Origin of the sequence: Microbispora amethystogenes (assembly GCF_016863015.1) — a bacterium.
GTDB classification, from domain to species: Bacteria; Actinomycetota; Actinomycetes; order Streptosporangiales; family Streptosporangiaceae; genus Microbispora; species Microbispora amethystogenes.
In genome coordinates, this window is sequence record NZ_BOOB01000039.1 from 56,872 (window position 1) to 114,014 (window position 57,143).

A 57,143-nucleotide genomic window follows, 5' to 3' on the forward strand; every position below is an offset into this window, starting at 1 on the left:
CCCGACCTGCTCGGCCTGGCCGGCCGGCTCGGCCGCGAGCTCACCCCCGCCGAACGGCAGGCCCTCGCCGCGGTCGTCTGCGAGGCGCACTCCATCAACGCGCTGTCGCTGCGGGTGACCCTCAGGCAGCTCGCCGGCGAGGAGCCGGGCGCCGACGCCTCGGTGCGCAAGCTGCTGTCCACCGCGCACGCCCAGCACGTGTCGGAGGCCGCGGTCTCCCTGATCGGCCCGGCCGCCGTCACCGCCGCCGACTGGAAGCTCGGCGACGCCGGTTACTGGAACCGGGCCGTGCTCGCCACCCGCGCGATGACGATCTACGGTGGCACGACCGAGGTGCAGCTGAACATCATCGCCGAGCGCCTGCTCGGCCTGCCCCGCGACCCCGAGCCGGGCAGGTAGCCGGGACTGCCGCTAGAACTGGGAGACATGTCTTTCTGGGACGCGGCCGGTCGCCGCTGGCCGATCTGGGGCGGGTTGCTGATCGGCGCGCTCGCCCTCGGCCCGGCGCTCGGGCCCGGGTTCACGCTGGCCTACGACCTCGTGTTCGTGCCGGAGCCGGTGTTCGGCGCGACGGCTTTCGGGCTGTCCGGCACGCTGCCCCGCGCCGTCCCCAGCGACGCGCTGGTCGCGGCGCTCGGCCTCGTCCTGCCCGGGGCGCTGGTCCAGAAGGCCGTCCTGCTGGGGATCTTCGTGCTGGCCTGCTGCGGGATGGCGGCCCTGACCGAACGCTGGCCGCCCACGGCGAGGGTGGCCGCCGCAGTCTTCTACACCTGGAACCCCTTCGTCGCCGAACGGTTGCTGCTCGGGCACTGGGCGCTGCTGCTGGGGTACGCGGGGCTGCCCTGGGCCGTACGCGCGGTGTCCGGCGGAGAGCGGCGGGCAGGACGGGAGGCAGGGCGGGAGGCAGGACGAGGCGCGGAGCGGTGGTCAGGGCGGGGGGCAGAGCGGCGGGCGATCGTGCTGGCGCTGCTGCCGGCGGCGGCCGGCGGCTTCATGGCGATGATCATCACGCTCGTGACCGCCGCGCCCGTCGCCGCGTACGCGCGCACCAAGGCATGTAACAGGTCGCGTGACAGAACACTGCGCGTGTTCGCGGTGTCGTGGGTGGCGCTGAGCCTGCCCTGGCTGGTGCCGAGCCTGCTGCGGCCGGGAGGGGTGCCCGGCGACCCGGCGGGCGTCGACGCGTTCGCGGCCCGCGCGGACACGCCGTTCGGGGCGCTCGGCAGCCTCCTCGTGCTGTCGGGGATCTGGAACGCCGAGGCCGTGCCACCGGGATACGACGCGATGCTTCCGCAGGTCCTGCGCCTGGCGGCGGCCGTCGTGATGCTGGCGGGCTTCGCCCTGGGGAGAGGGGCCCCGGCGCGGCCGGGTCTGGCGGTGGCGGTGGTGACGGGCTTCGCGGTGGCCGCGCTGGGCGTCACCGAGCCGGGCCGGGCGGCCCTGCGGGTGCTGGTGACGCACTGGGCGGGGTTCGCGGTGCTCCGGGACGCCCAGCAGTACGTGGCTCCGCTCGCGCTGGCGCAGGCGCTCGGCCTCGGGGCGGTCGCGGCCCGGTTACGCGGTGCGCCGGCGCGCGCGGTGGCAGGGCGTGCGGTGGCGGGGGGTGCGGTGGCAGGGGGTGCGGTAACGGCGAGTGCGGCAACAGCGAGTGCGGTGGTGGCGAGTGTGGTGGCGGCGGGGGCGCCGCTGCTGCTGCTCCCCACGCTGGCCCTGGGCGGCATGGGCAGGCTCGCGGCGGTGCCGTATCCGCAGGACTTCGACGAGGTACGCGCCCGGGTCGCGGCCGATCCCGTCCCGGGAGACGTGCTGCTGCTGCCGTGGGAGGCCTACCGCGCCTACGACTGGAACGGGCGGCGCTCCGTGCTCGATCCGCTGCCCCGATATCTGCCCCGGCGGGTCGTCTGGAACGACGCGGTACGGGTGGGGGACAGCGTGGGGGTCGGCGGGGGGGAGACGGTGGTCGGAGCCGAGGACCCGCGTGTCCTGGCGCTGACTCCGCTGGTGCGGTCGGGGGCTCCGCTGACCGAGGCGTTGCGGGGGGCCGGGTTCCGCTTCGTCGTGCTCGACGGCGACCAGTCGAACTGGAACGCGTTCCACCCGCGGCTCCGGGGCGCCCGGCCCGTCTACACCGGACGGTACGCCGCGCTGTACGCCATCGACGCCCCTGCGACGACGCCTGAGCAGGCACCTGCCGGGAGTCCGCCTGCCTACGCCGTTATCCTGAGCTGGTTTGTCTCTCTTTCGTATATCTACTTTATGGTAAGAGAATCTGGTTCTAGTGTCGTCAGGCGTCGATCGTCAGGTGTCGATCAAACGGTCGAGTGAGGAGCCCTTCCATGCGCGTGCTTCTGGCGGTGGCCGTCGGCGGTCTGCTCGCCGTGGGTGCCACGGTGGGCCTGGTCAACGTGGCCGACACGTCTCCGAGCCCGGTCAACAAGCCTCTGTACAACTACGGCAGCCGCTGATCCCCGCCATGCCCCCGCCGAAGGGCTCCCCCGTGCTGGAGATCGTGATCCCCGCCCGCAACGAGGAGGCGCGGATCGCCAAGGGACTGTCGGAGCTGTGCGCGAAACTCGCCGCGCTGCCGTATCCCGCGCGGATCGTGGTCGTGGACAACGCCAGCACGGACGCCACGCCGGACGTCGTGCGGGCCCTGCCCCCGCGTACGACGCCGATCCGGCTGATCCGCTGTGAGACGCGCGGCAAGGGCGCGGCGGTCCGGGCCGGGCTGCTCGCCACCACCGCCCCTCTCGTCGGGTTCTGCGACGTGGACATGGCCACCGACCTCGCCGCGCTCGACACGGTGGTCCGGCTGCTCGTCGCCGGGCAGCCCGCGGTCATCGGCTCCCGCGCCGCGCCGGGCTCGGTCGTCGAGGCCCGGCACAGCCGGGTGCGCAGGCTGGGCGCCCGGGTCTTCCGCGCCCTGGCCCGCCGGGTCACCGGCCCGATCGGCGACACCCAGTGCGGGTTCAAGTTCTTCCACGGCGACCTCGCCCGCCGGGCCGCCCGGCGCCTGCGCACGACCGGGTTCGCCTTCGACGTGGAACTGCTGGCCCACGTGCACCTGCTCGGGGCCGGCGTAAGGGAGATCCCGGTGACCTGGAGGGACGTCGGCGGCTCGACGTTCTCGTGCTGGCGGCACAGCTGGGGGGTCTTCCTGCAGATCGCGGTCATCTGGGTCAGGACGCGCTCCGGCCGCCGGGCGGCCCGCCCCCGCCTCGCCCTGGCCTCCACCCGCCCGTTCGCGGAACCCCTGTCACCCGATCACACAGCCTTCGATCACACGGCCTTCGATCACACGCCGCCCGTCACCGCCTGAGCCCTGCCGGAACACCTCATGCCGACGAACACGTGAACGGGACGAACGGCGTGCCGCCGCGGCTGTCCGGCCTGCGCGTCGCCCTGGTCAACTGGCGTGATCCCTGGCACGAGCGGGCCGGGGGCGCCGAGGCGTACGCCTGGGAGATCGGCAGGCGGCTCGCGGAGTGGGGGGCGGAGCTCACGTTCATCACCGCGCGCGGCCCCGGGCAGGCGGCCGCCGAGACCGTGGAGGGAGTCAGGATCGTCCGCGGAGGCGGCACCTTCACCGTGTACGCCCGTGCCGCGGCCTGGCTGTGGCGTCACCGCCGCGAGTTCGACGTGGTGATCGACTGTCAGAACGGGATCCCGTTCTTCACCCCGCTGCTCGTGCCGCGGGAGGTGCGGGTGCTGTGCGTCGTGCACCACGTCCACGACGCGCAGTTCGGCGTGCACTTCCCGGGCTGGCTCGCCCGGCTGGGCCGGTTCCTCGAAGGCCCGGCGGCCCGCCGGGTCTACCGGCGGCACCTGTGCGTGGCGGTCTCCCCGTCCACCGTCGCGGCCATGCGGCGCAGGCTCGCGTGGACGGGGCCGATCACCGTCGTGCCCAACGGCGGGCACCCGCCTCAGCGGGCCTGCCACGAGCGGGCCGAGCGGCCCTCCCTCGTCTGCGTGGGGCGGATGGTGCCCCACAAGCGGGTGGAACTCGTGGTCGGCCTCGCCGAGACGCTGCGCGCGGAATGGCCGGGTCTCACCGTCGACCTGGTCGGCCGCGGCCCCGAACTCGGGCGCCTCACCGCCCTGGTGGCCGAGCGCGGGCTCACCCACGTCGTACGGCTGCACGGGCACGTCCCGGAGGAGGAGAAGGAGCGGCTCGTCGGCCGCGCCTGGGCGCATCTGTCCGCTTCGCAGGGCGAGGGCTGGGGGCTGAGCGTGCTGGAGGCGGCGGCGCTCGGCGTGCCGACGGTCGCCTTCGACGTCGACGGCCTGCGCGACGCCGTACGCGACGGGCGTACAGGCTGGCTGGCCGGGGAGGGCGCGGCGGAGGGCCGGTCGCTCGCGAAGGTGACGTCGGAGGCGCTCACGCTGCTGTCCGACCCCGCGCGGGCGGCCGAGACCGCGCGGGAGTGCCGCGCCTGGGCAGCCGGGTTCACGTGGGACCGCAGCGCCGCGATGTTCGCCGAGCTCCTGCCGGACGCACCCCGGAAGGGCCGATGAACAGCCACACGAGCAGCCACACAAGCAGCCACACGAGCACTCCCTCGACCGACGCCCGGATGCGGAACCGGCTGCGTCTGCTGGCCGCCTCGCTCCTGCTCGTCGCACTCGTGTTCCGGACGAGGCCCGGTGAGCTGCTGGCCGACACGAAGATCGACCTGACGGTCACGCCCGCGGCGTACCTCGGCCGGGCGCTCGACCTGTGGGATCCGGCGCAGTTCGGCCAGTTGCAGAACCAGGTCTCCGGCTATCTCTTCCCGATGGGCCCGTTCTTCCTGTTCGGGAAGCTGCTCGGGCTCGACGGGTGGGTGGTCCAGCGGCTGTGGATGGCGCTGCTCGCCGTGACGGCCCTCGCCGGGATGAACCGGCTCGCGGCCCGGCTCGGGATCGGCACGCCGGAGACCCGTCTCGTCGCCGCGCTCGCCTTCGCGCTGGCCCCCCGCGCGGTGTCCGACCTCGGGGTGCTGTCGGCCGAGGTGCAGCCGATGGCGCTGCTGCCGTGGATCCTGCTGCCGCTGGTCACCGCCGCGCGGGGCGGCAACCGGATGGTCTGCGCGGCCCGCTCGGCGTTCGCGGTGGCGTTGTGCGGCGGGGTCAACGCGGTCGCGGTGGGCGCGGTCCTCGTCGTCCCGGTGCTGTTCGTCGCCACCCGCGACCCGGAGACCAGGCGGGTGCGGCTGCTGGCGTGGTGGCTGGCGGGGGTGGCCGCGGCGACCCTCTGGTGGACCGTCCCGCTGCTGCTCATGGGCAGGTTCGCGTTCTCGTTCCTGCCCTACACCGAGAGCGCGGCGACGACGACCCAGGTGACCTCGCTGCCGAACATCCTGCGCGGCACCGCGGACTGGGTGACCTCGATCACGGGCGGCGTGGGTCCGACGATGCCGGTCGGCTTCGAGCTCACCCACGCGACCTGGGCGGCCGTGGCGACGTGCCTGCTGGCCGCGATCGGGCTCGCCGGCGTGCTGCGGGCCGACGTGCCGCACCGGCTGTTCCTGACGCTGACGCTGCTGGCGGGCCTGCTCGTCATGTCGGCGGGCCACCTGGGCGCGCTGGAGTCGCCGCTCGCCCCGGCGGTCCGCGAGCTGATCGACGGTCCCCTCGCGCCGCTGCGGAACCTGCGCAAGTTCGACCCCGTGGTGCGTCTTCCGCTCGCGCTCGGCATCGCCCACGTGCTCGCCGTCGTACGGCGTCCGCGCTTCAGGGCCCGGTTCGGAGCACGGTTCCTGACGGCCGGAGTGGTGGCCGCGCTGGCGGGGGTCACGCTGCCGGCCATCCAGCTCGGGCTGGCCGGGCCGGGGACGTTCCGGGAGATCCCCGGCTACTGGCACGACGCCGCCCGATGGCTGAACGGCCGGGCCGGCGACCAGGCGGTGCTGGCCCTGCCCGGGTCCGCGTTCGGGGAGTACACCTGGGGGCGGCCGCTCGACGAACCCATGCAGCAACTCTTCACGGTGCGCTGGGCGGAACGGCAGATCGGCGCGGCCGGCTCGACCGGGCTGACCAGGGTGCTCGACGCGGTGGACCGGCAGGTGGCCGCCGGGCGCGGGTCTCCGGGTCTGCACGAGGTGCTGGCCCGCCTCGGTGTCCGGTTCCTCCTGGTGCGCAACGACCTGGACCGCCGCGCCATGGAGGGCACTCTTCCCGCGCGTGTGCACCAGGCGCTCGCCGACACCGAGGGCGTCGCCAGGGTCGCCTCGTTCGGCCCCGACGTCGGGTCGAGCTGGGACATGGACGACGCCGTCCTGGGCCAGGATCCGGCCTACCCCGCGCTGGAGGTGTACGAGGTCGGCGGCGCCGCCGACGTCGTCTCGCTGCTCCCGGCCGGTGACCTGCTGCGGGTGTACGGAGCTCCGGAAGGGCTGCTCGACCTGGCCGACCAGGGGCTGCTGAGCGGTCGATTCGGGGAGCGCCCCACGGTGCTGAACGCCGACCCCGGCGACGCCCGTGAGGCCGTCGTCACCGACTCCCTCCGCCGCAGGCAGCGGCACTTCGGCACCATCCGGAGGGGTGTCTCGCCGACGCTCGCCGACGGGGAGTCGCCGCCGGGAACCGGGGTGGTGGACGACTACCTGGAGCCGGGCTGGGCGCCGTTCTCCGCAACGGCCGCCTACACCGGTATAGCGGGCGTGTCGGCCTCCTCGTCGGCCTCCGACCCCGGCACCATCGCCATGCCGCAGTCGCCCGGCTATCTGCCGTACGCCGCCCTCGACGGGAACCCGTGGACGATGTGGCGGTCGGGCGGCACGGACGGGCCACTCGGCCAGTGGATCAGGATCGACTTCGAGCGGCCGCTGCGGCTCGCCGGGATCGGGGTGCGGTTCGTCACCGATCCCGTCCTCGGGCCGCCGCCCGTCCGGGTCGCCGTGGAGACGGCGGCCGGCCGCGTCGAGCAGGACCTCACGGATGTCGCGGAGACCGGCGGCTCCCAGAGCCTGCGGGTCCCCGACGGGCCGTCGTCCTGGCTCCGGCTGCGTGTCCTGCGGCTGGCCGAACAGCCGGAGGACGTGTTCGGCACGTCGGTGGGCATCGCGGAGATCACCGTTCCCGGCCTGACCACCGGCCGGACGTACCGGTCGCCGGACGTCTCGGGGCAGACCGCCGGGACGCCCACGACGTACGTCATGACCAGGGCGGGGGGCGACGAATCGCCCTGCGTGCTCGGGCCGGTCCGGTGGCTGTGTCAGCCGTCGTCGGAGCGGCAGGGGGAGGAGAGCTACACCTTCGACCACACCGTCACGGTCCCTGCGGCCGGTTCTGTGACGCTGACCGGCCGGGCCGTGCTGCGGGACGCCGCCGCCATCGACCGGTACGCGCAACTGACCGAGTTCCCGCAGGTCAGCGGGTCGAGTGTGGCCGTCGACCAGCCGGTGGCGGCGGCCAGGTCGGCCTTCGACGGCGATCCGCGCACCACGTGGATCAGCGGCGAGAACGACCGCCATCCCGAGCTGTCGATCCGGTGGGCGAAGGCCAGGACGGTCGGCCGGATCGTCGTCCAGCGCCCGAAGGGAGCGCGTCCGTGGACGTCGGTGCTGATCACGGCGGCCGGCGGCAGCGTGCGCGGCGGCTGGCTCGACGACGAGGGCGAGGTGCGGTTCCGCCCGGTGAAGACCGACCGGCTGCGCGTCCAGTTCTCCCCGGCGGCCCCGCCGCTGCAGGTCACCGACGTGCTGATCGACGGGGTGAAGCCGCTGCCGGACATCGCCGGGGTCCCGTTCACCCTCGACTGCGGCTTCGGGCCGGCCCTCATGATCGGCGGCGAGCGGGTCGTGACCCGCGTCGAGGGCGTCTACGGCGACGTGCTGACCGGGCGCCCGCTGCGCTTCACCTCCTGCGGCAAGGTGCGCGTCGCCCCGGGCGCCACCCGGGTGCGGGCCGTGCCGCTGGACCCGTTCCGGGTGGACTCCGTCGTGATGGACGGCGTGAAGGGTGCCGTGAAGGATGGCGTGGACCCGGCACCAGCCGCCACTCCGGAGTTCTCCGGGAAAACCTCGGCCGGGTCCTGGGGCGCCTCGCGGCGCACGGTGTCCGTCTCGGCTGAGGCCGACGCCTACCTGGTGCTGGGGGAGAACTTCAACCCGGGCTGGACCGCCACGGTCGCCGGGCACACCCTGACAGCCGTGAAGATCGACGGCTGGCGGCAGGCGTGGCGGATCCCCGCGGGCACGTCGGGGGTCGTCCGGCTCGACTACCCGCCCGACCGGGTCTACCGCGTCGTGCTCGTCGCGGGCTTCGCCGGTCTGCTCCTGGTGGCGTTCCTCGCGACGCGTCCGGTCCGCCTGCGCGCCCCGCGGGCCGTACGGACCCGGGAGGCGGTAGTGAGCCGGTGGCTGCCGGCTCCGGTCGCGGCCCTGGCGGGGTGGTGGATCGCCGGTCCCGCGGGTCTCGCGGTGGTCACCGGGTGCGTCCTCGCCGCCCTGTGGGGCGGACCGGCGCTCGGTCGTCTCCTGCGCTCGCCGCTGCCTGTGGTGTCACTGCTCGTGCCCGCCGGGGTGCTGGCGACCCTCTCGTGGGGCGACTCCTGGCAGCAGCGGGCCGCGCAGTTACTCTGCCTGCCCGTTGTCGCGGCGCTGCTGGTCGCGCTCACCGCGGCCGGGACCAGGACGTCGGCCGGGACCGAGACGCCGGCCGAGCCGCCGGGCGGGCTCCTCGACGAGGAAGTGGCTCAGGGTGGCGACCAGGACCGAGACGGGCACGACCGCGAGCAGCACCGGCCAGAACCCGCCCGTTAGGGGCTTCATGTCCGCGAGCCGGTAGAGGACGGCGATCACCAGGACATGCCACAGGAACAGGCTGTAGGAGACGCGGCCAAGGAAGCGCATGACCGGGTTGCCGAGGGCCCGGTCGGCGAAGCCTGGCCGGCCGTCCGAGAGGGCCAGGGGCGCGACGAGGAAGACCGCCGTGACGCCGTAGAGGGCGGTCTTGAAGCACGAGGCCCAGAACGTGTCGCCGCTCAGGGTCCTGGGGCCGGTCAGTTCGGTGCTCGCGACGACGAAGGTCAGCGCGGAGATCAGCCAGCAGGCGCCGGCGGAGGAGCCCAGCGTGCGGCACAGCACGCCCACCCGGCCGGCCGGCTGCTCCTTCGCCCAGGCGGCGAACAGGGAGACGGCCATGCCCAGGGCGAACCACAGCAGGTAGCGCGGCAGGTGCAGGCCCATCATCGGCTTCCACGTGGGCCAGAAGGTCGCGGCGATGTAGGCGAACGAGACCGAGCCGAGGAGGGCGAGCGCGAGCAGGGCGCGAGAACCCCTCCGGTTCACGTCACCGCTCCCGCGCGCCGCCAGGAACGCGACTCCCGCGCCGATCAGCGGAAGCGCCAGATAGAAGGTCGCCTCCACCGGGAGGGTCCACATCTGGTAGAGCCCCTCGGGGCCGGTTCCGGTCCACCACGGGTCGGGATCGTAGATCGAGAGCAGGCCGAGCCATTCGACCCACGTCCGCACCGAGCCCAGCCGCGCGGAGTGGAACAGGACGAGCCCGGCGGTCACCGCCACCCAGTAGGCCGGAAGCACGCGGAGCGCACGCCGCCACAGGTAGACGCGGGTGCCGGGGCGTCGCCCCGCACCGAAGAGGGCGGCCGCCCAGGGGCGGTAGAGAAGCAGGCCGGAGAGCACGAAGAAGATAGCGACGCCCACGTCGCCGTGGGCGACGAGCCAGGAGAACTCCGAGTCGCCGTACATCTCCCCGGTCACCGAGGCGACGTGCAGCGTCAGCACGAGCAGCGCGGCGACCGCGCGGATTCCGTCGAGGGAGTTCTGATGACCGCCGTCGCCGGGGACCGGTCCCGCCGGCGTGCCGAGGTCGACCTGTGTGGCGGTCAAAGCTGATCACTCCGGCACATAGGCGTACGATCGGCACACTGTATCTCAGCCAGGCGTCACTCGTTAGAACGTGTTCTTGGCGGCGGTCACGAGCCCGCACTACGATACGCGGGCCAACCAGACCAACTCGGCATAACAGGTTCCAGGCCGTACTGGGGAGATCCCGGAGGACTTGATGAGACGGACCGGTGGACTCGTTCTCCTCGCGCTGGGGGTGTTCTTCGTCGTGCTGGCGCCGCTCCTCCGCTTCTGGGCGGCGGACCGGCTCGTGCACGCGCCCGCGGACCAGGACAGCACGACCGAACTGAGCGCGCCGAACGCCCGCTACTTCAGCGTCGCCGACATGAAGGTCCTCACCGGGAACCTCGCCATCACCGTGACGACCCGCGGCGACACGGAGGAGTCGGCAGGCGACCACGTCGTGTGGGACCAGTTCACCAATGTCAACGACGTCACCAACGAACGTCGCGGCATCTCCTTCAGCCTGTTCCGCAGTGCCTTCAACAAGTACGACGGCACCGGCGTGAACTGCTGCCAGGTCAACGTGGACAAGACGCCGGTGCGGCTGCAGGGGCAGATCTTCCTGTTCCCCTTCGGGGTCGAGAAGAAGACCTACTCCGTCTACAACCCCGCCGCCAAGCAGGCCTTCCCGGCGGAGTTCGCCGGTGAGGAGGTGCTGGACGGGTTGCGGGTCTACCGGTTCGTGCAGGAGATCCCCCCGACGGTCACCGACACGCTCAAGGTGCCCGCCACCGTGCTCGGGATGAAGGGGAAGGGGGACAAGCAGGCCGAGCGCGTGTACGACGGCACGACCACCTTCTGGGTCGAGCCCGAAACCGGTCTGCCGGTCAAGCAGGAGCAGAAGCGTCACGAGGTGCTGAAGACGGAGGACGGCGTCGAGCGCACACCCGCCCTCGTCGGCACCGCGACCTACACCCCGGAGACGGTCGGCTCGCTCGTCCGCACGGCCAGGGACAACATGAACCAGATCACGCTGCTGAAGACCACGATCCCGCTGGTCTCGCTGATCGTCGGTCTCGCGCTCCTCCTCGTCGGCGCCTGGCTCATGCGGCCGGAGCGGCCCCAGTATCCGGATCAGGCGTCGTGAGACATCTCGGCGTTCTCGCGCACAGCACGGGAGGAGCGGCCCTCTGCTTCCTCACGTTCTGCGAGGAGGGTTTCCACCGGACCGGCCGCAACGAGCATCCCGACATCACCCTGGACTACATCGCCTTCGGGTACAGCATGCCCGCCTGGGAGGCGGGGGACCACGCGACCATCCGGGCCACCCTGGCCACGAGCGCCGATCGGCTCGCGCGGGCCGGCGCCGACTTCTTCGTCTGCCCCGACAACACTGCCCACCTGGCCCTGGAGGCGCCGGGACCGGACCTCCCGCTGCCGGGCCTGCACATCGCCGAGGTCGTCGCGGAGCAGGCTGCGGCGGAGGGGCGCACCCGGGTCGGCATCCTCGGCACCAAATACACGATGGACGGCCCGCTGTATCCCCGTGCGCTCGCCGCCCGCGGGATCGCCGCCGAACTTCCGGACGCCGCCGACCGCGACCTCGTCAACGAGGTCGTCTTCACGGAACTGGTGAACGGCGTGATCAGCGAGGCGTCGCGCCGGGAGTACCTCCGGGTCATCGAACGGCTGGCCGGCCGCGGTTGCGACGCCGTCGCCCTCGTCTGCACCGAGATCCCGTTGCTGATCACGCCCGAGGTCTCCCCCCTGCCGACCCTGGACTCGACCCGTCTGCTGGCCCGTGCGGCGTACGACGTCTCTGTCGGCGAGCGGGCGATGCCGGTCTGGCGCGGCGGCCCGCTGTGAGCGTGTGACGAAAAGGGGGAGGCTCCCCCGCCGGTCGGGCGGGGGAGCCTCCCTTCACTGGTGGTCAGTTGGCAGGGATCAGCCGGTGACCAGGGTCAGGCCGTAGACGGAGAGGATCTCGTTGACGGGCTGGAAGTAGGTGGTGCCGCCGCTGGAGCAGTTGCCGGAGCCGCCGGAGGTCACGCCCTGGGCCTGGCTGCCCGAGATGAACGAGCCGCCGGAGTCGCCGGGCTCGGCGCAGACGTTGGTGCGGGTCAGGCCGCTGACCGTGCCCTGCGAGTAGCGGACGCTGGCGTTGAGCTGCTGCACGGTGCCGCAGTGCCAGCCGGTGGTCGAGCCGGACCGGCAGATCGAGGACCCGACGGCGGCCACGGAGGAGCCCTTCACGACGACGTTGCCGCCGCTGTAGTTGTTGACCCAGGGCCTGACGGTCCAGTTGCTGTTGACCGCCGCCCAGGAGTAGTCGTTGCCGGGGAACGAGTAGCCCTGGAAGGTGCCCATGAGGACGTGGTTGTAGCCGTACACGGTGCTTCCGGCGGTGGCGCAGTGCCCGGCGTCGACGAACCCGGGCGTGCTGCCCTTGCGTACGGAGAAGCCGATCGAGCAGCGGGCCGAGCTGCCGATGTAGTAGGCGTCGCCGCCGCGGACGTCGTAGAAGGTCTGCGGCGCCTCGCTCGACTGCTCGACCCGTACGGCCGACTTGTCGACGCCGCTGGCCGCGACGAGCTTCTCGGCCGCGGCGGTGTCGGAGGCCAGTACGACCACGCTGTTGGTGCGCACGTCGACGTACCAGAGGGACGCGGCGGAGGCGGGCGCGCCGGCGGCGGCCTTGTCCAGCGCGGCCTCGGCGGCGTCGAGAGCGGCCAGGTTGCGGGCGACGATCGTCGGCTGCGCGCCCGCGGAGAGGATGGCGCCCGCCTTCGAGGCGTCGGTGGTGGCGACGATCAGGCTGTCGGAGGTGACGCCGGAGACCCAGGATCCGGCGTAGGCCTCGCCGAGCGTGGCCCGGACCTTGGCGTCGGTGTTCATGGCCTTGGCCTCGTTGGCCAGACGGGCGTTCGCCTGGTCGGCGCTGAGCCCGAGGTCGCGCTGCATCGCCTCGATCATGCCGGGCGACGGAGTGCCGATGGAAGAGGCGGAGGAGTTGCTCGGCTCGGCCATGGCCGGGGTGGCGACCGTGGCGAGGGCCGTGACGGCCAGGGCGCATGCGGCGGTTACCGTGCGTCTGCGGAGCATGTGGGGCTCTCCTTGTCTTCGGGGGGTGCCGTCAACGTAACCGACCATCCGCGTCATGCGGATCTATCAGTTCGCCCCTATCACGGCGTTATGGAAAGCTCCTCCGCGAAGGATGTCACGGCACGGCACCATAGTCAGGATTGGTGACGAGCCAGTCCGCATAGCGTGAGCTGCGCCTGACGGCGTCAGCGTACGCGGCCCGTGCCTGGGCCGCCACAACCGGCGCGGCCCGCGCGCCGATCGAGCCCGAGTGCCAGCCGAGCAGGTGCCGCCAGCCCAGCGGAGCCCCCGCCAGCGGCATCATCACGAGCCCGGACGTGAGCTGGAACGTGGCCTGGCACAGGGCGACGGCCTTGCCGACCCCGACCAGGTGCAGGCAGGTGCCCACGTCCGTCTCGTAGATGGACTCGGGCACGAACCCGGCGCGCGCGCAGGCGGTGGCGAAGCAGTCGGAGAAGCAACCGTCGCCGGGGGCCACCACCCAGCGCTCGTCGGCGAGGCGGGACAGCTCCAGTTCCTTCTCCCCGGCGAGGGGGTGCTCCTCGCCCAGGAGCACGAAGACCGGGTCCATGCCCACCGTGGTCCAGCTCATCGCGTCGGCCGCGGGCGGAGGGCTGTCGCCGCACCTGCCGAGGAGCACGAAGTCGAGCCGTCCGGCCGCGGCCAGCCCGGTCAGCTCGTCGGCCGACCAGGAGGTGCGGGTGGTGATCGGGATCCCGGGCTGCGCCGCGGTCAGCCGCTCGACGAGCCCGCCGAGTATGGGGCCGTGCGTGGCGCCGAGCCGGTAGCCGGGCAGCTTGACCGACGTGTTGGCGAACCGTACGGCGTCCTCCTGGAGGTCGCGTACGGCGGGCAGCAGCACCCGCGCGCGGGCCAGCACCATCTCACCGAGGGGAGTGGGGCGTGCGCCGTTGCGGTCGCGTTCGAACAGCGGCCCTCCGAGTGAGCGTTCGATGCGTTTGAGCTGGGCGGTGAGGGACGGTTGGGCGAGGCCGAGCCGGGTGGCCGCCTTCGTGACGCTCCCGGCTTCGGCTACCGCGTGCACGATCCTGAGGTGGCGGATCTCCAGATCCATACCGGGAAACTACGGCGACAGTGGTATGGCCGCAATCCCACATTGTCATGAAATTTGACTTTAACGCGTGAACGGAGGGGGCGGTGCGGCAGGTGCGACGCCCTGCGCTTTACTGACGGTGAGTGTCACGAGCGGGGAGGACGCCGGATGAACCATGACCTGGACGCTGCCCGGGACGAGACGCCGGCCGCCGCGCCGATCCTCGGCAACGTCCCGGGTTCGTACGCGCTGAGCGTGTTCCGGGAGCGGCATCCCGTCCTTATCAAGCAGGTCAGGGAGGCGTTGCCGTACACGCCGGACCGGCGGCGCGCGCTCGACCGGCTCCTCGGCGAGGTCGAGCGCGACGTCATGGAGCCGCTGGAGCCGTCCGCGCACGATGGCGCCGCCTGGGCCGAGTGGGGCCGCGGCAAGATCGGCGGGCGCTGGGTCGACCAGCCGTTCCTGTGGGCCGAGAGTTATTTCTACCGGAAGCTGCTGGAGGCCACCGGATACTTCGGCGACGGCCCGTGGCGGGGGGTCGATCCGTTCGGGCCCCTGAAGCAGGCCGAGCTCGACGGGCCGGACGTGGACGGAGAGCTCGCCGCGCTCGACGAGACCGCCGCGCTCTCCCCGGACGAGCGGGCCGAGGCGCTCCTGCTCGGCTCGCTCTGGGGCAACCGCGCGGACCTCTCCCACAGCGCGACGGGTACGGCCGGAGGCGGCGGCGAGCGGGCCACGGGCCTGGTCGTGGACGACGGCCCGCTGCTGTGGGCGCTGCTGGGCGACCTCGCTCCGGCGCGGATCTGCCTGGTCGCCGACAACGCGGGGCGGGAGCTGCTGCCCGATCTCGTGCTGGCCGACCACCTCCTCGCCCACGGACTGGCGAGCGAGGTCGCGCTGCACGTCAAGCCGGTCCCCTACTTCGTGTCCGACGCCACGCCGTCCGACGTGCTCGCGTGCCTGCGGCGGCTCGCCGCGGCCCCCGGCCGGGCGGGGGAGGCCGGCGCCCGGCTCTGGGCGGCGACGGAGGACGGACGGCTCACGCTGCGGGCGCATCCGTTCGCGTGTGCCCCGCTGCCGTACGAGGACATGCCGGGCGACCTGCGCGGCGAGTTCGCGGCGGCCGACATGACGATCATGAAGGGCGACCTGAACTACCGCAGGCTGACCGGCGACCGCATGTGGCCCCCGGCCACCCCGTTCGCCGCGGTCACCGGCTACTTTCCCGGGCCGGTCGTCGCGCTCCGCACGCTGAAGTCGGACGCGCTCGTCGGCGTTCCCGAGCGCACCGCGACCGAACTGGACGCTACGGGCCGCTCCTGGCGCACCAGCGGCACCCACGCCATGATCCAGGGCAGCCGCGGTCAGACGGCGTAGGGAGTCAGCCGGCGTAGGCGGCGGCGAGCGCTCCGAAGACCTCCTTGGGCTCCCGGCGGCCGTCCTCCAGGACGCGGACCACCCCGTAGGAGGCCATGTCGAGGTCCCGGCGCGGATCCGGGTGGTACGGGAACTCGTAGCCGGCGAAGGTGAACCAGAAGGCGGTGTCCACGCCCTCCTCCTCGAACACGGAGAGAAGTTCACGCAGGTAGCGGACCTGCTCGCCCTCGTCGCGGACGTAGTCGCCGTCCAGCCGGGGCGGCCGGGTGCCGCGGTCGACGATGGCCCACGCCATGCCGCCACGTGCGCCTGCCCCTGTGTAGGCGCACGTGCCGAACTCGGTGACGGCCACCGTCTCGCCGGGCAGGAAGCCGGCCGCGAAGACGCTCAGCTCGCAACCGGTGACGAGCACCACCCGCGCGCCGTCGCGCCGCAGCTCCTCGGCCCGCTCGGCGCACTCGGCGAAGAACGGCGCGAGTTCCCCCGTGGTCAGCTCGCAGGGGAACGGCGAGAACCACACCTCCAGCCCGGCCTCGGCGGCGTGCCTGGCGGCGACGCCGAGCCGTTCCGGATGGCCTCCCGTGATCCGTACGGCGGTGCAGTGCAGCTCCCCGGCGATGACCCGCATCTCCTCGCGGACCGTGTCCGGGTCGAAGCTCTCCCGCGAGCTGCGCCCGCCCGGGAGGAAACCGGTGTCGTAGGTGATGCCCCTGCCTCTCATCGCTCGCCCTCCGGATGCTGCTTCGCCTCGGTGTTGACCATCATCATGATCGGCCCGGAACCGAACGCGCCGGCGAGCACGAGCCCCAGTGCGATGGCGGCGACCAGCAGCACGTTGGACAGCCAAACCATGGTGGAGACGGGCAGCGTGAACGCGCCGGCCAGCCGGACCACGCACTCGGCGAACAGCACGCCGCCCCAGATGGCGCTGAACCTCCGCTCGGCCCGGCGGAAGCGGGCCGAGCCCTCCGCGAGCCGCTCCCAGGCCGCCTCCTTCGCCGCGTTCCCCTTGGTGACGAACACCCGCATGCCCGCGGTCATCACCGGCCGCCCGGTGAACGCCGACAGCATGATCGCCAGGCTGAGCACGCCGCTGAGACCGGAGTCCTTGGCGATCATCATTCGGGCGTCGCCGGTGAGGAAGCTCAGCGCGATGCCCGCCACGTTGACCACGAGCGTCAGCGCGGCCATGCCGTTCAGGGTCCGCTCGCGGACGATCCCGGTGACGACCCGGACGGCCGGGATCACCCCGCTCACCGCGAGCGCGGTGACCTCGCTCAGCCCGAACGCGCCGTGCAGGACGTAGTAGCACGCCATCGGCGCGGCGACGTCCAGCGCCAGCGGGACGAGCATCCGGCGGAGGTTGCCCGTCGGCGGCCGAGCGGTGTCCCTCGAAACGGCAGGAGGGGAGGGGGAGGTCAGGATCTGCGTCATCGGCGCGGCTCCTCCGGGGGTCGGCGCAGGTGTCTTCCTGCGCCTCAAGCCTCCCGGACGCCGGTGCCGCCGGACAGATTCGCCGATCCCGACTCCGGCAGTACAAATGTCCCGGTCGTACTGCCCCTCGTACGACCGGCGGGTCAGGCCTTCGCGGCGCCTTCACGGGCCAGGGCGGCGACGACGCCGAGCCCGAGGTAGACGACGCCGCTGCCCCGGTCGAGCCGCCGCCGGGCGCGCGCCGACGACCGCAGCCGCCCGGCCAGCACCGAGGCGAGCAGCGCGTACGTGCCGTCGCTGGCCATGCCGAGCGCCACCCAGACGGCCCCGAGCACCAGCACCTGCGGCGCCACGGGGCCGCGCGCGGGATCGACGAACTGCGGCAGGAACGCCAGGAAGAACATCGCGGTCTTCGGGTTGAGCACGTTGACCACGAACCCCTCCCCGAACAGGCGGGTGCGCGAGGCGACCCTGACCTCGGCGGCCTCCGTCTCCGGCCGTCGCAGCAGCTTGCGGACGCCCAGGAAGACGAGGTAGGCCGCGCCGAGATACTTGACGACGGCGAACGCCGTGGCCGACGCGGCGAGCAACGCGGTGATCCCGAGCGCCGCCGCGGCGATGTGCACCAGCGAGCCCGCGTGGACGCCGAGCACCGACACCAGCCCCGCTCCGCGGCCCTGGGCGACGCTGCGGGTGACGATGTAGAGCACGGCCGGCCCCGGCACCACGAGCAGCGCGAGCGTGGCGGCGGCGAAGAGGGCGAGTGTGGGCAGGGTAGGCATGCTCGGATCGTACGGACGCCGCCCCCGCGCGGGCATCCCGATTTTCGCCGGAGCAGCCGGTCAGAGCAGCCGGTCAGGGCACCCGGTCAGAGCAGGGTGAGCACCCGGGGGCCGTCCTCGGTGATCGCGATCGTGTGCTCCATGTGGGCGGCCCGGCTCCCGTCGGTGGTGTGCAACGTCCAGCCGTCCGCTCCCGTGAGATAGCCGTCCCGGCCGCCGGCGATGAACATCGGCTCGATGGCCAGCGCCAGGCCGTGCCGCAGCGGATATCCCCGCCCGGGGCGGCCGTGGTTGGGCACCGGCGGATCCTCGTGCATCTGACGGCCGATGCCGTGGCCGCCGAAGTCCCTCGGCATGCCGTACCCGGCGTCGCGGGCGACCGCGTCGATCGCCGCGGAGATGTCCCCGATGCGGTTGCCGACGGTCGCGGCGGCGATCCCCGCGTCGAGCGCCCGCCGGGTCGTGTCGATCAACTCCACGTCGCCGGTGCGCGGAGTGCCGACGACGAAGGTGACGGCGGCGTCGGCCGTCCAGCCGTCCAGTTCCGCCCCGCAGTCCACGCCGACGACGTCGCCGTCACGCAGCCGGTAGTCGCCGGGGACGCCGTGCACGATGGCGTCGTTGACGGACACGCAGATCACCGCGGGGAACGGGGTCGGCGCGAAGTGCGGCCGGTAGCCGAGGAAGGGCGACCGTGCCCCCGCCTCACGCAGCACCTCCCGCGCCGTCTCGTCCAGCTCCCTGAGCCGCATCCCGACGGCGGCGGTCCGGCGTGCGGCGTCGAGCGCGCGGGCGACGACGCGCCCCGCCTCCCGCATCGCGTCCAGCGCGGCGTCGGTCTTGATCTCCACCATGACTCACCCTCCAAGTGGCACCAATACTTATACCGGTATTAGTATCACGGTCATGGTGAGAGTGCCCCTGACCCCCGAGGAACGGCAGCGGGGGGAGCGGTTCGGCGCCCTGCTCCGGCAGGCGCGTGGCGAACGCAGCATGATCGAGGTCGCCGCGGCGGCCGGGCTGTCGGCGGAGACGCTGCGCAAGATCGAGACCGGCCGCGCGCCGACGCCGGCCTTCTTCACGGTCGCCGCGCTCGCCGCCGCGCTGGGCCTGTCTCTGGACGAACTCGCCGCCGCCTGTGCGGAAGGCCCGAGCGCCGCGGCGGAGTTTCGCCGGGCCGGCTGAATCTTTCACCGGTCCGCGACGGTGTCGCCCGGCCGGCGGCGGCCGGCTCGGGGGACGTTCGCCCTGGTGGGTCGGGTCGGCGGCGCACCGGGCGGCCGATGGGACGAGGGCGCGCGGCCGTGATTCCTGTACATGCGGCGCAGAAGAAACGACGCTGAGGGCACCGCCGGATGGTCCTGCGTCTTCCTCGTGGAGGTGTCGATGCGACTCGCCCCCGCCCGCCTGCGTCGTTCGGTCGTTCTCGCGGCCGTCGTGGCCACGGCGTCCGCCGCGGCCGGGCTCGCCGGTCCGGGTGCGGCCGTCGCCGCCCAGAGGACGGTTTCCACCTCCTCGTGGAGCCCGTCGCCGACCCCCACAGTCACCCCCACGCCGGGCGTCATCGTCTCGCCGTCGCACGTCGCCGTGCCCGAGGGCGGCTCGGCGGTCATCCACGTGCGGCTCAGCGGGCGGCCGTCGTACGGCTGGGTGACCGTCGACAGCGAGCCGCTGTCCGGTGACTCCGATCTGCGGATCGGCCCCCGGCTGCTCTTCCCCGCGGACACGTGGAGCACCTGGCAGACCCTCCTCGTCTTCGCCGAGGAGGACGCCGACTCGACGAACGGCACCGCCACGTTCCTGTCCAAGATCAGTCAGCTGCCCGGCACCGGGACCGCCGTCTGGAGCGCCACCGAGCTCGACAACGACGGCCCGACGCCGTCGCCGGCGCCCTCGCCCGCGCCGAGCTGAGCCCGGAGAAGGGCGGCGACCAGGGCGGCCGTGGCGGGCGGATCGGGCGGCTCGCCGTACGTCGCCGCGTGGACGTGGCGGGCCGGGCCCGGCAGTTCCGAGGTCAGCACGCCGGGATGGCGATGGGCCGACAGCGCCAGCCGGGGGAGGACCGCCACGCCCAGCCCGGCCGCGACCATCGCCTGCACGGCCACGTAGTCGTCCGTCGTGAACGAGACGCGCGGCTCGAAACCCGCCTCGGCGCACAGCGCGAGCAGGTGGGCGCGGCACCGCTCGCAGCCCGCGATCCAGGGGGCTTCGGCGTACGCCGCCAGATCCGCGGCCCGGTCGTTTCCGGCGGCGCCGGCGGTCACCAGGAGGCTCGGGTCGTCGAGCAACGGGACCAGCCGGACGCCGTCGTCCTCGGGGCCGGTCCCGCCGTACCGGAAGACGACGGCCACGTCGACCTCGCCCGACCGCAGCAGGCGTAGCGCCTCGGGCGGCTCGGCCTCCATCAGGCGCAGGTCCAGCCCGGGATGCTCCTTCGCGAGCCGCGCGGCGGCGGTGGGAACGAACGTGCCGAGGGCCGAGGGGAACGCGGCCAGCCGTACGCGCCCGGCCCGCAGCCCGACGTGCGCGGACAGCTCGGCGGACGCCGCGTCGAGGCGGCCGAGGATCTCGGCGCCGCGCTCGGCGAGCAGGCGGCCCGCCTCGGTCAGGCGGAGGCCGCGTCCCACCCGCTGCACCAGTTTCGCGCCCGTCTCCGCCTCCAGCCGGGCGAGATGGTGGCTCACCGACGGCTGCGAGTAGTGCAGCTCGCGGGCCGCCGCCGTCACCGTGCCCGCCCGGGCCACCGCGACGAGGACACGCAGCCGTACGACGTCGATCGTCATCTATCAACCATGTCTATCGGTTTCCTCGGACACTTCAGTTGGACGTGTCTACCAGTGTCCGGCCACGCTGGTGCGCATGACAGGCATTCGCGACATTCTGGACGCTCGGCGGCTCATCGCCCACCATCTCCCCGAGACGCCCATGTGGTCCTATCCGGTGCTCGACGCCGCGGTCGGCGCGGAGGTGTTCGTCAAGCACGAGAACGTGCAGCCCACGGGAGCGTTCAAGGTGCGCGGCGGCATCACGCTGCTGGCCCGGATGGCCGACCGCGGTCGCGGGGTCGTCACGTACTCCACCGGCAACCACGCCCAGTCGATCGCGTACGCGTCCCGCCTGTACGGCGTGCCCTGCGCGGTGCTGATGCCGGAGAACCCGAACCCGGCCAAGGTGGCGGCGGTCGAGGCGCTCGGAGCGACCGTCGACGTGCGGGGCGCGACGATGGTGGAGACCGCCGGGCACGCCCGCGATCTCGCCGGGCGCACCGGGCGCAGGCTGATCGGCCCGGCCGACGAGCCGGACATCATCGCCGGGGTCGGCACGCTCTACGCCGAGATGTTCGCCGCCCGGCCGGACCTCGACGCGGTGTTCGTGCCGGTCGGCAGCGGCACCGGAGCCGCCGCGGCGTGCCTGGCCGCCGCCGCGCTCGCGCCCGGCTGCCGGGTGATCGCCGTCCAGTCGGCGCAGGCCCCCGCCGCGCACGACTCGTGGCGGCTGAACGCCCTGGTGAACAGACCAGTCAAGACCGTCGTGGAAGGGCTCGCCACCGGCTCGGCGTTCGCGACGCCCCAGGCCGTGATGCGGGACAGGCTGGACGACTTCGTCCTGGTCAGCGATGACGACATCCTGCGGGCCCAGCGGATGCTGCTCGGCGAGGCCCACACGCTCGCCGAGGGAGCGGGCGCGGCCGCCCTCGCCGGGCTGCTGGCCCGGCGAGAGGAGTTCGCCGGGCGGCGGGTCGCCGTCGTCTGCACGGGCGGCAACGCCGGCCCGGCCGAGCTCGCCCGCCTCCTCGCCGCCCTCTGAGTGCCGGTCAGGGGCCGAGGTCGCGGCGGGTCGCCTCCTCGACCTCGTGCAGGCTCTGCCGGGTGAGTTCGAGCTCGGTCGTCAGGTCGTGCAGGGCCTGGCCGCCGCCGTCCGCGCCGCCGGAGGTCGCGGTCATGGCGGAGATCTCGACGGCCCGCGCGACCAGGCCCTCCAGGCTGATGGCGCCGGACTCCAGCCGGGCCAGCACCCGTTCCCGCGCGCCCGACAGCCGTCCGTACACCTCACGCTGCGCGTCCAGCGCGGCGATCGACCGGTCGAGCTCGCCCGCGACCTCCTCCCGGGCCGTACGGCGGGCCTGCGTGAGCCGCGCGCGCTCCTGATCGAGGAAACGGGGGTCGAAGCGGGCGAGGGCGGACCCGGTGACGGAGGCGTGCCCGGCCAGCCGCCACAACGTGCCGACCGTGTCGTCCACCTGCGGGCGCATGTCCGCGATCCGGTCGAGCAGGATCTGCCCGCGCATGGAGGCGGTCAGGTCGGCGAACGACCCGGCGGCGCGCTCGGCCCGCCGCAGCCAGGCCTCCTCCGCGCTGCCGCGCGCGACCGGCGGCCCCTTCGGCTCGGGCGGATCGGTGCGGCTCTCGTCTCCCGTGGACTGCCACGCGGAGGCGAAGGCCTTGGTGAGCCACACCGCCACGCCGGCGACGGCCGCCCCCGCCGGATGGACGTCGACCGCCCAGGCCGCGCCCGCGGCCGTGGCGCCCAGGAGCAGCGCCCAGGGGTCGCGCAGTTCCTCGGTGAAGCGGGACAAGGGGGCTCCCGTTCGGAAGTGGGGATCGGTCAGAAGTTGGAGATGACGGCGGTGAACACCTGGTCGATGCTCACGGGCTTGCGGGAATCGTAGGCCGCCGCGTCGGTGCTCTGCGAGATGCGCCGCAGCACGTCGAGATCGGCGTCGGCGCCGTACGCGATGGTGAACATGCGCACCGTGTCCTGCCCGGTCTCCTGACGCAGCTGCGGCAGCAGGTCGTCGAGGGAGATCGAGTTGTTGTCCTCGTTCTTGCCGTCGGTCAGGAACACGACCGCGTTGATGGCGTCGCCGCTCTGGTGCCGCAGCACCTCCTGGTACGACGCGAGGGCGGTGTCGTACAGGCCGGTGCCGCCGTTGGGGATCAGGCCCTGGATGCGGCTCTTGAGGCGCGACTGGTTGTTTTTGCCCATGGGCACGAGCTCGCGGTAGTCCTTCTCGCCGTCCTGCTTGAGGGAGAACATCCACAGGCCGACCCGGTCGTTCGGGCCGAACTGCGGCAGCGCGTTGACCGCGGCCTGCTTGGCGAGGTCGAGCTTGGTCTTGCCGGTGCCGGCGACGTCGGCGCCCATCGAGCCGGAGACGTCCATCACCATCAGCACGTTGGCGGGCTTGCGCAGCTCGGCCCAGCTCCGCAGCATCCGGTCGAGCACCTGCGGGGTCGGCGTGCTCAGCGTGGTCGCCGGCTGCTTGGGGTCGAGGCCGTCGGCGGTCGTGATGTGGCCGGTCGGCTTGCCGTCGAACGACCGGAACGCGTACTTCGCGAACTCCTTCTGCTGGTCGGACTCCCGCAGGTACTTCAGGAAGTCGGCCGCCGCGGCCTTCTTCGCCGCGTCCGCCCAGGACAGCACGGCGTACGGATGGTCGGAGAAGAGCGTGCCCTCCTTGGGATAGATCGCCACCAGCGGGACCTTCGGCTTCGCGTGGTCGCCGAGCGTCTTCGGGTCGCCGGTCGGGTTGCCCTGGTTGTAGTCCCAGACCGACTTCTCCTCCACGGTCACCGCGGAGATGTAGGACATCGCGGTTCCCGCGTCGTCGGCGCGCTGGAGGTTCGTCAGGAAGGTCAGCGTGGTGTCGCCGTAGTGCACGATGGACCGCTCGACGCCCTTGACGAAGTCACGGGCCTTCGCCGCGGTGACGTCGCGCTCCGTGAGGTCGCCCGACAGCCCGGTGGCGGCGAAGTAGGCCCCGACCGTCGCGTTGAGGCCCGAGGTGGAGAAGTTCGGGTTCGTCTTGCCGAGGCGGAACCGGCCCCACTCGGGATGGTCGTACTTCGCCCAGCCCTTCGGGTCGTTCGCGAGGGCGAGGACGTCCGACCAGCCGATCTTCTTCGACGGCCAGCCGAGCGCCTGCGCCATCGGCTTGGGCATCGCGATGACCAGCGGAGACTTGGCGATCGTGGGGTTGTCGGCGGAGGCCGGCGACTTCTGGTCGCCGCCCTCGACGCGGTGCCGCAGGAGGGCGACCCACCCGGCGGACGCGGGCGTCCACACGTCCGGCTTCGGCCCGTCCTGGCGCGCGTTCCAGCCGCGCGCCAGCGCCTGCATCGCGTCACCGGACGCCTTGGAGCTCACGACGACGTCCACGCATCGGCCGTCCACCTCGTGGCCGTTGTACCCCTTGGCCATCTCGCGCAGCAGTTCGGCCTTGTCGCTGGAGGCGGAGATGGTCAAAGTGATCCCGTCGTCCCCGCAGGCGCGCCCGGCCGAGTCACCGCCCGCGTCGCCGCGGAAGGCTTTCCCGACGTCGGGCATCCCGCCGAACACCGTCTTCAGGCCGACGATGAGCGCTCCCGCCACGATGACCGCGACGATGAACGGGGCCACGCTGCGGCGGCGCTTCTGCTGGGGTGGGGGATACACGGATCTCCTCCATATCAACGGGATACCGGTATTAATCCCGACGAACGGCGGATCACCTTAGTTGCCGATCATCTCGCCCAGCTAACACCGCAGTCATGTTCCCGTTGTGAATCGTCCCGAACTGTAACTTTCAGCTGCACGCTCCGGCCGGTGAGGCCTCCTGTCAGGCAGTTCGCGGGACACGGTCGCGGTGTCGAAGCGCTTCGTTGACCCGTCCCGTCCTCGTGGTTACGTTCACGCCACCACCACCCGTATGTAAACCGCATCCACGTAGCCGAACGAGGTCGCCGCCTGAGCTCCGCGCACCTCACCTCGGCGCTGCCTGCTTGAACGCCGGTCGGCCGGACCGGTCTCCTCATCATCCTTGTGTCGGAAGGGGACAAGAAGATGTCCGTACGCAGACATCACGCGGCGTTACTTGGAGCGGTCACCGCGGTGGCCGCGGCCGCCGCCGGGCTCGTCGGGGTGACCTCCTCGGCGGCGAACGCCGCCTCGGGCTGCCGGGTCGACTACGCGGTCGCCTCGCAGTGGGAAGGCGGGTTCGTCGCGAACATCGCGATCACCAACCTCGGCGACCCGCTGTCCAACTGGACCCTCGGCTGGTCTTTCGGGGCCGGCCAGACAGTCAGCAGCGGCTGGGGCGCCACGTTCGCGCAGAGCGGCTCCGGGGTCACCGCGACGAACCTCTCCTACAACGGATCGATCGGCACCGGTGGCAGCACCTCGATCGGCTTCCAGGGGACCTCGGGCTCGTCCAACCCCGTACCCACCGCGTTCACCCTCAACGGAGTGTCCTGCACCGGCGGGGTCACCGGATCGCCGTCCGGTCAGCCCTCCCCGTCGCGTACCCCGTCGCCCAGCCCATCGCCCAGCCCATCGCCCAGTCCGTCCCAGACCCCGGGCGGCAACACCACCGGCCTGGTCGGCTGGGCCACCCAGAACGGCGGAACCACCGGCGGCGGTAACGCGGGCACGGTCACGGTCAGCAGTGCCTCGGCCCTGACGAGCGCGATCCAGGGGACCACCGCCTCCGTGGTCCGGGTGTCCGGCACGATCTCGTGCTCGGGCATGCTCAAGGTGGGGTCGAACAAGACGATCGTCGGCGCCTCCGGGGCCACGATCGTCGGCTGCGGCCTGAACGTGTCGCAGGCCAAGAACGTGATCATCCGGAACCTGATCTTCCGGGACTGGGACGACGACGCGATCAACGTGCAGTACTCGACCAACGTGTGGATCGACCACAACACGCTGTCACACGGCTACGACGGCGCCATCGACGTCAAGCGGGCCAGCGACTTCGTGACCGTGTCGTGGAACCGCCTCTTCAACCACGACAAGACGATGCTGCTCGGCCACAGCGACGACAACGGCGCGGAGGACCGCGGGCACCTTCGGGTGACCTACCACCACAACTGGTTCGACGGGACCACCCAGCGGCATCCGCGCGTGCGTTTCGGCAACCCGGTGCACGTCTTCAACAACTACTACAACCGCAACAGCGGGTACGGCGTCGCCTCCACCGTGGAGGCGGGTGTGCTGGTCGAGGGCAACTACTTCGAGAACGTGCAGGATCCCTACCACCGCGGTGAGGGGTCGTCGGCCCCGGGAAACCTCGTGGCGCGCAACAACTACCTGGTCGGCTCGGGAAGCGGGGACGCCGGCGGCAGCGTGGCCTCCATCCCCTACTCCTACTCCCTCGACACCCCGTCGAGCGTCAAGTCCGTCGTCACGGCCGGCGCCGGCGCGCGCTGAGCCCTTCACCCACCGGCCGCCGTCGTGTCCACGACGGCGGCCGGCGGTCGTTTCGGGGGTGCGCCCGCCGGGAGCGTCACACGTGTGTTTCATGAAAATTTCACCGAGATGGCCGCGGCACTTCGGCTCTCACCTGGTCGGACCCGCGGGCGGCCGGAGCGGACGGTGAAATGCCCGGTGCAATGGATTGACCCGTATCCACACGCTCCGTAGCTTGAAGCCAGTTCCGATTCATGAATGCAGTTCACATTCATGAATTCCCTCAGCGGGACCGGGGATGGCGGCCGCCATTCGCCTCGGTCAGGGGTCCTGCACGACCTGCGAGGAGCTCGGCCTTGAGAAGGAGCACCAGAACCGGAGCCGGGGTGATCGGCGCCGTGGCGGGGGTCGTCGCCCTGGTCGGCGGCGTCTTCACCGGCGTCTCCACTGCTGCGTCCACCACCGGCGCGCCCACCAGCGGCGCCTACCGGATCGTCAACGGCGCCAGCGGCCTGTGCCTGACCGTCCCCGGCGCCAGCGGCTCCGACGGCGTACAACTCACCGTCTCCGCCTGCAACGGCGCGAGCAACCAGACCTGGACCCTCGCCGCCCAGGGCAGCGGCGTCCGCCTCACCGCCGGCAACAGCGGCAAATGCGCCGGCGTCACCGGCGCCTCCACCTCCGCCGGCAAAGCCGTCCAACAGGAGACCTGCACCGGCGCCACCTCCCAGACCTGGGAACTCACCACCTCCGGAGCCAACTACCAGGTCGTCAACGCAAACAGCGACAAGTGCCTGAACACCAAGGACAACAGCACCTCCTCCGGCGCCCTCGTCCAGCAGAACTCCTGCGACTCCGTCGCCACCAAACAGTGGACCCTCCAGCCCGCCGGCTCCACCGGCACGCCCACCAGCACCCCGACGTCCACCCCCACGAGCAACCCGACGCCGCCGTCCGGCTGGCCGAGCCCGAACGGATCGCAGGCGGTCACCAGCACGATCAGCGTCTCCGGCACGGTGGACGGCAACCTGAGGCGCTACTACGCGAGCAGCGCCATGGGTGACGGCGGGCAGAGCGAGAGCCAGAAGCCGATCTTCGAGCTGGCCAACGGCGCGACGCTCAAGAACGTGATCATCGGGTCTCCCGGCGCCGACGGCATCCACTGCCTGGGTAGCTGCACCCTGCAGAACGTCTGGTGGGAGGACGTCGGCGAGGACGCCGCGACCCTGCTGGGCAGCTCGTCGTCGCAGGTCATGACCATCGACGGCGGCGGCGCCAGGAGCGCCTCCGACAAGGTGTTCCAGCACAACGGGCCGGGCACCATGGTCATCAGGAACTTCCAGGTGGACAACTTCGGCAAGCTCTACCGGGCCTGCGGCAACTGCACGAACTCCTACCAGCGGCACGTGCAGATGTCGAACATCGTGGCGACCTACCCCGGAAAGGCGCTCGCGGGCATCAACACCAACTGGGGTGACACCGCGCGCTTCTCGAACATCACGATCAAGAACGACCCGAACCACAAGATGATCGTCTGCCTGAAATACAAGGGCGTGCCCAAGGGCAGCGAGCCCACGGAGATCGGCAGCGGCGCCGACGGGACGAACTGCCTCTACAGCGCCTCCGACATCCACTACCAGTAGGACGTCCGCGCACGTGTGAGGAACACGTGTGAGCAGACGGAAGGCCCGGCGGCCCCCCTCCAGCCGCCGGGCCCCCCGTCCGTGGTCGGTCAGGAAGCGCCGTGATCAGGAAGCACCGTGGTCAGGAAGCACCGTGCCAGCCGCCGTAGTCGGCGAGGAAGAGGGCCTCGGTGGTGATGGTCCGCCGCAGTTCCTCCAGCACCACCCGCTCGTTCGGGGCGTGGATGGAGGCGCCGTCGTCCTCCGCGCCGTACAGCAGGATCTCGGCCTTGGGGAACTGCCGGGCGAGGGCCGCGACCAGCGGGATCGACCCGCCCTGGCCGACCTGCCGCGGCGGGCGGCCGAACGCCCGCTCCAGCGCCCGCTCGGCGGCGTTCATGGCCGGGCCGCCCGGTTCGATCTGGAATCCGGAGCCGATGACGAAATCGCCGAAGGAGACCTTGACCCCCCAGGGCGCGACCTTCTCCAGGAAGGCCGTCACGTCGTCCAGCGCCTGCTGGGCGCTCCCGCTCGCCGGGATGCGGAGCGTGACGCGGGCCCGGGCGACGGCCTGAACCGCGTTGATCGCGCCGCTCACCGTCGGCACGTCCAGCCCGGTCACCGTGATCGCGTACGACGCCCACAGGCGGTCGGCGAGTGAGCCGTCACCGACGAGCGAGACGCCGTCGAGCACGCCGGCCAGGGCGCGGAACTCCTCCTCCGGCAGTGTCTCGCCGGGGAAGGCGCCGGACTCCAGGCCCGGCACGCGTACGACGCCGTTGTCGTCGTGCATGGCGCTCAGCATGCGCATGAGCGCGGCCAGCGCGTCGGGGGCGGCGCCGCCGAAGGCGCCGCTGTGCAGGGCCTCGGCGAGCGTGCGCACCTCGATCGTGAACGCGGCCATGCCTCGCAGCGAGGTCGTGAGGGCGGGCTCGCCCACCTCGGGGTTGCCGACGTCGGCGATGACCATGGCGTCCGCGCGCAGCAGTTCGGGGTTGGTCGCGACGAAGGCCTCCAGGCGCTCCCCGGCGTACTCCTCCTGGCCCTCCACGATGACCTTCACGCCGACCGGGAACCGGCCGCCGAAGGCGCGCAGCGCGGCGACGTGCGTGATGACGCCGCTCTTGTCGTCGGCGACGCCGCGGCCGTACATCGCTCCGTCGATGATCGTGGGCTCGAACGGCGGGGTGCGCCACAGCGCGAGGTCGCCCGAGGGCTGCACGTCGTAGTGGGCGTAGAGCAGCACGGTCGGAGCGCCGTCGGGGGCGGGCGCCTCGGCGAACACGGCGGGGAAGCTGCCCTCGACCGGAATCTGCCTGACGTGGGGGAGACCGGCCGCGCGCAGCAGGCGCTCCACGAGCGCCGCGGCCTCCAGGACCGGGGCCTCGGCGTGGCCGGGAAACGCGACGGACGGGATGGCGGCCAGGCGCTTGAGGTCCTCGACCGTCTGCGGCATGCCCGCGTCGACGGCGCGCTCGATCTCCTCAGGTGTCACGGCGTTCTCCCGATGTGCGTGGTTTCGGTCGTTACGGCCGACCGATGGACCCCATTTGACCACACGGCCTGCCGGCCCTCCGCCGACGTCCCGACGGCCCCAATCTACCTTGACGGATTTCGTTGCCGTTACAACACGATGTCGCGGAATCCGAACTTCTTGCATAGTGAAGCCACGTAATCACTTGGCAAAACGCGGATGTGGCGTGCACACTGTGGACAGCAAGGATCACCTCAGGGAAGGTTGCGATGACGCGCCCCGACGTTCTCAAGGCCGCACAGGACAATCTGTGGATGCACTTCACGCGCCACTCCTCCTACGAGGGAGGGGAGGTGCCCATGATCGTGCGGGGCGAGGGGGCCTACGTCTACGACATCCACGGCAAGCGCTACCTCGACGGCCTGGCCGGGCTGTTCGTGGTCCAGGTCGGGCACGGCCGCGCCGAGCTCGCCGAGGCCGCCGCGAAGCAGGCCAAGGAGCTGGCGTTCTTCCCGCTGTGGTCGTACGCGCATCCCCAGGCCGCCGAGCTCGCCGCCCGGCTGGCCGAGCTCACCCCCGGCGACCTCAACCGCGTCTTCTTCACCACCGGCGGCGGCGAGGCCGTCGAGTCGGCCTGGAAGCTGGCCAAGCAGTACTTCAAGATCAAGGGAAAGCCGCTGAAGACCAAGGTCGTCAGCCGGTCCATCGCCTACCACGGCACCCCGCAGGGCGCGTTGTCGATCACCGGCATCCCGGCGCTCAAGCAGATCTTCGAGCCGCTGGTCCCCGGCGCGATCAAGGCCCCCAACACGAACCTCTACCGCGCCGACGAGATCTCCGGCTTCCCTGGCCTGGACAAGGACCCCGAGGCGTTCGGCCGCTGGGCCGCCGACCAGATCGGCAAGGCCATCGAGATGGAGGGCCCGGACACCGTGGCCGCCGTCTTCGTCGAGCCGGTGCAGAACGCCGGCGGCTGCTTCCCGCCGCCCCCCGGATACTTCCAGCGCCTGCGGGAGATCTGCGACACTCATGACGTGCTGCTCGTCTCGGACGAGGTCATCTGCGCCTTCGGCCGGCTGGGCACGATGTTCGGCGGCCAGAAGTTCGACTACGTGCCGGACATCATCACCTGCGCCAAGGGTCTGACCAGCGGTTACTCGCCCATCGGGGCGATGATCGTCTCGGAGCGGCTGTTCGAGCCCTTCAAGCACGGCAACGAGACCTTCGCGCACGGCTACACCTTCGGCGGTCACCCGGTGTCGGCCGCCGTCGCCCTGGCCAACCTCGACATCTTCGAGCGGGACGGCCTGCTCGATCACGTCACGGCCAACGAGCCGGTCTTCAGGGCCACTCTCGACCGGCTGCGGGACCTGCCGATCGTCGGCGACGTCCGCGGCTCCGGCTTCTTCTACGGGATCGAGCTGGTCAAGGACAAGTCCACCAAGCAGACCTTCAACGTCGAGGAGTCGGAGCGCCTGCTGCGCGGCTTCCTCTCGAAGGCGCTCTTCGACGCCGGTTTGTACTGCCGGGCGGACGACCGTGGGGACCCGGTCGTGCAGCTCGCCCCGCCGCTGATCTGCGGCCCCAAGGAGTTCGACGAGATCGAGTCGATCCTCCGTTCGGTGCTCACCGAGGCGTGGGCCCGCCTTTAGACCATCAAGCTCGTACGGCCGGGTAGGGGGCGACCGTGACGAGTGACCGCCCGAAAGGACATATCCCATGAAGATCGGCGTGCCCGCCGAGGTCAAGAACCACGAATACCGCGTCGCCGCCACCCCGGCCGGCGTCCACGAGCTCGTCCGTCACGGACACGAGGTCAGCGTCCAGCGCGGCGCCGGTCTCGGGTCCCACATCACCGACGAGGAGTACCTGTCGGTCGGCGCCAAGCTCGTCGAGAGCGCCGACGAGGTGTGGGCCGAGTCCGAGATGATCCTCAAGGTCAAGGAGCCGATCGAGGAGGAGTACCACCGGCTCCGCGCGGACCAGATCCTGTTCACCTACCTGCACCTGGCCGCCTCCCGGCCCTGCACCGACGCGCTGCTCGCGGCCGGCACCACCGCCGTCGCGTACGAGACGGTCCAGGCGGGCCACGCGCTGCCGCTGCTGGCCCCGATGTCGGAGGTCGCCGGACGGCTCGCCCCGCAGGTCGGCGCGTACAACCTGATGCGCTTCAACGGCGGGCGCGGCGTGCTCCCCGGCGGCGTGCCCGGCGTGGCCCCGGCCAAGGTCGTCGTGATCGGCGGCGGAGTCTCGGGCCTCAACGCGGCGCAGATCGCCGTCGGCATGGGCGCGGACGTGACGATCCTCGACATCAACATCGACCGCCTCCGCTTCATCGACGCCATCTACCAGGGCCGGCTGAAGACGCTGGTCTCCACGCAGTACGCCGTCGAGCGGGCCGTGCTGGAGGCCGACCTGGTCATCGGCGCGGTGCTCATCCCGGGCGCGAAGGCCCCGACGCTCGTGTCCAACGAGCTCGTCTCCCGCATGAAGCCGGGCTCCGTGCTCGTCGACATCGCGATCGACCAGGGCGGATGCTTCGAGGACTCCCGGCCGACCACCCACGACGACCCGACGTTCCGCGTGCACGACTCGGTCTTCTACTGCGTCGCGAACATGCCGGGCTCGGTGGCCAACACCTCCACCTTCGCGCTGACCAACGCGACCCTGCCCTATGTCGTCAAGCTCGCCGACAAGGGCTGGCGAGACGCGCTGCGCGCCGACGAGGCGCTCGCGCTGGGTCTCAACACCCACGCCGGGGTGCTGACCAACGAGCCGGTCGCGGTCGCCCACGGCCTGTCGTACACGCCGGTCACGGACGTCATCGCCGCCTGACCGGCGTGCCGTGAGTGTCCTGCGGCGGCCGGCGACAAGACGTCAGCGCAGCCCGAAGTGACTGCGCAGGTCCCGTGCGGTGCCGAGGACGTGCTCGACCTCGGCGGGAGTGGGCCAGGGGGCCGTGCCGGGCCGCAGCAGGGTGGCGCGCACCAGCCCGAGATGCTCGATGGCGGCCAGGTGCAGCCCGGTCGTCCGGGCCAGCAACTCCACCATGCCACCGACCGCGCCGCCGACCATGCCATCAACCGGGCCATCAACCGGGCCATCAACCGGGCCATCAACCGGGCCATCAACCGGGCCTCCGGTCGGGACGTCCGGAAGGCCGCGGCTGAGCGACTCGCGGGCGACCAGATCCCAGGTGCCGAGGATCTCCACCAGTGCGGCGGGTTCGGCCGCGGCGTCGCCGCGCCTGCGAGCGGCCGCCACCGCGAGCTCGGCGCGCGCCGCCTGCTCCGGCTCGGCAGGGCGGGTCCAGTACGGTGGGGGCGGGTCCAGCAGGCAGCCCTCGGTCTCCACACAGCCGCCGGTGAGGGGCAGCACCTTCCGGAGCTCCGCCTGGGCGGCCTGGTGCCCGCGTTCGGCCGCCCGCCGGAACCAGTGACGCGCGCCCTTCAGGTCGTTGTGCTCGGAGACGAGCAGCGACCCGAACCGGTACGCCGCCTCGGGGTCGTCCGCCGCGGACCGCCCGAACCAGTGCGCCGCCGAGAGGCGGTCGTCCAGCCGCAGGCAGACCAGCCCGGCCATCCGGGACGCCTCCTGGCTGCCCGTGTGCGCGGCCCGCTCGAAGCAGGCGAGCGCCGTACGCAGGTCGCCGCGTCTGAGCGCGAGGTCGCCCAGCCGGAAGGCGGCGCCGGGGTGGTCGGCCCGGGCGGCGAGCCGGTAGAACCCCTCCGCGCCCTTCTCGTCGCGGGCCGTGTGCAGGAGCAGGGCCAGGTGATAGGCGGCCTCCGCGTGGCCGCCGCGCGCCGCGTACTCCCACCAGTGCGACGCCTCGGCCTCGTCGCCCGCGGTGTAGCCGAGGAAGCCGAGGTCGTGGGCGGACCGCAGGTCGCCGTCGAGGGCCGCCCTGAAGTGCCAGCGCCGGGCGCCCATGCCGTCGCCCTGGTCCTCGCACAGCAGGGCCAGCCGCCGGGCCGCGTGCCGGGAGCCGTTCTCGGCCGCCCGCTCGAACCACAGCCGCGCCCCGGCCGCGTCGCCGCGCCGCTCCAGCAGTAACGAGGCGAGGTTGGTCGCGGCGTCCGTGTCTCCGGTGGCCGCCGCGGCCTCGAACCAGCCGACGGCCTCATCGGTCGTGCCGTGCATCCGGTGCCAGAGCCCCAGGTTGTAGGCGCTGTCGACGTTGCCCGCCTGAGCCGCCCGCTCCCACCAGTGCCGGGCGCCCAGGCGGTCGTCGCGCTCCGCGCACAGCCGGCCCAGCCGGTGCGCCGCCTCACGGTCGCCGTCACGGGCTCTGCCGAGCAGGTCGGCCTCGTCCGGTTCGAGGGGTCCGGGGATGCGCGAGACCGGTATCCCGATCCACGCGGTCGTCTCCGCTGCTCCCACTAGTGTCATGCCAGACAGGGTGACACGTAACCGGGACGTCACGGAGCGTTATCGGGAAGACGTTGACGTCAAGGGACGCTCGAACTCGATGAAGCCCACGTACATCCCCATTCCGCAGGCGTAGCGGAGCCGTCCCTCCGGCCGGGCCGGCAGGCGCACCGTACGCGTGCCCGTCACAGGGAGCACGACGTCGCGGCCGTCGACGGCGACGGCGCGGGTGCAGCCGTGGTCGCCGGAGGTCCTGAAGACGATCTCGACGGGCCGTCCGGCCGTCGCGACGGCGATGCCGGGCCGGAAACCCCGGTCGGTGGCCCAGATCGTGAGCCGCTGGACCCCGTCCGCGCCGACGGACGCGCGGGCGGCCGCGGCGGCCGGGGAGCCGAACTCCGGCAGCCAGCCGCCGAGCCGCAGGCCCGACCCGGCGGTGAACAGCCCGGCGGCCAGGGCCGCGACGCCGCCGAGGACGGCGAGCCGGGTGGTGGCGAGCCCGCGCAGCAGCAGTCCGAGCGCGGCGAGGGCCGGAGCGGTGCCGAGGGCGAGCCCGGCGAGCACGGCGGCGCCGCCCGGCGCCGATCCCGCCGAGACGGCTACGACCTCCAGGCTCACCGTGACCCCGCAGGGCATCAGGATCGTGGCCAGGCCGAGCCCGGCCGCACGCGCCGTCCCCCGTCGCACCGTCCCCCGTCGCACTGCCCCCCGCCGCCCTGTCTCCCTTCGCGCCGTTCCCCGCCGGGCCGTGCTTGCCGGCGGCGTGCTCGTCCGCGCGCTGAGTTTCCGCGCGCCGTCTCCTTGTGCGCCGTCTCCTTGTGCGCAGTCTCTTTGTGCGGTGTCTCTTTGTGCGGTGTCTTTCCGCGCCGTGTCCTGCGCGTCTTCGTGCCTGTCCGCGTGCCCGCAGCCGAGGTGGGCGGGCGGTGTGTCTCGCTCGGCGGCGCATCCGGCCCGGCCGCGCCGGGCGAGCATTCGTACGGCGAGGGCGGCCACCGCGATCCCGGCGGCGACCAGGAGGGCCGCCCGGGTGTGCGGGCCGAGCCGTACGGCCGAGCCGGCCAGGCCGAGCAGCGCCCCCAAAGCGGTGTGGGCGGCGAGCCGCCCGGTCAGGAATGCGGCCACCGCGGGCAGCGCGTCTCGCACGTCCCGGGCGGTGTGGGTGGCGCGGGTGGCAGGGCCGGCGCGGGCGGTAGGGCCGGCTCCGGCGGCGCCCATGGATCGAGGGGAGCCCGGGGAGCCCGGAGAGCAGGGGGAGGTGGGAGAGCAGGCGGCGTCGGGGGATGTGGGAGAGCCCGGGGAGCCCGGAGAGAGGGGAGGGCGGGGGGAGCCGGGGGAGACGAGGCCGATGAGGAGACCGCCCTGGACCGCGGCGCACGACGCCGTGCCCGCGGCGAGACCGGCGACGAGGCCCCCGGCGAACAGGGCGGCCGGGTTCATGGTCAGCCGGTGAGCGCCAGGTCGTCCAGCACGCCGGTCTTCGCGGCCTCGACGAGCGAGCCGAGCTGGTCGAGACTCATCTCCACCCTCTGGCCGAAGTCGTCGGTGATCACGACACGGCGCTCCACCGGAGCGGACACGTCCACGAACAGCTCGGGACAGCCGCAGCTGCAGTTGCCACAGAATCGGGCGATGGACTTCACGTGTCCTCCTCGTACGGCGGGGCCTTTGCTCGCAACGTAATGTGATCGATCGGACTCGGCCAGTAACATTTCGCTGACCCCGCAGCGACAGGGGCGAGACAGCAGCGCCACCGCAGGGCCGGACGGGCGAGCCCGGCGGTCAGGCCGTGCGGGCGCGGCGGTGGGCGTCGCCGAGGTAGTCGTCGAGCGCGACGCGGGTGGCGCGGAGGGCGGCGTCCGAGGCGTCGAAGGTGCGCTGGGCGACGCCGACGAAGAGGCAGTCGACGATGAGCAGCTGGCTGATCCTGCTGGCGAGCGCGCCCGGGCGGAACGCCGACTCGCGCCCGGCCGAGATCAGGACGTGGCCGGCGAGCCCGGCCAGAGACGACCGAGGGTTATTGGTGATCGCCACCACGGTCGCGCCGGCCCTGCGGGCGGCGCGCACCGGTCCCAGCACGTCAGGGGTCTCGCCGGTGCAGCTCACCCCGACGGCGACGTCGCCCTCGCGCAGCAGCGCGGCGCTGGTGAGCGCGAGATGCGCGTCGGTGAAGTGGTTGCCGGGCAGCCCTATGCGCAGCAGCTTCTGCACCATGTCCGCGGCGACGAGGCCGGAGGCGCCGACCCCGTAGACGTCCACGCGGCGGGCGGCGGCGACGGCGTCCACCACCGCGGCGAGGTCGTCGGGGTCGAGTTGGGCCGCCGTGTCGGCGAGCGCCTGCGACTCGGCCCGTGTGACCTTCGCGATCACATCGGTCAGCGGGTCGTCCGGGGCGAGGTCACCGGGGACGAGCCGTTCGGGGGTGTCCCTGGCCACGGCCGCCGCCAGGGCGAACCGCAGCTGGGAGTAGCCGGCGAAGCCGAGCGATCGCGCGGTCCGCACGATCGTCGCCTCGCTGATCCCCGAGATCGCGCTGACCTCCGTGATCGTGCTGCGGGCCACCGAGGCGGGGTCGTCGAGGATGAGACGTGCGATGGTCTGGGCGGCGGGGGTGAGCGAGGGCAGCACCGCACGCACCGTCGCGATCGGATTGACCGGCGTGGCGCCCTCGTTCTCGTTCGTCACGTCAGAGCCTCTCCTGTGCGCGATCAGCGTGGAACCCGCAGCCACCTACCCAGGCGTGACAACGGGCACCGGAAGCCCACATTTCGAGACAAGTCCGCCGTGACCGGCACGGGTGACGCGTCCGTGTGAAGACCTCCTGGGGCAGATTACACGCCCATGACGCTTTCTTTTATCGGGGCTGGTCCGCGGGGAAGTTTCCGCCATGCCCAGGCCGGTACGGACGTGCTGGAGGTGGGCAGGTGCGTGTGCTCGGGCTGATCTCCGGGACCTCCCACGACGGGATCGACGCCGCGCTCGTCGACTGGGTTCCGACCGGCGACGTGCTCGCCGGGGCTGCCGGCTGGGCCGTCGAGGGGGCCGTCGATTGGGCCGTCGATTGGGCCGTCGAGGGGGTCGTGGAGCACACCGGCACGACGCCGTACGCGCCGGAGTTGCGGGCCGCGATCCTGGCCGCGCTGCCGCCGAACCCCACGGACATGGGCGCGGTCTGCCGGCTCGACACGCTGGTGGGCCGGGCGTTCGCCGAGGCGGCGGCGGGCTGCCCGCCGGCCGACCTCGTCTGCTCGCACGGGCAGACGCTGTACCACTGGGTGGAGGACGGCCGGGTGCGCGGCACGTTGCAACTCGGCGAGGCAGCCTGGATCGCCGAACGGCTCGGCGTGCCGGTCGTGTCGAACCTGCGGGCCCGTGACGTGGCCGTGGGCGGGCAGGGCGCCCCGCTCGTGTCGGCCTTCGACCTGCCGCTGCTTGCCGGGCTGATCGAACCACCTGAGCCACCTGGACCACCCGAGCCACCTGGACCACCCGAGCCACCCGGACCGGCCGGACCACCCGGACCAGCGGGACCAGCGGGACCGGCCGGACTCCCCGGACCGGCGAGACCACCCGGGCCGGCGGAGCCAGGGGGACCAGGCGACGCGGGCGAATGGTCCGGACCGGTGGGGCGGCCCGGCGCGCTGAACCTCGGCGGCATCGCCAACCTCACCGTGCCGGCCGACGTGAGCCGGCACGACCACTCTGCGAGCCGCGCCGGGAGCCACACCATGCGCCTGGACGCGGACCGCGCCGAGAACGATACCGAGGGCCACGCCGTGAGCCTGGACGCGGACCGCGCCAAGGACCGCGTCATGAGCCACACCGTGAGCCGCGCCGAGGATCACGCCGTCAGCCGCACCGGGGGCGCGGTGCCGCTCGCCTATGACACGGGACCGGCCTCGGCGCTCATGGACGCGGCCGTGCTCGCCGCCACCGGCAGGCCGTACGACGAGGACGGCCGGCTGGCGGCGGCGGGGCGGGTCCACGAGGGGCTGCTGACCGAGTTGCTCGCCGAGCCCTACTACCGTCGCCCGCCGCCCAAGACGACGGGCAAGGAGCTGTTCCACGCGGGCTACCTCGACCGGGTGGCCGGGCCGTACGGGCTCGGCCTGCCCGACCTGGTGGCGACGCTGGCCGCGCTCACCGCCGAGACCGTCGCGGCGGAGATCCGGCGGCACCGGCTCGGCACGGTGGTGGTCTCCGGCGGCGGGCTGCGCAACCCGGTCCTGATGCGGGAGCTGCGCGAGCGGTCCGGCGGCGTGCGGATGCTGCCGAGCGATCACCTCGGCGTGCCGCCGGACGCCAAGGAGGCCGTCGCGTTCTCCTATCTCGGCTGGCTCACCGCGCACGGCCTGCCGGGCACCGTGCCCGCGTGCACGGGCGCGTCGGGGCCGCGGGTGCTGGGCTCACTCACCCCCGGCCGCGGCCCTCTCCGCCTGCCCACCCCGCTCGCCGCGCCGCCCCGGGTCATCCGCATGAGGGCGGCCGGGGGCCGTCCCGCACGCTGAGGACGTCCCGGCGCGGCCTCGCTCAGCGTGCGGCGCGCAGCGCCGCGATGAACCACTCGAACGCCGGCACCGAGGGCGGGAACGGCGGCCGGTCGTTGAGCACGCCGAGCAGCTGCCAGTAACGCTCCACCCGGCGGTCGGTGAACCGCTCCAGCGAGTCCGCGAGCCGCGCGCGCTCGTCGGCGGGCACGCCGGGGCCGACCAGCCGGTCCACGATCTGCCCGCCCTCCGCCGACTCGGGGCTGATCCCCTGCTCCAGGGCTCGCCCGGCCTCCGTCAGGACCGCCTGCGGGTCGTGCGGCACCGGCGGCGGCTCGGCCTGGCCGGTCGCCATCTGGCGCACCCGCTCGCGGAAGCCGGGGTCGGCGACCAGCCCGGCGAGCTCGATCCAGGCCTCCACCTGCTCGACCGTGGGCTCGTCCGGCAGCTCGTCGGGCAGCCCGCGCATCGACTGCGCGATCCCCGCGCCGGGCGCGGCGGGGTCGGTGCCGGCGAACGTCTCGTCGACGAACTCGTCGATGATCCGCCGCCGCTCTCGCGCGGACAGCTGGGACAGTTCGTGCATCAGTCTCATCTCCTCAGCGGTGCAGTGACCTTCCGCGACCGACCGCATGACGGCGCGCCGGGCCTGGAGGACGCGGATCTCCGCGTCGAGCACGGCGACGTGCGTCCGCGCCACCTCCGTCAGGCCCGTCCGCCTGCTCACGACCCGCTCCACGGTGGGCAGGTCGAGCCCGAGGTCGCGCAGCGTACGCACCAGGTGCAGCCGGGCCACGGCCTCCGTGTCGTAGAGCCGGTAGCCGCCCGCCGACCGGCCCGCCGCCGGGAGCACCCCGGCGTCGGACCAGAACCGGATCGTGCGCACCGGCACGCCGGTCAGACGTGCCAGTTCTCCGATCGTGAGCGGGCTCGGCTCGCTGCGGTCGTTCACATCCACAGCGTGGACCCTCCAGCTGGTGGAGACTCAAGCCCTTTCACGCAAGCCAGCCGGGCTTCACCAGACCCGACTCGTACGCGATGACGACGAGCTGTGCGCGGTCGCGGGCGCGCAGTTTGGTCATCATGCGGCTGACGTGCGTCTTCGCCGTCGCGGGCGACATGAAGAGACGGGCGGCGATCTCGTCGTTCGTCATGCCGGCGCCCACGAGGGCGAGCACCTCCCGCTCCCGCTCGGTCAGCGGGGTGAGGCCGGTGGTGACGCCCGGTTCCTTGGCCCGGGCGGCGTACTCGGCGATGAGGCGGCGCGTCACGCCGGGGGACAGCAGCGCGTCGCCGCCGGCCACCACCCTGACCGCCTGGATGAGCTCGGCCGGCTCGGTGTCCTTGACCAGGAAGCCGCTCGCCCCGCCGCGCAGCGCCTCGAAGACGTACTCGTCCAGTTCGAAGGTGGTGAGCATGATGATCTTCACGTCGGCGAGACCGGGGTCGCCGGCGATGCGGCGGGTGGCGGTCAGGCCGTCGGTGCCGGGCATCCTGATGTCCATCAGCACCACGTCGGGGCGTAGGTCCCGGGTGAGCAGGACGGCCTGCTCGCCGTCGCCCGCCTCGCCCACGACGGTCATGCCCTCCTGCGCGTCGAGCAGGGCCCGGAAGCCGGCCCGCACCAGGGCCTGGTCGTCGGCGAGCAGCACGTGGATCACTTCGGCTCCTTCGATTCGGCGAACGGGGGCAGGGGCAGGGGGAGGCGGGCCGCCACGCGGAAGCCGCCGCCCGGCCGGGGACCGGCCGAGAGCGATCCGCCGAGCGCCGCCGCGCGCTCGCGCATGCCGGGGACGCCGTTGCCGCCTCCCAGCCCCGCCACCGCGCGCGCCGCCCCCGCGCCGTCGTCCTCGATCACCAGGCCCAGCTCCTCGGGGGCGTACGCGACACTGATCGTCACGCGGGAGCCCGGCGCGTGCCGGGAGACGTTGGTGAGCGACTCCTGGACGATCCGGTATCCGGCCCGGTCGATGCCGGGGGGCAGCGGGCGCGGCTCCCCGGCGACCTCCACGGTCACGGGCAGGCCGCTGCCCTCGGCGAGGCCGGCGAGGTGGGCCATCCCGGCCGTGGGAGACCGCGGCGCGCCCTCCTTCAGCAGGCTGAGCACCCCGCGCATCTCGGTGAGCACGTCTCTCGACGCCTGCTTGATCGCGGTCAGCGCGGTGCGGGCCTGCTCCGGATGGTCGTCCAGCAGGTGCAGCGCGGTGGACGCCTGCACGTGGATCAGCGAGATGTTGTGGGCGAGCACGTCGTGCAGCTCCTGGGCCATGGTCAGCCGTTCCTCGCTGGCCTGCCGTCTGGCCTCCTCGCGTTCCACCCGCCGGCGTTCGGCCAGGCGCTCGCGGCGCACCCGGTGCCACTCCGCGACGGTCAGCGTGAGCAGCAGGTACGCCGCGACCGCCGTGTGGTGGAAGAGCCCGGCCCGGTGGGGGATGAGCCAGGTGGCGTAGGCGACGACGAACAGGAAGAACACCCCCGACGCCGACCACGCCGCGCGGCGGTGCCCGTTCCCCACCGCGCTGAAGATCACGATGATCGGGCTGAAGAACACCGGCCCGTACGCGTAGTCGAACAGCATGTAGACCGAGGTCGCGGTGAGCGTGACGACCAGCGCGACGACCGGGGCGCGGCGGCGCAGCGCGATGGCGGCCGGCCCGACCAGCAGCAACGCGCCGCCCCACCAGGTCAGCGGCACCCGCCCGAGGTCCGGGTTGCGCAGCTGCCAGAACTGGGCGCCGATCGTCAGGACCACCTGGGCGATCCCGACGACGACCGGCAGAACGGGATCGACGCGGTGATACAAGTCGGAACGGGAGCGCACATCCGCACGCTAGGCCCTTCCCGCCGATGGTCGCATCCGACCGTGGCCGCATGGCCGCGTACGTCCGGGGGAGTAGCCGGGCGGGCGTCCAAAAGTGGACATTCCCGTTTCGATCTGACTCCGGTGAGTCATGCTGTAGTGATCGTTCACGTGGTGGAGGTGCCGCACGCATGAGGAGTGTCGTCGTCACGTCGCTGGGAGTGCTCACGCTGGCGGGCCTGCTCGTCCCGCCCGCCGAGGCGGCTCCGGCCGTACACACGCCACCTCCCAAGGAGGTCAAACGGCCGGTCGCGGAGGGGTACGGCGGGGCGGTGGCCACCGTGGACCTCGACGCCAGCAAGGCCGCGCTCACGGTGCTGCGCCAGGGCGGCAACGCCATGGACGCGGCGGTGGCGGGGGCGGCCGCGCTCGGCGTGACCGAGCCCTACTCGGCCGGTCTCGCAGGTGGCGGCTTCCTCGTCTACTACGACGCGCGCCACCGGAAGGTGACCACGATCGACGGCCGCGAGACCGCCCCCCGGGCGATGACCTCGACGGCCCTGGAGGGCATCCCGTTCGCCGAGGCGGTCAGCAGCGGCCTGTCGGTGGGCGTGCCGGGCAGCGTCGCGCAGTGGGACCTGGCGCTGCGGAAGTACGGCACGATGTCGCTGCGGCAGGCGCTGCGCCCCGCGATCGAGATCGCCGACAGGGGCTTCGTCGTCGACCAGACGTTCCACGACCAGACCCAGCAGAACGCCGACCGGTTCGCCGACTTCACCCCGACCGCGGCGCTCTACCTGCCGGGCGGGCAGCCGCCTCCGGTCGGGTCGGTCTTCCGCAACCCCGACCTCGCGCGCACCTACCGTGAGCTGGGCATCCGCGGCCCCGCCTGGTTGTACGGCGGCGACCTCGGCCGCGAGATCGTCAACACGGTGAAGAAGCCGCCGGTGCGCGCGGGCGCCACCCGGAACGTCCGGTCCGGGCTCATGGAGGTGAGCGACCTCAGGGCCTACCGCGCGCTCGAACGGCCGCCGACGAAGGTCACGTACAAGGGCATGGACGTGTACGGCATGGCGCCGCCGTCCTCGGGCGGATCGACGGTGGGCGAGGCGCTCAACATCCTGGAGGCGGTGCCGAAGATCGGCCTGCACGAGTATCTGGAGGCCTCCCGGCTCGCCTTCGCCGACCGCAACGCCTACGTCGGCGATCCCGCGTACACGCGGGTGCCGCTCGGGGACCTGCTGTCGGACGGGTTCGCCAAGGAGCGGGCCTGCCTGATCGGCCCGCGGGCGATGCCGCACCCCGCCGCGCCCGGATCCCCCGACGGCTCCTACTCCGCCTGTGCGTCTGCCGCCCCGGCGGCCTCGGCGCCGGAGGAGAAGAAGGAGGGCCCGGAGACCACCCACCTCGTGGTGACCGACCGCTGGGGCGACGTGGCGGCCTACAACATCACGATCGAGCAGACCGGCGGCAGCGGGATCGTGGTGCCGGGCCGCGGCATCCTGCTCAACAACGAGCTCACCGACTTCACCTTCGGCCCGGCGCCCGGCGACCCCAACCTGCCCGCTCCCGGCAAGCGCCCGCGCTCGTCCATGGCCCCCACGATCGTGCTCAAGGACGGCAGGCCGCTGCTCGCCGTGGGTTCGCCCGGAGGCGCCACCATCATCACGACCGTGCTGCAGATCCTGGTCAACCGGCTCGACTTCGGCATGTCCCTGCCCGACGCCGTCGCCGCGCCGCGCGCCTCGCAGCGCAACACCGCCGCCACCCAGGCCGAGCCCGCGTTCACCCAGTGGTACGGCGCGGAGCTGACGGCGCTCGGTCACACCCTGACGGACGTCCCCGGACCGCCGGCGGGGGAGATCGGCGCGGCGACCGGCCTGGAGTTCCTCCGCGACGGCAAGGTCCAGGCCGTCGCCGAGCCCGCACGCCGAGGCGGAGGCAGCGCCCTCGTGGTAGGCACACACCGCTGAAACGGAGGACGACCGCGCCCGAGAGGTCCAGGCCCCGATTGCCCGGGCATGGTGAAGCCGCCGACGGGCGCGGTCGTCGGCGGCTGGTACAGGTATGTCAGCGAACCAGGAGGTACGCCACCACGGCGAGGACGACGACGAGCGCCACCCCGATGGCGATCCACATCGGCAGGCGGGACGGCCGCTCCTGGGAGATCTCCGCGTCCTGCTGCTGAGCGAACACCCGGAAAGCCTGCGTGTTTCCGGCCGGGTCGATCTGAGGGTCGGACATGGGCACGACTCTAGCGACAGACGAGGTCCCCTGGCTGCGATTTGTCGGATTTCACGCTCTCTCGCCGCCGGGCCCGGCCGGACGCGCGCCGCCGCCGGTCGCCGGACAACCCCGGCGCGCGTGCGGGACCGCCGCGACCGGCGGATAGCGTGGTAACCATGCTGCGCACCCTCCTGTCTCCCCGGCTGGTGGCCCTGCACCTGCTGGTCATCGGGGTGCTCGTGTCGTTCACGTTCCTCGGCCGCTGGCAGCTCGGCGTCTTCGAGTCGTCGGGCGCGCCCCGGCGGGCCCCCGATCCCGCTCCGGTTGCCGTCACGCACCTGACCCAGGTCGGGCGGTACGTCGCCGTGGACGACGTGGGCCGCAGGGTGACCGCGACGGGCGTCTACGACGCGGCGAACCAGCTTCTGGTGGCCGACCGGGTCGCCGACGTCGCCGCGCCCGGCGGACGGGCCGCCCGGGGAGACGGATTCTGGCTGCTCACCCCGCTGCGGCTCGCGGACGGCACGGTCGTCCCGGTCGTACGCGGCTGGGTCCGCTCGGCCGGGGATCCCGCGACCGCCGTGCCGGAGGGCACGGTCACGGTGACCGGACGGCTGCGGCACGCGGAGCAGACCGGCGACGTGCAGCGCACCGGGCTGCTCCCGCGCGGCCAGGTGGCGACCGTGTCGACGGCGGAGCTGATCAACATGTGGCCGGACGCGCGGGTGCGGGACGGATTCGTCGTCGCCACCACCCAGGAGCCGCCCTCTCGCGCCACGCCCGTGGCCGTGCCCGCCCCCACCATCGGTGGCGGTCTCACCTGGCGGAACCTCGCCTACGCGCTGCAGTGGTGGGTCTTCGCGTTGTTCGCGGTGTACATGTGGTTCCACTTCGTCCGCGACGCCCTGCGCGGACGGCGGCAGGAGCCCTCAGGGCCGGAGTCGAAGGGGCCGGAGTCGGCGGGGCCGGCCGCGCCCGCGGAGGCCTGACGCACTCCCGCTTCGGGCCCTGGAACCGGAACCGGCGGCCGGCATGGATATCGTGTGGTGACCGTTTCCCCAGCAGAGGTGTTGATCGACGTGGAGTCCGCGCTCAACTTCTACCGCGTCATGGCGTACGTCGTCGGCGTCATGCTGCTCGTGCTCTGTGTCGGCATGGTCGTCAAGTACGGCTTCGACAACGGCACGATGGTCGCGGTGGTCGGGCCGATCCACGGCTTCCTCTACATGGTCTACCTGGTGGCCGCGATCAACCTGGGCCTGATCAAGGCGCGCTGGTCGATCGGCTATCTGCTGCTCGTGCTCGTGTCGGGCACGATCCCGTTCCTGTCCTTCGTCCTGGAGCGGAGCGTCACCGAGCGGGTCCGCAGGACGATCGCCGCCACCTCGTGACGGCGTGCGGGATCCCGGCCGCGCGGCCCGTGGGGGCGGCGGCGGCCAGGACCTTCCGGTGCCGGAGCCTCAGCCGCCGATCTGACGGCGCCGGATGCGCTTGAGGCGCGCCCGCTGCGACTCGTCGAGCATGAAGTAACCGACGACCGGGGCGCCCAGCACGCCGAGCGTGATCAGCCAGGCCAGGAGCGTCGGCACCGGCAGGATGAACACCAGCACGGCCACCACCGCCGCGCCCACGTAGTACTTGCCCAGTGGCGACATCGTCAGGCCTTTCGTGTGGATCCCCAAAGGGGGATCGTCCGCGTCGCCTGGACAACGCCCGGGGCGGGCGGCGAGTTCCGCACACGCCGCCGGCGCTCAGCCCTCGCCGGACTCGGACTTGCCCATCGCCTTGCGGATCAGGTCGCGGGCACGATCCATGATCGCCAGCGGGGGGCCCATCAGGATGTTCTCGGCCGGTGAGGTGACCCCCGGATGCGGGTGCGTGGGCGCGACGGCCTCCGCGGCCTTGACCCCCACGGCCATCGCCCTGCGCTGGCCCTCGGACGTGCACGCCTTCAGTTCGGAGAACTCGTAGCGCTCCTCGGCGGCGGCGTGCGCGAACACGGCGGCCCTGAGCCGCTCCAGCTCCTGGGTGAACCCCGGCGCCGTCGCGTCCATCTCGTCGAGACGGCAGAGCAGTTCCTTCGCCTCTTCCTCCTCCTGCAGGCGGTTGTCCACGATCGCGTCCCCGCCGACCAGCTTGCGCCGGGCGTAGGGATGGACGATCTCCTCCTCGGCCGTCTCATGCACGGCCAGCATGCGGGCGAGGCGGCTGAAGGCCTCCTTGCGCTCCTTCCCGCGGCATCTGTCAACCTCGTCGAACAGCTCCCGGATGAGGGCGTGCTGCTGGATCAGGAGATCGATCACGTCGTTCTCCCGCATGGTCTCCGGCCTTGTCTGGCGGTCCATAGCGCCTCCTTCCTGGTCATATGCGGGCTACCCGGAACCTGGACCCGAAACCACGACCGGCGGAATCGGCGCGGACGCCGCCGCAGGTCACGAGTGGCCCGGCCGCCTCGCCGCGGCCGGGCGCCGCCGCCCGGGCGCGTGACGCGCTGCACGGGATCTGCACAGATGCGCACGGCGCTTCTGCACAGGCGGGTCCTACGCTTCCTGCATGGCCTTCCCCCAGCAACGCCGTGTGCTCGTGGTCGAGGACGACCAGACCATCGCGAACGCCGTACGCCTCAGGCTCCTCGCGGAGGGCTTCGACGTGCGGGTGGCGGGCGACGGAGAGGGGGCGCTCGCGGCCTACGCGAAGGCCGAGCCCGACCTGGTGGTCCTCGACCGGTTGCTGCCCGGCCTGGACGGCCTGGAGGTCTGCCGCAGGATGCAGGCCGCCCGCCCGGTGCCGGTGCTCATGCTGACCGCGCTTGGCGAGGAGACCGATGTGCTGGTCGGGCTGGGCGTGGGAGCCGACGACTACATCACCAAGCCGTTCAGCATGCGGGAGCTCGTCGCCAGGATCCACGCGCTGCTGCGGCGGGTGGAGCGGGCCGGCCTGCTGGCCCAGGAGGAGACGGTGATCCGGATCGGTGAGGTCGAGATCAACACGGCCGAGCGCCGCGTTTTCGTGCGCGGCACCGAGGCGCAGCTCACCCGGACCGAGTTCGACCTGCTGCGGCGCCTCGCCGAGCGTCCCGGCCAGGTCTTCGAGCGGGAGCGGCTGCTCTCGGACATCTGGGGCTTCTCCGAGGCCGCCGCGACCCGGACCGTGGACAGCCACATCCGCGCCCTGCGCCGCAAGCTCGGGTCGGAGGTCGTCCGCACCGTCCACGGTGTCGGCTACGCGCTCGTCCGCCCGTGACGCGCGCCGCGAAGGAAAGAGCCACGCGATGAGGCCGCTCGACTTCCTCGGCCGGATCAAGGTCAAGCTCGGGATCGTGATCGTGCTCGCCGTGGTCGCGGCGTTCGTCGTGAACGAGGTGGGCATCAACTCCGGCCTCACCCGCGACCTGAGGATCGCGATCGCCGTCGCCCTCGCGATGGTCATGGTCCAGTTCCTCGCCCGGGGCATGATCCGGCCGCTGCGCGAGATGGCCGCCGCCGCGCAGACGATCGCCAAGGGCCGGTACGGCCTGCGGGTGACGGCGACCTCCCGCGACGAGGTGGGCGAACTGGCCCGCGCCTTCAACGCGATGGCCGCCGATCTCGCGGAGGTCGACCGGCAGCGGCGCGAACTGGTGGCCAACGTCAGCCATGAGCTGCGCACCCCGATCGCCGGTCTGCAGGCGGTGCTGGAGAACGTCGTCGACGGCGTGTCGCCCCCCGACCTCGACACCCTGGGCACGGCCCTCGCCCAGACGCAGCGGCTGGGCCGTCTCGTGGCCCAGCTTCTCGACCTGTCGCGGCTCGACTCGGGGGCGCGCCTGATCGAGCCGGAGAACCTCGACCTCGCGTCGCTGTGCCGTCAGGCGGTCTCGGAGGCGTCGATCGCGCGTGACGACGTGACCGTCGAGAGCGCGGTGCCGCCGGGGACCGTCCTCGCCGCCGACCCGGCCCTGCTCGCGCAGGTGCTGGCCAACCTGCTCGACAACGCCGTACGGCACAGCCCGCCGGGCGGGAGGGTCCGGGTGGAGACGCGGGCCGCCGGGCCGGCCGTGGAGATCAGTGTGATCGACGACGGCCCCGGCATCCCGCCGGGGGAGCGGGCCCGGGTGTTCGAGCGCTTCTCCCGGCTCGACGCCGGGCGGGCCGCCGACGCGGGCGGCGCGGGGCTCGGTCTCGCGATCGCCAAGGAGATCGCCGAGTTGCACGGCGGGACGATCACCGTGGCCGACCCGCCGCCTGAGAGAAACGGTCACGCACCGGCCGAGGGCTGCCGGATGGTCGTCGCGCTGCCACGGCACAGAGACCCGGCGACCGGGGAGGGCCCGGACGCGCCCCTCCACGCCGGTGAGCGAAGGGGAACCATGAACGCCAAGCAGGCCGGCGAGGGCCGTCCCGGAGATCAGCACGAGGCGGCCGGACCCCCGGCCGCGCCTCGGGAGGCCGGGCTTCGGAACGGTGCGCTTGTGGACGGTGCGCTCACCGATGGGGGAGCGGAGCGCGGGGCGGTCGCGGCCGGTCCCGCGGAGCGACACGACGTGGTCCCGGCTGCGCCTGCGGAGGCCGGGGTTCGGGACGGCCTGCTTGTGGACGGCAACGCGGGGCGCGGGGTGAGCACAGCGGGGCACGGGGAGCACGGCGTCGTCTCGGCCGTGCCCGCGTCTCCCGCGTCTCCCGCGTCTCCGGTGCGTCCGGACGGCGACTCGGCCCGGGAGCACGCGATGGACGACGTAAGGGACGGCACGCGGGGTGCGGAGCGCGGGGAGGAACACCGGCAGGGCGTCATGGCGTCGTGGGGAGAGGGGCGCACGGGGCGGGGGCCCGCGAGTCCGCCTGCCGGCTCGGCTGCCGGTCCGCCGGTGACCTGGCCGTACGCCGCGCTCGCCCAAGCCCGGGCGGGGCGGTCGGCACGGGCCGCTCTCGGCGCGGGCCTCGGCATGGTGGGAGGGTTCCTCGCCGGGCTGATCGCGGCGGCCGTCCTCGGGGTGTACGGCGAAGGGCTGCTGGGCGCGGCCGCGATCCTGCTGTTCACCGTGGGCGGCGCGGCCGCGGGCGCCGCTTTCGGCTCGTCCCCGGTCCACCGGTACTCCGGGGCACCGCACGGGACGCAGCAGGGGACGCCGGGTGAGGCGCCGCAGGAGGAGACACCGTGGAGCGAGGCGCCCGCGTACGTGCCGCCGCCGCTGTTCCCCCGGCCGGATCTGCCGGACGCGCCCCGGTGGCTGTTGCCGGCCGCCGCGGCGGCCGGCCTGGTCGCGGCCGTCGCCCTGCCGTACGCGTCGGCCGGGCTCGGTTCCGTGCTGACGGCGGTGGCGCTGGGGGCGGCGGCCTTCCCGGCGGTGCTGCCTCGGCGGCGGGGCCGGCTCACCCCGTGGACGGTGGCCCTCGGCCTCCTGGCGTACGCGCTGGTCGCCGTGGCCCTCTTCCGCGACGCGGAATGGCTGGTCGCGCCGGTGCTGCTGGCCGCGTTCGCCGTGGGGTCGCTCGCGCTGTCCGGCGGCGGGCGGGGCTGGCTCGGGGTGATCAGAGGAGGGATCTCGGTCGTCTTCGCGATGCTGCCGGTGCCGTGGTTCCTGGCCGGGCCGGTCCGGGATCTGGCCCGGCGTAGCCGCGTGCTGCCCACCCTGGTCGGCGCCGCCGTGACCGTCGTGCTCCTGGGCGTCTTCGGCCTGCTGTTCGCCTCGGCCGACGCCGTCTTCTCGGCGTTCGTCGGCGACCTGCTGCGGACGCCCGACTGGGCCTGGGACCTGCCGTACCGGATCTTCGTATTCTGTGTGTTCGCGGTGCTGGCGGTGGCGGCGGTGCTGGTGGGACTGCGTCCGGTGGCCGAGCCCGCCCCGCCCGACCTGCGGATGTCCCTCGGCCGTCAGGTGTGGATGATCCCGCTGATCGGGCTGAACCTGCTGTTCGCGGCGTTTGTGACCGTGCAGATCACGGTGTTGTTCGGCGGAAGCCGCAGGGTGCTGTCGACGGCGGGCCTCACCTACGCGGAGTACGCCAGGTCAGGCTTCTTCGAGCTCGTCACGGTCAGCGTCTTCGTGCTCGGCATCGTCGCGGGCGCGGTCGCGCTGCTGCGCCGGCAGAGCCGGGCCGACCGCCGGTTGCTCGCCGCGCTGCTCGGCCTGCTGTGCGCGTTCACGCTGGTCGTCCTCGCGTCGGCGCTGCACCGCCTCGGCCTTTACACCGACGCGTACGGCCTGTCGCGGCTGCGGGCCTCGGTGGAGGCGACGATCTGGTGGCTCGGCGCGGTGTTCGTGCTGGTGCTGACGGCCGGGGCGGTCCGCCTGACCGGCGGCGGCGCCGGGTGGTTCTTCCGCGGGCTGGTGCTGCTCACCGGGGTGTCGCTGCTGACGTTCGCGGTCTGGGACCCTGACGCGCGGGTGGCCGAGACTCAGCTCACGATCCGCGGCGTGGAGCGGCTCGACCACGGCTATCTGGGCGACTTGGGGGCGGAGGCCGTGCCGATCCTGGACCGGCTGCCCGAGCCCGACCGCAGTTGCGTGCTGCGGGACGTCGTGACGGCCAACCGTCTCGACCGGCCGGACTCCTGGAACGACTGGAACCTCGCCCGCGCACGCGCCCGCCAGGTGCTGGCGAAGCGGCCGGTCCTGCCGGGCGGCGACTGCCCATCCTCGGACCGCGGATACGTCTACGACTGACCCGAGCCCGACCGGTCCCGTGCCCGACCGACCCCAAGCCGACTGATCCCGTGCCCGACCGACCCCAAGCCGACTGATCCCGTGTCCGAGTGGCCCCAGGCCGACCGACCCTGTGCCCGACCGATCCCGTGCCCGACCGACAGTACGCCCGACTGGCTCACGCTCGGGGTCCGCGTACCCGGCTCTGGTTACGGTGCGCAGGCCATGACCTGAGCACCGCAACGTGAGCGCCGTAATTGAGCACTGTGGCCTGAGCGTGGTTCAGCCCGCGAGGACCTGGCGTAGTGTGACGGCGAAGTTGTCGGGGTCGCCCGGCGCGCCGAACGTGTCGTCGAGGAACCCGCCGTGGTTGCTGGGGAACGTCACGGGCTCGGTGCCGAGCCGCTCGGCGACCGCCAGGCCCCCGCGACAGGCCAGCTGCCCCTCCGACTCGACGCCGACGCCGACCACGACGCGGGTCGGGGCCGCGCGCAGCGCCTCGAAGTCGGGCTCGTAGTGGGTGCAGGTCACGAGGTTCTGCGCGAACAGCGGGTCCTCGCGGGTGCCGTCGTCCTCGGCCGGCAGCCCGAAGTCGGCCGGGTTCGGCCTGGGCTGGTCGGCGAAGTCCGCCGGGATCTCGCCCTGGTGGCTGACGATCGCGATGAACTTCACCATCGCCGGGCCGAAGCCCTCCTTGTCGTACGTCTGCCGGATGTCGGCGACGGCGGCGAGCGCCTGCTCCCGGTCGGGCAGCAGCCGGGCGGTGGGGGGCTCGTGCGCGACGAGCGTGCGCACCTGCTCCGGATGCCGGGCCACGAGCGCGAGCCCGTTGACCGCGCCGCCGCTGCTGGCGAAGATGTCCACGGGCCCGCCGCCGAGCGCGTCGATCAGCCGGTGCAGGTCGTCGGCGTGCAGCTCGGGCGTCGACTCGGCGGCGCCGTCGGTGCGGGTGCTCCGCTCGATCCCGCGGGGGTCGTAGGTCACCACCGTGCGATCCTCGAAGTGCCCCGCCAGGGCGGTGAACCCCCGCGCGTCCATCGGAGATCCGATCATCAGCAGGATCGGCGCGTCGCTCTCCCCGGCCTCGCGCACGTCGTAGTACAGGGTGCAGCCGGGCACCTCAAGGGTGTGGGTCCTGGGCTCGGTCACGTGCTCGCTCCTCTTCGGCGGGTGGAATCGGACCGGCGGAAGCGAGAGCTCTCCATCACGGTCAGTCACACCCTATATCGAACACTCCATCGAATGCGGCCCGAACGGCGAATCGGAGCGGCGCAATCGTCACAGGGCCGCGCGGGCCTCCGCGACCTGCCGCGCGACTCCCTCGGCGCCGCTCTCCTCGGCGAGCTGTGCCGCCTCGCCGAGCAGCCGCAGGGCGTCCTCCCCGCGGTGCTGCGCGGCGGCGATGTAGGCCAGCCCGACCAGGTTGGCGGCGACGCCCGGCTGGAAACCGATCTCCCGGCGCAGCCGCGCCGACTCCTCCAGAAGCTCCCGCGCCGGCTCCAGCCGTCCGGCCAGATGCTCGGCGATACCCAGATGCCTGAGCGCGTACGACATCGTCAGCGTGTCGCCGGTCGCCTCGGCGAGTTCGTACGACCGCCGCAACGCGGCCCCGGCCGCCTCGTGGTCGCGCCGCACGACCTGCTGGAAGCAGCCGATCCAGAAGAGCGCCTCGCCCTCGCCGCGCAGGTCGCCGAGCCGCCGGTAGAGATCGGCGGCGCGTTCGAACAGGTCCTGCTCGCGGGGGTCCTCCTCGCCGCTCTCCAGGAACCGCGCGTGGACGACCCGCCCGCGCGCCAGGGCGAGATCGGCCTCGACCGCGTCCAGCTCCCGACCGGCGTCGGCGAGAGCCGAGGCGTCGCCGCCGAAGACCGCCCGCTCGTAGAGGGTTCCGGCCCGTTCGAGCCGTGGGTCGCCGCTCATGCTCGGTCCCCTCTGTGATCACCAGTGCTGTGATCATCGGTGCGAGGCCGCGAGTCTACTCCCGGGACGGTGTCCAGTACGATCCACGAGGTGGTCGGGAGAGGGCGAGGGGGGCCGCTGATCGATGGACAGCGCTCTGTACGTCTTCGTCGAGGACCTGCGCGCCGAGGGAGTGCGCGGGCTGCTCGACCGGGCCTCCACGTACGGCGTACGCGGCGTCGCGGTGGCCGCGGCCTATCACCAGGCCAGGGACGTCACCCCGCACGGCGCCACACGGCTGACGCTGCGCGGTGACGGCGTCCACTTCCCACCGCCGGAGGATCTGTTCGGCGGGCTGCGCCTGGCTCCGCCCGTGCAGCCGGGGGCGGACGACCGGCCGGTAGAGGAACTGCGCGCGGCCTGCGCCGAACGGGGGATGCGGCTGCACGGCTGGACGGTCTTCCTGCGCAACGCCGCGATCGGCCTGGCCTGCCCCGACGTGACGGTGGAGAACTGCTTCGGCGACCGCGGCGCTCCGACTGACCTGTGTCCCGCGCACCCCGACGTGCGGGCGTACGCCGTGGCGCTGGCCCGGGCCGTCGCCCGGCAGGGGGTGGACACGGTCGTGGCCGAGTCGCTGCACTTCGCGCCCTTCGGCTACGAGCGGTGCTCGGTGCCGCTCGGCCCGATGGACGCCTTCCTGTTCGGCCTGTGCTTCTGCCCCCACTGCATGAGCCGGGCCGCCGACCTCGGGGTGAACGCCGAGACGGCGAGGCAGGAGTGCGCGAGGATCGTCGGGGGCGTGCTGGACGGCGATCCCCCGGCGGAGGGCGAGGTCACGCGGGCGGCGCTGACGGCCTACGCGGGACCGGAGGCGGTGGCGTACGCGCGGGCCCGCTCCGAGAGCGTCACCTCGCTGGTGGGAGAGGTCGCGGCCGCAGTCACGGCGGAGGGCGCGCGGCTGACGTTCACGGACGCGACGGGAGCGGCGAAGGGCTACGCCCACGGGCTGCCCTCGGCCGGTCTGGCCGCGCACGACTCCTGGCAGCTCGGGATCGACCTGGTCGCGCTCGGCGACATCGTCCCGTCGTTCGCGGTCCTCGGCTACGCCCGGGACCCCGCCCGGATCGCCGACGACGTCGCCGCCTACCGCCGGTCGATCGGCAAGAACCCCGAACTGCGCGTCGTGCTGCGACCGGGCGCCCCCGACACCGACTCGGCCGACCGGCTCGCCGCCAAGGTCCGCGCCGCCCGTACGGCCGGGGCAGGCGCGGCCGACTTCCACGCATACGGCCTGGCCTCCTTCGACGCGCTCGCCCGCATCACCGGCGCGCTCGCCTGAAGCCCGAACCGCGCCGCTGGATGGGCCGATCACCCGCCCGCCGGCGCTGATATCAGGGCGTCGGCGAGGGCGGCGAGACCGGCGGTGACCCGGGCCGCGTCGCACTCGCGCAGCACGGCGGTGACGTGCTCGGCGGCGAGCGGGGCGAGCAGCGCGTGGGCGAGGTAGTCGGCGTCCGCGCCGGGGCGTGCCTCGGCGAGCAGGATCGCCAGGTGGCGGTGCCAGAAACGGTAGGCGCCGATCCGATACCTGGCTCCGGGGCTCGCGGTCTCGGAGACGCGCAGCAGATCGAGGTATTCGACGAGGTAGTCGGCGTAGGCCGCGACGAACGCCCGCACCCGGTCGCCCGCTGAGGCGCCGGGCCCCAGCGGCGGCGGCCCGGACAGGATGCGCTCCTGCAGGTCCCGTTCCTTGTCGTCGAGCAGGGCCGCCACGAGCCCCGACTTGTCCCCGAACCGGCGGAACAGCGTGCCCTTGCCCACCCCGGCCTCCGCCGCCACCGCGTCCATCGAGACGGCCTCGACCCCGTGCTCGCGGAACAGCTTCGCCGCCGCCTCCTGCACCCGTCGCCGGTTGCGGGCGGCGTCGGCACGCTCGCGGGGCGGGTCGGCCAGCAGGGAGGTGAGGTCTCTTGACGAACCGGACTGTGGTCCGCTAATTTCTGAGCTGTTCACACAAACGGACTGTAGTCCAGTTAATTGGAGGACGCAATGACCGCGCTCATCAGCAGGGACGAGCTCAAGGCCGCGATCGACGCCAGCGCCGTCACCGTCGTCGACGCGCTCGGCGGCGACTACTACGCCCAGCAGCACCTTCCGGGAGCGATTTCGCTCACGGAGGCGGAGGTGGCCGAGCGGGCCGCCGAACTGCTCCCGGACAGGAACGCCCCGATCGTCACCTACTGCTCGAACCCCTCCTGCCCCAACAGTCAGGCCGTGGCCAACCGGCTGACCGCGCTCGGATACACCGACGTGCGCAAGTATCGGGAAGGCATCCAGGACTGGGTCGAGGCCGGCCTGCCGGTGGAGTCCCTCACCACGGCGTCCTGACCGTTCGGGGTCCTGACCCTTCCGTACGCTCAGGCGGAGTCGCGGACGACCAGCTCGGTGGGGAGGACCACGGAGGCGGCCGGGCCGCCCCGCAGGAGGCCGAGCAGCAGCCGGACCATCGCGGCGGCCTGCTCGCTGACCGGGTGCCTGATCGTGGTGAGCGGCGGCTCGGTGTAGCGGGCCGCCTCGATGTCGTCGAAGCCGACGACCGCCACGTCGTCCGGCACCCGGCGGCCCGCCTGACGCAGGGCCTGCAGCGCCCCGATCGCCATGAGGTCGTTGGCCACGAACACGGCGTCGAGGTGCGGGTCGTCCTGGAGCAGGTGGCGCATGGCGACGGCGCCGGACTGCCGGGTGAAGTCGCCGACGGCGACGATCGAGCGGCGGTCGGAGTCGCGCAGCGCGTCGCGGTAGCCCGTGAGCCGGTCCTGGCCGCCGATCATGTCCTGCGGGCCGGCGATCGTGGCGATGCGCCGCCGGCCCCGGTCCAGCAGGTGGCGCACCGCCTTCTCCGCGCCGCCCACGTTGTCGTTGTCCACGTACGGCAGGGGCACGGGGACGGCCGGCCTGCCGTACGAGACGACGGGGACACCCATCCGCGCGAGGGCGGCGGGCAGCGGGTCGGCGCCGTGCATGGAGATCAGCATGACCCCGTCGACGTGGCCGCCGGCGACGTAGCGCTCGATCCTCGCGTGGCTCTTGGGAGAGCCGGCGAGCATCAGCACGACCTGCCGGTCGGCGGCCTCCAGCTCAAGGCTGGCCGACCGGATGACCGTGGAGAACATCGGGTCCTCGGAGAAGACCCGGGTGGGCGGCTCCGACACCACCAGCGCGACCGAGTCCGTCCGCTGGGTGACGAGGCTGCGCGCCGCCGAGTTGGGGACGTATCCCAGCTCGTCGACGGCGCGCATGACGGCATCCCTGATCTGCGGGGTCACCGTCAGCTGCCCGTTGACGACCCGGGAGACGGTCGCGCGGGACACTCCCGCCCGCGCCGCGACCGCCTCCAGCGTGGGTCGTTTCATGCGTCACCCTGTTTCATCGATCCCCTACAGCCCGTTGCGCCTGACGACCTCGCGATACCAGAGCGCGCTGTCCTTGGGCACGCGCCGCTGGGTCTCGTAGTCGATGTACACGATGCCGAACCTCTTGTGGTAGCCGTAGGCCCACTCGAAATTGTCCAGCAGCGACCATACGAGATAACCCCTGAGGTCCGCTCCCGCGGCGATCGCGGCGTGCGCCGCCCGCAGGTGGCCGTCGAGGAAGGCGACGCGGTCGTCGTCGTGTACGGCGTCACCGGTGGGTTTGTCGTCGAAGGCCGCGCCGTTCTCGGTGATGATCAGCCCGACCTCGGGATAGTCGCGCGACAGCCGTACGAGCAGGCTTTCCAGGCCGGACGGGTCGATGGGCCAGCCCATCGCGGTCGTCGCGCCGGGCGGCGGGTCGAACCGGACGTCCTCGCTGCCGGGGAAGGGCGGGGCGGCGGGCTCACCGGGCCCCGCCGACACGAAGGTCGGGTTGTAGTAGTTGACGCCGAGCAGGTCGATCGGCTGGTGGATGGCCTCCAGGTCGCCGTCCTGGATGTGGCCGAGGCCGCCGTGGCGCGCGACGATCTCCAGCAGGTCCTCCGGGTAGCTCCCGCGGAGGGCCGGGTCGAGGAACTGCCGGTTCAGCAGCCCGTCCACGATCCGCGCCTCGCTCTCGCCGCCGTCCGTCTGGATCACGGGCGAGAGGTTGAGGGTGAGCGCGATCTCGGCGGCGCCGGCCGCGCGCAGGGCCCGCGCCGCCAGCCCGTGGCCGAGCAGCAGGTGATGGGCGGCGCGGAACGCGGCGGCCGGATCGCGCCGGCCCGGCGCGTGCACGCCGGAGCAGTAGCCGAGGAACGCCGCGACCCACGGCTCGTTCAGCGTCGTCCAGGTCCGGACGCGGTCGCCGAGCCGCCCGTGGACGACCGCGGCGTAGTCGGCGAAGCGCGCGGCGGTGTCCCGTGCGGCCCAGCCGCCGGCGTCCTCCAGGGTCTGCGGCAGGTCCCAGTGATACAGCGTCACGTACGGCGTGATGCCGTGGGCGAGCAGCTCGTCCACCAGGCGGTCGTAGAAGCCGAGGCCGGCGGCGTTGACCGTGCCCGCCCCGGTGGGCATGACCCGCGGCCAGGCCACCGAGAACCGGTAGGCCGCCAGGCCGAGGTCGGCCATCAGCCGGACGTCGTCGGCGTAGCGGTGGTAGTGGTCGCAGGCGACGTCGCCGGTGTGGCCGTCGGTGACGTTGCCCGGTGTCTTCGAGAACGTGTCCCAGATCGAGGGGGCCCTGCCGTCCTCGGCGGCGGCGCCCTCGATCTGGTAGGCGGCGGTGGCCGCTCCCCAGACGAAGCCGTCGGGAAAGACGAGTGCGCCCGGCGTGGCCGTGGTCTCCGTGGTCTCCGTGGTCAACCCTTCACAGCTCCCTGCACGATTCCTCCAACGAGAGAGAGCGCTCTCGCGCTCGCCGTGAAACTTTCCTTGCGCGTTGACAGCCTATTTCAGCACGCCTAGCGTCAACCACGCTGAGAGCGCTTCCAGAAGTGCTGCCGGGTCGTGCCGCCGAATCCCGGAACGCCTCCCGCAGTCGTCGAACCCCCCAGCGGAGGTCGCCCATGCCATCTCGTCCCTTCAGGACCCTCCCCCTCAGAACCCTCGGCCTCGCGGTCCTGACCGCCCTCGCCCTGTCCCTGCCCATCCTCCCCGCCACGCCCGCCGGCGCCGCCACCGTTCCCGTCGGGGCGGGCGGCTACACCACCGACCTGCCCGCAGGGGCGAGCGGGCCCGCCAACTCCGACGGCGCCCCGGTCACGCCCAAGGTCACCTCGAACGTCACCCGCAAGGTGCCCACCAACGACTGGTGGTCGTCGCTCGCCTTCCAGCGGTACGCCGGAAACCCGTACTCCGAGAACATGTACGGCCACCCGCTGGCCTTCCACGCGGTGGCCGGCGGGCTGGAGGTCAGCTATCCCACCACCCCGCTGATCAGCTCCGACGGCCGGCAGTACGAGTTCCCGCACGCCCGCGACCTCACGCTGGGCGTCACCGGCCTCAACTCGCCCGACACCCGGGTGGACGACTGGTCCGACTGGACCGTCACGCCGTACTGGTCGGACGGCGCGCGCTCGCTGAAGGCCACCATCGGGCACGGCCTGCCGTACGTCTACGCGACGCCGAGCGGCGGCGACGCCCGGGTCGCGTTCGTGGCGACGCCGACCGTCTGGGCCGACCGGGGCAACGTCCTCGGCGTCACCGTCAACGGCCACCACTACGGGATCTTCGGGCCGTCCGGCACCGACTGGAGCATCGGCGGCACGGTCGCGACCGACGCGCTCGGCGGGCGGAACTACTTCTCGGTCGCCGTGCTGCCCGACGCCTCCGCCTCGACGCTCGACCTGTTCGCCAAATACGCGTTCAGCTTCGTCACGGGTACGAAGGTGACCTGGTCGTACGACGAACCGTCGGCGCGGCTCACCACCACCTACACGGCGACCACCACGGTCAAGGAGGGCACCCAGACCGGCACGCTGC

Annotated in this window: 50 protein-coding genes and 1 pseudogene (2 of these 51 only partly in view); 25 read left to right on the top strand and 26 right to left on the bottom strand. The window is 72.7% G+C overall.

The features are described 5' to 3' along the window. The 6 genes and pseudogenes from Mam01_RS24885 to Mam01_RS37860 all read left to right on the top strand — a co-directional run. On the top strand, positions 1–399 hold the final stretch of the coding sequence (locus Mam01_RS24885; protein WP_204287624.1) for an acyl-CoA dehydrogenase family protein. The gene continues 1,869 nt to the left of window position 1, outside the view; only the last 399 of its 2,268 coding nucleotides appear in the window; its start codon lies off the left edge, out of view; its stop codon occupies positions 397–399. A 27-nt stretch (positions 400–426) separates the two neighbouring features. Then, complete coding sequence (locus Mam01_RS24890) at positions 427–2,325, top strand: MmpA family trehalose lipid delivery protein (protein WP_204287625.1); 1,899 nt, start codon at positions 427–429, stop codon at positions 2,323–2,325. Between the two features lie 11 nt (positions 2,326–2,336). After that, a complete protein-coding gene (locus tag Mam01_RS37415) occupies positions 2,337–2,465 on the top strand; it encodes a hypothetical protein (protein ID WP_263641786.1) in 129 nt (42 codons plus the stop codon). Positions 2,466–2,473: 8 nt separating this feature from the next. Further along, positions 2,474–3,319 carry a glycosyltransferase gene (locus Mam01_RS24895; protein WP_204287626.1) on the top strand — a complete coding sequence of 282 codons (846 nt, stop codon included), beginning with the start codon at positions 2,474–2,476 and terminating at the stop codon, positions 3,317–3,319. 32 nt (positions 3,320–3,351) lie between these two features. Beyond that, entirely contained in the window at positions 3,352–4,515 is a 1,164-nt protein-coding gene (locus Mam01_RS24900; RefSeq protein WP_239101587.1) for a glycosyltransferase family 4 protein, read from the top strand. A 59-nt stretch (positions 4,516–4,574) separates the two neighbouring features. Next, positions 4,575–7,670: pseudogene (locus Mam01_RS37860) on the top strand (alpha-(1->3)-arabinofuranosyltransferase domain-containing protein); the annotation flags it as partial. A gap of 885 nt (positions 7,671–8,555) precedes the next feature. Here Mam01_RS37860 and Mam01_RS36900 read toward each other — a convergent pair. Then, positions 8,556–9,833, bottom strand: a complete 1,278-nt coding sequence (locus Mam01_RS36900; RefSeq protein WP_239101588.1) for an acyltransferase family protein — start codon at positions 9,831–9,833, stop codon at positions 8,556–8,558. A gap of 175 nt (positions 9,834–10,008) precedes the next feature. Here Mam01_RS36900 and pgfA point away from each other — a divergent pair, with 175 nt between their 5' ends. Next, complete coding sequence (pgfA, locus tag Mam01_RS24910) at positions 10,009–10,941, top strand: cell envelope lipid trafficking protein PgfA (protein WP_204287628.1); 933 nt, start codon at positions 10,009–10,011, stop codon at positions 10,939–10,941. Then, on the top strand, positions 10,938–11,660 hold the full coding sequence (locus Mam01_RS24915; RefSeq protein WP_204287629.1) for an aspartate/glutamate racemase family protein: 723 nt from the start codon (positions 10,938–10,940) through the stop codon (positions 11,658–11,660). The genes pgfA and Mam01_RS24915 overlap by 4 nt, the downstream gene beginning before the upstream one ends. A gap of 78 nt (positions 11,661–11,738) precedes the next feature. On the opposite strand, the gene Mam01_RS24920 is transcribed toward Mam01_RS24915, so the two are convergent. Beyond that, entirely contained in the window at positions 11,739–12,896 is a 1,158-nt protein-coding gene (locus tag Mam01_RS24920; RefSeq protein ID WP_204287630.1) for a S1 family peptidase, read from the bottom strand. 115 nt (positions 12,897–13,011) lie between these two features. Beyond that, a complete protein-coding gene (locus tag Mam01_RS24925) occupies positions 13,012–13,971 on the bottom strand; it encodes a LysR family transcriptional regulator (RefSeq protein WP_204287631.1) in 960 nt (319 codons plus the stop codon). A 147-nt stretch (positions 13,972–14,118) separates the two neighbouring features. Here Mam01_RS24925 and Mam01_RS24930 point away from each other — a divergent pair, with 147 nt between their 5' ends. Beyond that, on the top strand, positions 14,119–15,327 hold the full coding sequence (locus Mam01_RS24930) for a damage-control phosphatase ARMT1 family protein (RefSeq protein WP_204287632.1): 1,209 nt from the start codon (positions 14,119–14,121) through the stop codon (positions 15,325–15,327). Positions 15,328–15,331: 4 nt separating this feature from the next. On the opposite strand, the gene Mam01_RS24935 is transcribed toward Mam01_RS24930, so the two are convergent. From Mam01_RS24935 to map, 4 genes are all read right to left on the bottom strand, one after another. Continuing rightward, entirely contained in the window at positions 15,332–16,048 is a 717-nt protein-coding gene (locus Mam01_RS24935; protein WP_204287633.1) for a hypothetical protein, read from the bottom strand. After that, on the bottom strand, positions 16,045–16,761 hold the full coding sequence (locus tag Mam01_RS24940) for a VC0807 family protein (RefSeq protein WP_204287634.1): 717 nt from the start codon (positions 16,759–16,761) through the stop codon (positions 16,045–16,047). Before Mam01_RS24940 ends, Mam01_RS24935 begins: the two co-directional genes overlap by 4 nt. A 143-nt stretch (positions 16,762–16,904) precedes the next feature. Next, positions 16,905–17,543, bottom strand: coding sequence for a LysE family translocator (locus Mam01_RS24945; protein WP_204287635.1), 639 nt, complete (start codon positions 17,541–17,543; stop codon positions 16,905–16,907). 86 nt (positions 17,544–17,629) lie between these two features. Further along, positions 17,630–18,397 (bottom strand): type I methionyl aminopeptidase, encoded by a 768-nt coding sequence (map, locus tag Mam01_RS24950; RefSeq protein ID WP_204287636.1) that lies wholly within the window; start codon positions 18,395–18,397, stop codon positions 17,630–17,632. Positions 18,398–18,449: 52 nt separating this feature from the next. Between map and Mam01_RS24955 the strand changes: the two genes are divergently transcribed. Beyond that, on the top strand, positions 18,450–18,728 hold the full coding sequence (locus tag Mam01_RS24955; RefSeq protein ID WP_204287637.1) for a helix-turn-helix domain-containing protein: 279 nt from the start codon (positions 18,450–18,452) through the stop codon (positions 18,726–18,728). 132 nt (positions 18,729–18,860) lie between these two features. Next, positions 18,861–19,454: a hypothetical protein gene (locus Mam01_RS24960; RefSeq protein WP_204287638.1), complete on the top strand. Its 594-nt coding sequence runs from the start codon at positions 18,861–18,863 to the stop codon at positions 19,452–19,454. Here Mam01_RS24960 and Mam01_RS24965 read toward each other — a convergent pair. Next, positions 19,358–20,326, bottom strand: a complete 969-nt coding sequence (locus Mam01_RS24965) for a LysR family transcriptional regulator (protein WP_204287639.1) — start codon at positions 20,324–20,326, stop codon at positions 19,358–19,360. The two genes, Mam01_RS24960 and Mam01_RS24965, sit on opposite strands and share 97 nt — an antisense overlap. A gap of 76 nt (positions 20,327–20,402) precedes the next feature. Between Mam01_RS24965 and Mam01_RS24970 the strand changes: the two genes are divergently transcribed. After that, positions 20,403–21,350 (top strand): threonine ammonia-lyase, encoded by a 948-nt coding sequence (locus tag Mam01_RS24970; protein ID WP_204287640.1) that lies wholly within the window; start codon positions 20,403–20,405, stop codon positions 21,348–21,350. Between the two features lie 7 nt (positions 21,351–21,357). Here the strand turns inward: Mam01_RS24970 and Mam01_RS24975 are convergent, their stop codons facing one another. Beyond that, the gene (locus Mam01_RS24975) at positions 21,358–22,119 is read right to left on the bottom strand and encodes a hypothetical protein (RefSeq protein ID WP_204287641.1); all 762 of its coding nucleotides are present in this window, start codon (positions 22,117–22,119) and stop codon (positions 21,358–21,360) included. A 29-nt stretch (positions 22,120–22,148) separates the two neighbouring features. Then, complete coding sequence (locus Mam01_RS24980; protein WP_204287642.1) at positions 22,149–23,978, bottom strand: substrate-binding and VWA domain-containing protein; 1,830 nt, start codon at positions 23,976–23,978, stop codon at positions 22,149–22,151. Positions 23,979–24,365: 387 nt separating this feature from the next. Here Mam01_RS24980 and Mam01_RS24985 point away from each other — a divergent pair, with 387 nt between their 5' ends. Both Mam01_RS24985 and Mam01_RS24990 read left to right on the top strand, forming a co-directional pair. Beyond that, positions 24,366–25,730: a pectate lyase family protein gene (locus tag Mam01_RS24985; RefSeq protein WP_204287643.1), complete on the top strand. Its 1,365-nt coding sequence runs from the start codon at positions 24,366–24,368 to the stop codon at positions 25,728–25,730. A gap of 335 nt (positions 25,731–26,065) precedes the next feature. Next, a complete protein-coding gene (locus tag Mam01_RS24990; protein WP_204287644.1) occupies positions 26,066–27,352 on the top strand; it encodes a pectate lyase in 1,287 nt (428 codons plus the stop codon). Positions 27,353–27,473: 121 nt separating this feature from the next. On the opposite strand, the gene Mam01_RS24995 is transcribed toward Mam01_RS24990, so the two are convergent. Beyond that, positions 27,474–28,826 (bottom strand): M20/M25/M40 family metallo-hydrolase, encoded by a 1,353-nt coding sequence (locus tag Mam01_RS24995; protein ID WP_204287645.1) that lies wholly within the window; start codon positions 28,824–28,826, stop codon positions 27,474–27,476. Positions 28,827–29,074: 248 nt separating this feature from the next. On the opposite strand from Mam01_RS24995, the gene Mam01_RS25000 reads away from it, so the two are divergent. After that, positions 29,075–30,457, top strand: coding sequence for an aspartate aminotransferase family protein (locus Mam01_RS25000; protein WP_150930141.1), 1,383 nt, complete (start codon positions 29,075–29,077; stop codon positions 30,455–30,457). A gap of 67 nt (positions 30,458–30,524) precedes the next feature. Further along, the gene (gene ald / locus Mam01_RS25005) at positions 30,525–31,640 is read left to right on the top strand and encodes an alanine dehydrogenase (protein ID WP_150930139.1); all 1,116 of its coding nucleotides are present in this window, start codon (positions 30,525–30,527) and stop codon (positions 31,638–31,640) included. 42 nt (positions 31,641–31,682) lie between these two features. Here the strand turns inward: ald and Mam01_RS25010 are convergent, their stop codons facing one another. The 4 genes from Mam01_RS25010 to Mam01_RS25025 form a co-directional block, all read right to left on the bottom strand. Continuing rightward, positions 31,683–33,194, bottom strand: a complete 1,512-nt coding sequence (locus Mam01_RS25010; protein ID WP_204287646.1) for a tetratricopeptide repeat protein — start codon at positions 33,192–33,194, stop codon at positions 31,683–31,685. A gap of 39 nt (positions 33,195–33,233) precedes the next feature. Continuing rightward, positions 33,234–34,610, bottom strand: coding sequence for an urease accessory protein UreH domain-containing protein (locus Mam01_RS25015; protein ID WP_204287647.1), 1,377 nt, complete (start codon positions 34,608–34,610; stop codon positions 33,234–33,236). Between the two features lie 2 nt (positions 34,611–34,612). Continuing rightward, positions 34,613–34,813 carry a hypothetical protein gene (locus Mam01_RS25020; RefSeq protein WP_150930133.1) on the bottom strand — a complete coding sequence of 67 codons (201 nt, stop codon included), beginning with the start codon at positions 34,811–34,813 and terminating at the stop codon, positions 34,613–34,615. Positions 34,814–34,952: 139 nt separating this feature from the next. Further along, positions 34,953–35,855, bottom strand: a complete 903-nt coding sequence (locus tag Mam01_RS25025; protein ID WP_204287648.1) for a MurR/RpiR family transcriptional regulator — start codon at positions 35,853–35,855, stop codon at positions 34,953–34,955. Between the two features lie 239 nt (positions 35,856–36,094). Here Mam01_RS25025 and Mam01_RS37560 point away from each other — a divergent pair, with 239 nt between their 5' ends. After that, positions 36,095–37,678: an anhydro-N-acetylmuramic acid kinase gene (locus tag Mam01_RS37560; protein WP_307820122.1), complete on the top strand. Its 1,584-nt coding sequence runs from the start codon at positions 36,095–36,097 to the stop codon at positions 37,676–37,678. Between the two features lie 22 nt (positions 37,679–37,700). On the opposite strand, the gene Mam01_RS25040 is transcribed toward Mam01_RS37560, so the two are convergent. From Mam01_RS25040 to Mam01_RS25050, 3 genes are read right to left on the bottom strand one after another with little or no spacing between them, the layout of a single operon-like run. Then, the gene (locus tag Mam01_RS25040) at positions 37,701–38,609 is read right to left on the bottom strand and encodes a helix-turn-helix domain-containing protein (protein WP_204287649.1); all 909 of its coding nucleotides are present in this window, start codon (positions 38,607–38,609) and stop codon (positions 37,701–37,703) included. Between the two features lie 43 nt (positions 38,610–38,652). Beyond that, complete coding sequence (locus Mam01_RS25045) at positions 38,653–39,318, bottom strand: response regulator transcription factor (protein ID WP_204287650.1); 666 nt, start codon at positions 39,316–39,318, stop codon at positions 38,653–38,655. Continuing rightward, entirely contained in the window at positions 39,315–40,478 is a 1,164-nt protein-coding gene (locus tag Mam01_RS25050) for a sensor histidine kinase (RefSeq protein WP_239101589.1), read from the bottom strand. The genes Mam01_RS25045 and Mam01_RS25050 overlap by 4 nt, the downstream gene beginning before the upstream one ends. Before the next feature lie 170 nt (positions 40,479–40,648). Between Mam01_RS25050 and ggt the strand changes: the two genes are divergently transcribed. Further along, the gene (gene ggt / locus Mam01_RS25055) at positions 40,649–42,430 is read left to right on the top strand and encodes a gamma-glutamyltransferase (RefSeq protein ID WP_204287651.1); all 1,782 of its coding nucleotides are present in this window, start codon (positions 40,649–40,651) and stop codon (positions 42,428–42,430) included. A 97-nt stretch (positions 42,431–42,527) separates the two neighbouring features. Here ggt and Mam01_RS25060 read toward each other — a convergent pair whose 3' ends face one another. Further along, on the bottom strand, positions 42,528–42,701 hold the full coding sequence (locus Mam01_RS25060; RefSeq protein WP_191909883.1) for a hypothetical protein: 174 nt from the start codon (positions 42,699–42,701) through the stop codon (positions 42,528–42,530). Between the two features lie 158 nt (positions 42,702–42,859). Here Mam01_RS25060 and Mam01_RS25065 point away from each other — a divergent pair, with 158 nt between their 5' ends. Beyond that, positions 42,860–43,672, top strand: coding sequence for an SURF1 family protein (locus Mam01_RS25065; RefSeq protein WP_204287652.1), 813 nt, complete (start codon positions 42,860–42,862; stop codon positions 43,670–43,672). A 57-nt stretch (positions 43,673–43,729) separates the two neighbouring features. Continuing rightward, the gene (locus tag Mam01_RS25070) at positions 43,730–44,074 is read left to right on the top strand and encodes a DUF3817 domain-containing protein (RefSeq protein ID WP_225311071.1); all 345 of its coding nucleotides are present in this window, start codon (positions 43,730–43,732) and stop codon (positions 44,072–44,074) included. 69 nt (positions 44,075–44,143) lie between these two features. Here Mam01_RS25070 and Mam01_RS25075 read toward each other — a convergent pair whose 3' ends face one another. Beyond that, positions 44,144–44,338, bottom strand: coding sequence for a tail-anchor membrane protein (locus tag Mam01_RS25075; RefSeq protein ID WP_204287653.1), 195 nt, complete (start codon positions 44,336–44,338; stop codon positions 44,144–44,146). Positions 44,339–44,434: 96 nt separating this feature from the next. Continuing rightward, positions 44,435–45,028 (bottom strand): hemerythrin domain-containing protein, encoded by a 594-nt coding sequence (locus Mam01_RS25080; RefSeq protein ID WP_239101590.1) that lies wholly within the window; start codon positions 45,026–45,028, stop codon positions 44,435–44,437. Positions 45,029–45,236: 208 nt separating this feature from the next. Here Mam01_RS25080 and Mam01_RS25085 point away from each other — a divergent pair, with 208 nt between their 5' ends. Further along, complete coding sequence (locus Mam01_RS25085) at positions 45,237–45,926, top strand: response regulator transcription factor (protein WP_150930120.1); 690 nt, start codon at positions 45,237–45,239, stop codon at positions 45,924–45,926. 28 nt (positions 45,927–45,954) lie between these two features. Further along, positions 45,955–49,326: a DUF4153 domain-containing protein gene (locus tag Mam01_RS25090; protein ID WP_204287654.1), complete on the top strand. Its 3,372-nt coding sequence runs from the start codon at positions 45,955–45,957 to the stop codon at positions 49,324–49,326. Positions 49,327–49,587: 261 nt separating this feature from the next. Here the strand turns inward: Mam01_RS25090 and Mam01_RS25095 are convergent, their stop codons facing one another. Then, positions 49,588–50,454, bottom strand: coding sequence for an alpha/beta fold hydrolase (locus Mam01_RS25095; protein WP_204287655.1), 867 nt, complete (start codon positions 50,452–50,454; stop codon positions 49,588–49,590). A gap of 129 nt (positions 50,455–50,583) precedes the next feature. Further along, complete coding sequence (locus Mam01_RS25100; protein WP_204287656.1) at positions 50,584–51,225, bottom strand: tetratricopeptide repeat protein; 642 nt, start codon at positions 51,223–51,225, stop codon at positions 50,584–50,586. A 124-nt stretch (positions 51,226–51,349) separates the two neighbouring features. Between Mam01_RS25100 and Mam01_RS25105 the strand changes: the two genes are divergently transcribed. Next, positions 51,350–52,546 carry a hypothetical protein gene (locus tag Mam01_RS25105; RefSeq protein WP_204287657.1) on the top strand — a complete coding sequence of 399 codons (1,197 nt, stop codon included), beginning with the start codon at positions 51,350–51,352 and terminating at the stop codon, positions 52,544–52,546. Between the two features lie 29 nt (positions 52,547–52,575). Here the strand turns inward: Mam01_RS25105 and Mam01_RS25110 are convergent, their stop codons facing one another. After that, positions 52,576–53,220: a TetR/AcrR family transcriptional regulator gene (locus tag Mam01_RS25110; protein ID WP_239101591.1), complete on the bottom strand. Its 645-nt coding sequence runs from the start codon at positions 53,218–53,220 to the stop codon at positions 52,576–52,578. Positions 53,221–53,256: 36 nt separating this feature from the next. Here Mam01_RS25110 and Mam01_RS25115 point away from each other — a divergent pair, with 36 nt between their 5' ends. Continuing rightward, a complete protein-coding gene (locus Mam01_RS25115; RefSeq protein ID WP_204287658.1) occupies positions 53,257–53,595 on the top strand; it encodes a rhodanese-like domain-containing protein in 339 nt (112 codons plus the stop codon). 29 nt (positions 53,596–53,624) lie between these two features. Here the strand turns inward: Mam01_RS25115 and Mam01_RS25120 are convergent, their stop codons facing one another. Together Mam01_RS25120 and Mam01_RS25125 are read right to left on the bottom strand one after the other, a co-directional pair. After that, positions 53,625–54,620 carry a LacI family DNA-binding transcriptional regulator gene (locus Mam01_RS25120; RefSeq protein WP_150930107.1) on the bottom strand — a complete coding sequence of 332 codons (996 nt, stop codon included), beginning with the start codon at positions 54,618–54,620 and terminating at the stop codon, positions 53,625–53,627. Positions 54,621–54,644: 24 nt separating this feature from the next. Then, the gene (locus tag Mam01_RS25125) at positions 54,645–56,024 is read right to left on the bottom strand and encodes a GH1 family beta-glucosidase (RefSeq protein WP_204287659.1); all 1,380 of its coding nucleotides are present in this window, start codon (positions 56,022–56,024) and stop codon (positions 54,645–54,647) included. Between the two features lie 203 nt (positions 56,025–56,227). On the opposite strand from Mam01_RS25125, the gene Mam01_RS37865 reads away from it, so the two are divergent. Next, positions 56,228–57,143: the 5' end (the start) of a glycosyl hydrolase gene (locus tag Mam01_RS37865; RefSeq protein WP_239101592.1), read on the top strand. It continues 1,889 nt past the right edge of the window; only the first 916 of its 2,805 coding nucleotides appear in the window; the start codon lies at positions 56,228–56,230; its stop codon lies off the right edge, out of view.

What these genes read in the sequence shown, in the direction of transcription:
- Mam01_RS24890 (WP_204287625.1), top strand. Translation starts at nt 427, where the DNA reads ATGTCTTTCTGGGACGCGGCCGGTCGCCGCTGGCCGATCTGGGGCGGG.
- Mam01_RS37415 (WP_263641786.1), top strand. Translation starts at nt 2,337, where the DNA reads ATGCGCGTGCTTCTGGCGGTGGCCGTCGGCGGTCTGCTCGCCGTGGGT.
- Mam01_RS24895 (WP_204287626.1), top strand. Translation starts at nt 2,474, where the DNA reads ATGCCCCCGCCGAAGGGCTCCCCCGTGCTGGAGATCGTGATCCCCGCC.
- pgfA (WP_204287628.1), top strand. Translation starts at nt 10,009, where the DNA reads ATGAGACGGACCGGTGGACTCGTTCTCCTCGCGCTGGGGGTGTTCTTC.
- Mam01_RS24920 (WP_204287630.1), bottom strand. Translation starts at nt 12,896, where the DNA reads ATGCTCCGCAGACGCACGGTAACCGCCGCATGCGCCCTGGCCGTCACG.
- Mam01_RS24925 (WP_204287631.1), bottom strand. Translation starts at nt 13,971, where the DNA reads ATGGATCTGGAGATCCGCCACCTCAGGATCGTGCACGCGGTAGCCGAA.
- Mam01_RS24930 (WP_204287632.1), top strand. Translation starts at nt 14,119, where the DNA reads ATGAACCATGACCTGGACGCTGCCCGGGACGAGACGCCGGCCGCCGCG.
- Mam01_RS24935 (WP_204287633.1), bottom strand. Translation starts at nt 16,048, where the DNA reads ATGAGAGGCAGGGGCATCACCTACGACACCGGTTTCCTCCCGGGCGGG.
- Mam01_RS24940 (WP_204287634.1), bottom strand. Translation starts at nt 16,761, where the DNA reads ATGACGCAGATCCTGACCTCCCCCTCCCCTCCTGCCGTTTCGAGGGAC.
- Mam01_RS24945 (WP_204287635.1), bottom strand. Translation starts at nt 17,543, where the DNA reads ATGCCTACCCTGCCCACACTCGCCCTCTTCGCCGCCGCCACGCTCGCG.
- map (WP_204287636.1), bottom strand. Translation starts at nt 18,397, where the DNA reads ATGGTGGAGATCAAGACCGACGCCGCGCTGGACGCGATGCGGGAGGCG.
- Mam01_RS24955 (WP_204287637.1), top strand. Translation starts at nt 18,450, where the DNA reads ATGGTGAGAGTGCCCCTGACCCCCGAGGAACGGCAGCGGGGGGAGCGG.
- Mam01_RS24960 (WP_204287638.1), top strand. Translation starts at nt 18,861, where the DNA reads ATGCGGCGCAGAAGAAACGACGCTGAGGGCACCGCCGGATGGTCCTGC.
- Mam01_RS24965 (WP_204287639.1), bottom strand. Translation starts at nt 20,326, where the DNA reads ATGACGATCGACGTCGTACGGCTGCGTGTCCTCGTCGCGGTGGCCCGG.
- Mam01_RS24970 (WP_204287640.1), top strand. Translation starts at nt 20,403, where the DNA reads ATGACAGGCATTCGCGACATTCTGGACGCTCGGCGGCTCATCGCCCAC.
- Mam01_RS24985 (WP_204287643.1), top strand. Translation starts at nt 24,366, where the DNA reads ATGTCCGTACGCAGACATCACGCGGCGTTACTTGGAGCGGTCACCGCG.
- Mam01_RS25000 (WP_150930141.1), top strand. Translation starts at nt 29,075, where the DNA reads ATGACGCGCCCCGACGTTCTCAAGGCCGCACAGGACAATCTGTGGATG.
- ald (WP_150930139.1), top strand. Translation starts at nt 30,525, where the DNA reads ATGAAGATCGGCGTGCCCGCCGAGGTCAAGAACCACGAATACCGCGTC.
- Mam01_RS25010 (WP_204287646.1), bottom strand. Translation starts at nt 33,194, where the DNA reads ATGACACTAGTGGGAGCAGCGGAGACGACCGCGTGGATCGGGATACCG.
- Mam01_RS25015 (WP_204287647.1), bottom strand. Translation starts at nt 34,610, where the DNA reads ATGAACCCGGCCGCCCTGTTCGCCGGGGGCCTCGTCGCCGGTCTCGCC.
- ggt (WP_204287651.1), top strand. Translation starts at nt 40,649, where the DNA reads ATGAGGAGTGTCGTCGTCACGTCGCTGGGAGTGCTCACGCTGGCGGGC.
- Mam01_RS25060 (WP_191909883.1), bottom strand. Translation starts at nt 42,701, where the DNA reads ATGTCCGACCCTCAGATCGACCCGGCCGGAAACACGCAGGCTTTCCGG.
- Mam01_RS25065 (WP_204287652.1), top strand. Translation starts at nt 42,860, where the DNA reads ATGCTGCGCACCCTCCTGTCTCCCCGGCTGGTGGCCCTGCACCTGCTG.
- Mam01_RS25075 (WP_204287653.1), bottom strand. Translation starts at nt 44,338, where the DNA reads ATGTCGCCACTGGGCAAGTACTACGTGGGCGCGGCGGTGGTGGCCGTG.
- Mam01_RS25080 (WP_239101590.1), bottom strand. Translation starts at nt 45,028, where the DNA reads ATGGACCGCCAGACAAGGCCGGAGACCATGCGGGAGAACGACGTGATC.
- Mam01_RS25085 (WP_150930120.1), top strand. Translation starts at nt 45,237, where the DNA reads ATGGCCTTCCCCCAGCAACGCCGTGTGCTCGTGGTCGAGGACGACCAG.
- Mam01_RS25090 (WP_204287654.1), top strand. Translation starts at nt 45,955, where the DNA reads ATGAGGCCGCTCGACTTCCTCGGCCGGATCAAGGTCAAGCTCGGGATC.
- Mam01_RS25100 (WP_204287656.1), bottom strand. Translation starts at nt 51,225, where the DNA reads ATGAGCGGCGACCCACGGCTCGAACGGGCCGGAACCCTCTACGAGCGG.
- Mam01_RS25105 (WP_204287657.1), top strand. Translation starts at nt 51,350, where the DNA reads ATGGACAGCGCTCTGTACGTCTTCGTCGAGGACCTGCGCGCCGAGGGA.
- Mam01_RS25115 (WP_204287658.1), top strand. Translation starts at nt 53,257, where the DNA reads ATGACCGCGCTCATCAGCAGGGACGAGCTCAAGGCCGCGATCGACGCC.
- Mam01_RS25120 (WP_150930107.1), bottom strand. Translation starts at nt 54,620, where the DNA reads ATGAAACGACCCACGCTGGAGGCGGTCGCGGCGCGGGCGGGAGTGTCC.